The 57,671-nt window shown below is 51.8% G+C and carries 49 protein-coding genes, 3 tRNA genes and 1 other annotated feature (2 of these 53 running past the window's edge); of the genes, 33 read left to right on the top strand and 19 right to left on the bottom strand.

Annotation, left to right across the window (positions count from 1 at the left end):
* From fucO to rhaB, 4 genes are all read right to left on the bottom strand, one after another.
* Positions 1 to 1,077, bottom strand: partial view of a lactaldehyde reductase gene (gene fucO / locus LC431_RS01760; RefSeq protein WP_112198611.1) — the 5' portion only. The gene continues 72 nt to the left of window position 1, outside the view; 1,077 of the gene's 1,149 nt are visible here — the first part of the coding sequence; its start codon is at positions 1,075 to 1,077; its stop codon lies off the left edge, out of view.
* 136 nt (positions 1,078 to 1,213) lie between these two features.
* A complete protein-coding gene (gene rhaD, locus LC431_RS01755; protein ID WP_013577123.1) occupies positions 1,214 to 2,038 on the bottom strand; it encodes a rhamnulose-1-phosphate aldolase in 825 nt (274 codons plus the stop codon).
* 52 nt (positions 2,039 to 2,090) lie between these two features.
* A complete protein-coding gene (locus tag LC431_RS01750) occupies positions 2,091 to 3,347 on the bottom strand; it encodes an L-rhamnose isomerase (protein ID WP_013577122.1) in 1,257 nt (418 codons plus the stop codon).
* Positions 3,344 to 4,828 carry a rhamnulokinase gene (gene rhaB / locus LC431_RS01745; protein ID WP_013577121.1) on the bottom strand — a complete coding sequence of 495 codons (1,485 nt, stop codon included), beginning with the start codon at positions 4,826 to 4,828 and terminating at the stop codon, positions 3,344 to 3,346. The genes LC431_RS01750 and rhaB overlap by 4 nt, the downstream gene beginning before the upstream one ends.
* Positions 4,829 to 5,168: 340 nt before the next feature.
* On the opposite strand from rhaB, the gene rhaS reads away from it, so the two are divergent.
* A complete protein-coding gene (gene rhaS, locus LC431_RS01740) occupies positions 5,169 to 5,996 on the top strand; it encodes an HTH-type transcriptional activator RhaS (RefSeq protein WP_013577120.1) in 828 nt (275 codons plus the stop codon).
* A gap of 83 nt (positions 5,997 to 6,079) precedes the next feature.
* Positions 6,080 to 6,952, top strand: coding sequence for an HTH-type transcriptional activator RhaR (gene rhaR, locus LC431_RS01735; RefSeq protein WP_013577119.1), 873 nt, complete (start codon positions 6,080 to 6,082; stop codon positions 6,950 to 6,952).
* 28 nt (positions 6,953 to 6,980) lie between these two features.
* Here the strand turns inward: rhaR and rhaT are convergent, their stop codons facing one another.
* Positions 6,981 to 8,015, bottom strand: coding sequence for an L-rhamnose/proton symporter RhaT (gene rhaT / locus LC431_RS01730; protein WP_013577118.1), 1,035 nt, complete (start codon positions 8,013 to 8,015; stop codon positions 6,981 to 6,983).
* Between the two features lie 600 nt (positions 8,016 to 8,615).
* Positions 8,616 to 9,710, bottom strand: coding sequence for a GGDEF domain-containing protein (locus tag LC431_RS01725; RefSeq protein ID WP_131638944.1), 1,095 nt, complete (start codon positions 9,708 to 9,710; stop codon positions 8,616 to 8,618).
* Between the two features lie 302 nt (positions 9,711 to 10,012).
* On the opposite strand from LC431_RS01725, the gene LC431_RS01720 reads away from it, so the two are divergent.
* Positions 10,013 to 10,297 carry a DUF1435 domain-containing protein gene (locus LC431_RS01720; RefSeq protein ID WP_013577116.1) on the top strand — a complete coding sequence of 95 codons (285 nt, stop codon included), beginning with the start codon at positions 10,013 to 10,015 and terminating at the stop codon, positions 10,295 to 10,297.
* Positions 10,298 to 10,412: 115 nt separating this feature from the next.
* Here LC431_RS01720 and LC431_RS01715 read toward each other — a convergent pair.
* The 4 genes from LC431_RS01715 to LC431_RS01700 form a co-directional block, all read right to left on the bottom strand.
* A tRNA-Leu gene (locus LC431_RS01715) sits at positions 10,413 to 10,499 on the bottom strand.
* 46 nt (positions 10,500 to 10,545) lie between these two features.
* Positions 10,546 to 10,631, bottom strand: a tRNA-Leu gene (locus LC431_RS01710).
* A gap of 36 nt (positions 10,632 to 10,667) precedes the next feature.
* Positions 10,668 to 10,753: transfer RNA gene (locus tag LC431_RS01705), tRNA-Leu, on the bottom strand.
* A gap of 194 nt (positions 10,754 to 10,947) precedes the next feature.
* Positions 10,948 to 11,886 (bottom strand): LysR family transcriptional regulator, encoded by a 939-nt coding sequence (locus tag LC431_RS01700; protein WP_013577115.1) that lies wholly within the window; start codon positions 11,884 to 11,886, stop codon positions 10,948 to 10,950.
* A 125-nt stretch (positions 11,887 to 12,011) separates the two neighbouring features.
* Here LC431_RS01700 and LC431_RS01695 point away from each other — a divergent pair, with 125 nt between their 5' ends.
* Positions 12,012 to 13,004 (top strand): aldo/keto reductase, encoded by a 993-nt coding sequence (locus tag LC431_RS01695; protein ID WP_013577114.1) that lies wholly within the window; start codon positions 12,012 to 12,014, stop codon positions 13,002 to 13,004.
* A 4-nt stretch (positions 13,005 to 13,008) separates the two neighbouring features.
* Here LC431_RS01695 and rsmC read toward each other — a convergent pair whose 3' ends face one another.
* Positions 13,009 to 14,055 carry a 16S rRNA (guanine(1207)-N(2))-methyltransferase RsmC gene (gene rsmC, locus LC431_RS01690; RefSeq protein WP_013577113.1) on the bottom strand — a complete coding sequence of 349 codons (1,047 nt, stop codon included), beginning with the start codon at positions 14,053 to 14,055 and terminating at the stop codon, positions 13,009 to 13,011.
* Between the two features lie 139 nt (positions 14,056 to 14,194).
* Between rsmC and LC431_RS01685 the strand changes: the two genes are divergently transcribed.
* From LC431_RS01685 to yjjJ, 15 genes are all read left to right on the top strand, one after another.
* Positions 14,195 to 14,608, top strand: a complete 414-nt coding sequence (locus tag LC431_RS01685) for a DNA polymerase III subunit psi (protein WP_112197260.1) — start codon at positions 14,195 to 14,197, stop codon at positions 14,606 to 14,608.
* The gene (rimI, locus tag LC431_RS01680; RefSeq protein WP_013577111.1) at positions 14,577 to 15,020 is read left to right on the top strand and encodes a ribosomal protein S18-alanine N-acetyltransferase; all 444 of its coding nucleotides are present in this window, start codon (positions 14,577 to 14,579) and stop codon (positions 15,018 to 15,020) included. The genes LC431_RS01685 and rimI overlap by 32 nt, the downstream gene beginning before the upstream one ends.
* A gap of 231 nt (positions 15,021 to 15,251) precedes the next feature.
* Complete coding sequence (locus tag LC431_RS01675) at positions 15,252 to 15,575, top strand: helix-turn-helix domain-containing protein (RefSeq protein ID WP_013577110.1); 324 nt, start codon at positions 15,252 to 15,254, stop codon at positions 15,573 to 15,575.
* 2 nt (positions 15,576 to 15,577) lie between these two features.
* Positions 15,578 to 16,837: a type II toxin-antitoxin system HipA family toxin gene (locus tag LC431_RS01670; RefSeq protein WP_013577109.1), complete on the top strand. Its 1,260-nt coding sequence runs from the start codon at positions 15,578 to 15,580 to the stop codon at positions 16,835 to 16,837.
* 164 nt (positions 16,838 to 17,001) lie between these two features.
* Positions 17,002 to 18,591: a peptide chain release factor 3 gene (prfC, locus tag LC431_RS01665; RefSeq protein WP_013577108.1), complete on the top strand. Its 1,590-nt coding sequence runs from the start codon at positions 17,002 to 17,004 to the stop codon at positions 18,589 to 18,591.
* Positions 18,592 to 19,003: 412 nt separating this feature from the next.
* A complete protein-coding gene (locus LC431_RS01660; RefSeq protein WP_305080290.1) occupies positions 19,004 to 21,559 on the top strand; it encodes a glycosyl hydrolase family 18 protein in 2,556 nt (851 codons plus the stop codon).
* 423 nt (positions 21,560 to 21,982) lie between these two features.
* Positions 21,983 to 22,576 (top strand): molecular chaperone OsmY, encoded by a 594-nt coding sequence (osmY, locus tag LC431_RS01650; RefSeq protein WP_013577106.1) that lies wholly within the window; start codon positions 21,983 to 21,985, stop codon positions 22,574 to 22,576.
* A gap of 318 nt (positions 22,577 to 22,894) precedes the next feature.
* Positions 22,895 to 23,056 carry a DUF1328 domain-containing protein gene (locus LC431_RS01645; RefSeq protein WP_013577105.1) on the top strand — a complete coding sequence of 54 codons (162 nt, stop codon included), beginning with the start codon at positions 22,895 to 22,897 and terminating at the stop codon, positions 23,054 to 23,056.
* Between the two features lie 273 nt (positions 23,057 to 23,329).
* A complete protein-coding gene (locus LC431_RS01640) occupies positions 23,330 to 24,502 on the top strand; it encodes a patatin family protein (protein ID WP_370633744.1) in 1,173 nt (390 codons plus the stop codon).
* A complete protein-coding gene (locus LC431_RS01635) occupies positions 24,499 to 25,284 on the top strand; it encodes a TatD family hydrolase (RefSeq protein WP_015690484.1) in 786 nt (261 codons plus the stop codon). Before LC431_RS01640 ends, LC431_RS01635 begins: the two co-directional genes overlap by 4 nt.
* Positions 25,285 to 25,832: 548 nt before the next feature.
* The gene (deoC, locus tag LC431_RS01630; RefSeq protein ID WP_013577101.1) at positions 25,833 to 26,612 is read left to right on the top strand and encodes a deoxyribose-phosphate aldolase; all 780 of its coding nucleotides are present in this window, start codon (positions 25,833 to 25,835) and stop codon (positions 26,610 to 26,612) included.
* Between the two features lie 90 nt (positions 26,613 to 26,702).
* The gene (deoA, locus tag LC431_RS01625) at positions 26,703 to 28,031 is read left to right on the top strand and encodes a thymidine phosphorylase (RefSeq protein ID WP_013577100.1); all 1,329 of its coding nucleotides are present in this window, start codon (positions 26,703 to 26,705) and stop codon (positions 28,029 to 28,031) included.
* 88 nt (positions 28,032 to 28,119) lie between these two features.
* Positions 28,120 to 29,343, top strand: a complete 1,224-nt coding sequence (deoB, locus tag LC431_RS01620) for a phosphopentomutase (RefSeq protein WP_013577099.1) — start codon at positions 28,120 to 28,122, stop codon at positions 29,341 to 29,343.
* 83 nt (positions 29,344 to 29,426) lie between these two features.
* Positions 29,427 to 30,146 (top strand): purine-nucleoside phosphorylase, encoded by a 720-nt coding sequence (gene deoD, locus LC431_RS01615; protein ID WP_013577098.1) that lies wholly within the window; start codon positions 29,427 to 29,429, stop codon positions 30,144 to 30,146.
* A gap of 173 nt (positions 30,147 to 30,319) precedes the next feature.
* Positions 30,320 to 31,666 carry a type II toxin-antitoxin system HipA family toxin YjjJ gene (gene yjjJ / locus LC431_RS01610; protein ID WP_112151010.1) on the top strand — a complete coding sequence of 449 codons (1,347 nt, stop codon included), beginning with the start codon at positions 30,320 to 30,322 and terminating at the stop codon, positions 31,664 to 31,666.
* Position 31,667: 1 nt separating this feature from the next.
* Here yjjJ and LC431_RS01605 read toward each other — a convergent pair whose 3' ends face one another.
* Entirely contained in the window at positions 31,668 to 32,456 is a 789-nt protein-coding gene (locus LC431_RS01605) for a YtjB family periplasmic protein (protein ID WP_013577096.1), read from the bottom strand.
* A gap of 234 nt (positions 32,457 to 32,690) precedes the next feature.
* Between LC431_RS01605 and serB the strand changes: the two genes are divergently transcribed.
* The 5 genes from serB to LC431_RS01580 all read left to right on the top strand — a co-directional run bounded on the left by serB (position 32,691) and on the right by LC431_RS01580 (position 39,151).
* A complete protein-coding gene (serB, locus tag LC431_RS01600) occupies positions 32,691 to 33,656 on the top strand; it encodes a phosphoserine phosphatase (RefSeq protein WP_223509187.1) in 966 nt (321 codons plus the stop codon).
* 20 nt (positions 33,657 to 33,676) lie between these two features.
* Positions 33,677 to 35,059: a DNA repair protein RadA gene (gene radA, locus LC431_RS01595; RefSeq protein WP_013577094.1), complete on the top strand. Its 1,383-nt coding sequence runs from the start codon at positions 33,677 to 33,679 to the stop codon at positions 35,057 to 35,059.
* 72 nt (positions 35,060 to 35,131) lie between these two features.
* Complete coding sequence (gene nadR / locus LC431_RS01590) at positions 35,132 to 36,391, top strand: multifunctional transcriptional regulator/nicotinamide-nucleotide adenylyltransferase/ribosylnicotinamide kinase NadR (protein ID WP_013577093.1); 1,260 nt, start codon at positions 35,132 to 35,134, stop codon at positions 36,389 to 36,391.
* Between the two features lie 346 nt (positions 36,392 to 36,737).
* Positions 36,738 to 38,276 carry a DUF3300 domain-containing protein gene (locus tag LC431_RS01585; protein ID WP_112197256.1) on the top strand — a complete coding sequence of 513 codons (1,539 nt, stop codon included), beginning with the start codon at positions 36,738 to 36,740 and terminating at the stop codon, positions 38,274 to 38,276.
* A gap of 17 nt (positions 38,277 to 38,293) precedes the next feature.
* Positions 38,294 to 39,151 carry a DUF2950 domain-containing protein gene (locus LC431_RS01580; RefSeq protein ID WP_112151008.1) on the top strand — a complete coding sequence of 286 codons (858 nt, stop codon included), beginning with the start codon at positions 38,294 to 38,296 and terminating at the stop codon, positions 39,149 to 39,151.
* Between the two features lie 69 nt (positions 39,152 to 39,220).
* Here the strand turns inward: LC431_RS01580 and LC431_RS01575 are convergent, their stop codons facing one another.
* Positions 39,221 to 40,222 (bottom strand): zinc-binding alcohol dehydrogenase family protein, encoded by a 1,002-nt coding sequence (locus tag LC431_RS01575; protein WP_037033476.1) that lies wholly within the window; start codon positions 40,220 to 40,222, stop codon positions 39,221 to 39,223.
* A 100-nt stretch (positions 40,223 to 40,322) separates the two neighbouring features.
* Between LC431_RS01575 and LC431_RS01570 the strand changes: the two genes are divergently transcribed.
* On the top strand, positions 40,323 to 41,231 hold the full coding sequence (locus tag LC431_RS01570) for a LysR family transcriptional regulator (protein WP_013577089.1): 909 nt from the start codon (positions 40,323 to 40,325) through the stop codon (positions 41,229 to 41,231).
* A 64-nt stretch (positions 41,232 to 41,295) separates the two neighbouring features.
* Here the strand turns inward: LC431_RS01570 and ettA are convergent, their stop codons facing one another.
* From ettA to LC431_RS01555, 3 genes are all read right to left on the bottom strand, one after another.
* Positions 41,296 to 42,963, bottom strand: coding sequence for an energy-dependent translational throttle protein EttA (gene ettA / locus LC431_RS01565; RefSeq protein WP_015690481.1), 1,668 nt, complete (start codon positions 42,961 to 42,963; stop codon positions 41,296 to 41,298).
* Between the two features lie 203 nt (positions 42,964 to 43,166).
* Positions 43,167 to 43,847 (bottom strand): transcriptional regulator RcsA, encoded by a 681-nt coding sequence (gene rcsA, locus LC431_RS01560; RefSeq protein WP_119262122.1) that lies wholly within the window; start codon positions 43,845 to 43,847, stop codon positions 43,167 to 43,169.
* Between the two features lie 323 nt (positions 43,848 to 44,170).
* The gene (locus LC431_RS01555) at positions 44,171 to 46,909 is read right to left on the bottom strand and encodes a cation-transporting P-type ATPase (protein WP_223509185.1); all 2,739 of its coding nucleotides are present in this window, start codon (positions 46,907 to 46,909) and stop codon (positions 44,171 to 44,173) included.
* A 596-nt stretch (positions 46,910 to 47,505) separates the two neighbouring features.
* On the opposite strand from LC431_RS01555, the gene sltY reads away from it, so the two are divergent.
* Together sltY and trpR are read left to right on the top strand one after the other, a co-directional pair.
* Positions 47,506 to 49,425: a murein transglycosylase gene (gene sltY, locus LC431_RS01550; RefSeq protein ID WP_173362118.1), complete on the top strand. Its 1,920-nt coding sequence runs from the start codon at positions 47,506 to 47,508 to the stop codon at positions 49,423 to 49,425.
* Between the two features lie 56 nt (positions 49,426 to 49,481).
* Positions 49,482 to 49,817: a trp operon repressor gene (gene trpR, locus LC431_RS01545; RefSeq protein ID WP_013577084.1), complete on the top strand. Its 336-nt coding sequence runs from the start codon at positions 49,482 to 49,484 to the stop codon at positions 49,815 to 49,817.
* Positions 49,818 to 49,840: 23 nt separating this feature from the next.
* On the opposite strand, the gene yjjX is transcribed toward trpR, so the two are convergent.
* Entirely contained in the window at positions 49,841 to 50,374 is a 534-nt protein-coding gene (gene yjjX, locus LC431_RS01540; protein ID WP_013577083.1) for an inosine/xanthosine triphosphatase, read from the bottom strand.
* A gap of 51 nt (positions 50,375 to 50,425) precedes the next feature.
* Here yjjX and gpmB point away from each other — a divergent pair, with 51 nt between their 5' ends.
* A complete protein-coding gene (gpmB, locus tag LC431_RS01535) occupies positions 50,426 to 51,073 on the top strand; it encodes a 2,3-diphosphoglycerate-dependent phosphoglycerate mutase GpmB (protein WP_013577082.1) in 648 nt (215 codons plus the stop codon).
* 12 nt (positions 51,074 to 51,085) lie between these two features.
* Here gpmB and robA read toward each other — a convergent pair whose 3' ends face one another.
* Positions 51,086 to 51,949, bottom strand: coding sequence for an MDR efflux pump AcrAB transcriptional activator RobA (robA, locus tag LC431_RS01530; protein ID WP_013577081.1), 864 nt, complete (start codon positions 51,947 to 51,949; stop codon positions 51,086 to 51,088).
* Between the two features lie 208 nt (positions 51,950 to 52,157).
* Here robA and creA point away from each other — a divergent pair, with 208 nt between their 5' ends.
* Positions 52,158 to 52,640: a protein CreA gene (gene creA, locus LC431_RS01525; protein ID WP_013577080.1), complete on the top strand. Its 483-nt coding sequence runs from the start codon at positions 52,158 to 52,160 to the stop codon at positions 52,638 to 52,640.
* A gap of 91 nt (positions 52,641 to 52,731) precedes the next feature.
* Here the strand turns inward: creA and arcA are convergent, their stop codons facing one another.
* Positions 52,732 to 53,448 carry a two-component system response regulator ArcA gene (arcA, locus tag LC431_RS01520; RefSeq protein ID WP_013577079.1) on the bottom strand — a complete coding sequence of 239 codons (717 nt, stop codon included), beginning with the start codon at positions 53,446 to 53,448 and terminating at the stop codon, positions 52,732 to 52,734.
* Positions 53,449 to 54,114: 666 nt separating this feature from the next.
* Here arcA and LC431_RS01510 point away from each other — a divergent pair.
* The 4 genes from LC431_RS01510 to thrB form a co-directional block, all read left to right on the top strand.
* The gene (locus tag LC431_RS01510; protein ID WP_013577078.1) at positions 54,115 to 54,801 is read left to right on the top strand and encodes a tRNA/rRNA methyltransferase; all 687 of its coding nucleotides are present in this window, start codon (positions 54,115 to 54,117) and stop codon (positions 54,799 to 54,801) included.
* Between the two features lie 216 nt (positions 54,802 to 55,017).
* Positions 55,018 to 55,086 (top strand): thr operon leader peptide, encoded by a 69-nt coding sequence (gene thrL / locus LC431_RS01505; protein ID WP_071823645.1) that lies wholly within the window; start codon positions 55,018 to 55,020, stop codon positions 55,084 to 55,086.
* Positions 55,025 to 55,141: a sequence feature (Thr leader region), on the top strand. Its footprint overlaps the gene before it by 62 nt.
* A 34-nt stretch (positions 55,142 to 55,175) precedes the next feature.
* A complete protein-coding gene (thrA, locus tag LC431_RS01500; RefSeq protein ID WP_223509183.1) occupies positions 55,176 to 57,635 on the top strand; it encodes a bifunctional aspartate kinase/homoserine dehydrogenase I in 2,460 nt (819 codons plus the stop codon).
* A gap of 1 nt (position 57,636) precedes the next feature.
* A protein-coding gene (gene thrB / locus LC431_RS01495) for a homoserine kinase (RefSeq protein WP_037033471.1) crosses the window boundary here: on the top strand, positions 57,637 to 57,671 show its start. 895 nt of this gene lie beyond the right edge of the window; 35 of the gene's 930 nt are visible here — the first part of the coding sequence; its start codon is at positions 57,637 to 57,639; its stop codon lies beyond the right edge, outside the window.

Here is a 57,671-nt window from a genome sequence, read left to right as displayed (position 1 = left end):
GTCAGCCAGCGCTTTATCCAGCCATCCTTCGATATCGCTTTCCTTAATCCCCAGCTCTTTGAAACCGGAAGGAATACCCACGCGGGTGGACAATTTTCGGATAGCGTCAATGGCCGCAATACTGGCCTGTGTTTCGCTGATACCTTGCGTATGTACGCCCATCGCGCGGGCGATATCGGCAAAGCGGTGAGGTGCACTGGCGCGGTTAAACTCTTCGACAACCGGCAGCAAGATGGCATTACAGACGCCGTGCGGCAGATTATGTGTCGCGCCCGGCTGATGCGCCAGTGCGTGAACCAGCCCCAAGCCTGCGCTGTTAAATGCCATACCGGCCAGATATTGTCCCTGCGCCATTTTCTCGCGGGCTTCAATATCATCGCCGTGATCGACTGCTTTTGGCAGCCATTGCGTGATAGTTGAAATCGCGGCGAGCGCGGTCGGATCGGTCAGAGGATGTGCGCCGACAGAAACATAGGCTTCGATAGCGTGGGTTAGCGCATCCATGCCGGTAGCAGCGGTGACACTGGCCGGGATTTTGAGCATAACCGCCGGGTCGTCCACTGCAATATCCGGGATCAGATTGGCGTCGATGATCACTTCTTTCACCTGACGCTGGCTGTCGATGATCACCGCATTGCTGGTGAGTTCTGCGGCTGTGCCCGCTGTGGTATTAATCGCCACCAGGAAGACACCCGGTTTGGTAACTTTGCCGACACCGGAATACATTGTGGCGGGCCCCGGATTGGCGGTCAGAATTTTGATGCCTTTTGCGGTATCAATCGGGCTGCCGCCGCCGAAAGCGATCAGGTAATCGCACTGGTTTTCCTGATACAAACGGAAACCTTCATCAACGTGAGCAGAGGTTGGATTGGGTACCACGCCGCCGTAAATAGCGTAAGGCAGTCCGGCCTGTTTAAGTGCGGAGAATAAACTGTCGAGCAGACCCAGTTCGATTAACTGGCCATCGGTAACGATAAGCGCTTTGCCGTGTTGCTTAGTCGCCAGCATCGCAACCATATCTTCGATTGCGCCCTGACCGTGGAGGCTGATTTTAGGAAGTGCCAACATGAAACTCATAAAAATTCCCTCTATAGAGTAAGTAAAATAGGTGTCCTGTTGTGCGCTGCTCCGCGGTCTTTGCCATTTCCTGCTACGGGAAACATCCACTGTTCCCCGTGCAGGATTTATGAAGTCTGGAGCATAAAGTGCCTGATCAGGCTTTCAGTGCGGCCTCAAAAGGCGTGACGTCAAAACGTTTGCCAAGCGCAATCAGTTCATCGGTCTGGATGGTTTGTTTCATTCCACCCATAGAAATCACTTTCACCAGGATCTCCGCCGATTTTTCAGCAGTGTCGATCAGGCCAAAAGCGTCATCCAGCGTCGGGCCGCAACCGAAGATACCGTGGAATGCCCACAACACCAGGCTGTGATGTTGCATCCGGTCGGAAGTGGCTGCGCCGATACCATCGGTACCCGGCACCATCCACGGTACAATCCCCACGCCGTCGGGGAAGACCACCAGACATTCGGTGCTGCATTCCCACAACTTGCGGGTGATCTTGGCGCTGTCGAGCTCAAGCACGTACGTCAGTGCGATCAGGTTGGTCGCATGGCAATGCATGATCACGCGATCCTGACCGTTGGTGACACGTTTACGCACAGCGTGAGATTGCAGATGTGAGGCCAGTTCAGAGGTTGGCAGACCGCCGGCGGTCAGACCCCACAGGATTTTGTAGCTGGCGCCTTTGTCATCAAGCTGAATAACGGTCAGCGCTTCTGACGGGGCTAATTGCACGTTACGGAAAAACTTACCGGAACCGGTCACGATGAAGTATTCGTTGGCCAGATCAGGCGCATGCTGAGTCAGTTCAACCTGGCGCGGCTGGTCGTAAAAATCATTTTTATAAGGTGCGACGTCTTCCGGTAACAGGCGCATGCTGACGTTGCCGCCGTTACGTTCATCCCAGCCTTTCAGCCACATATCGGTGGTCGCTTTGACCATGCCTTGCACAAACCACGAGCTAAATAATGTTTTCATCGGTTCTTTCCTGCGAATAAGGTGAATGCGTTTCTGTTGCGTTCGGCGGCAATTAACGTTTTGCCAGCACGCTGGTTTCGTAATGACGGACGGTATCCAGCCACTGACCGCCAACCGGTACATCGTGACGCTGACAATACATGTCCCACACGGCCTGCCATGGCAGGGATTTTTGTTCTTCCAGCAGAGCCAGACGTGCGGTGTAATCGCCTTCGGCTTCCAGTTTTTTCAGTAAATCGGTCGGTTCGAGCAGGGCTTTCAGCAGGGCTTTTTTCATGTTGCGGGTGCCGATAACCCAGGCAGCGATGCGGTTGATCGAGGCATCGAAGAAATCCAGACCGATATGAACGCGGTTGAACAGGTCATGGCGCACGATTTCGCTGGCGATGGCCTGCGTTTCGTCGTCCAGCAGAACTACGTGGTCACTGTCCCAGCGTACCGGACGGCTGACGTGCAGCAGCAGGCGCGGCACATACAGCATCGCAGCAGAAATTTTGTCGGAGATCACTTCAGTCGGGTGGAAGTGGCCGGCATCGAGGCACAGCGCAGTGCCGCGGCTGGCAGCGTAACCGAGATAGAATTCGTTTGAGCCGACGGTGTAGCTTTCAGAACCGATGCCGAACAGTTTGCTTTCAACGGCATCGATGTGTTCGGTGATATCAAACTTCTCAGAAATCACTTCATCAAGTGCGCTCATCAGGCGCTGGCGCGGTGCCAGACGATCGACGGTGATGTCTTTCATGCCATCCGGCACCCAGATATTCATCACTGACGGCGTGCCCAGTGCGCGGCCAAATGAGGCAGAGACACGGCGGCTGGCCTGACAATGTTCAATCCAGAACTGGCGAATTTCCGGGTTTGCGTGTGACAGCGTGAAGCCGTCGGCGCTCAGCGGGTGTGAGAAACAAGACGGGTTGAAGTCCAGACCCAGCTTGTTTTTCTTCGCCCAGTCAACCCAGCCGGTGAAGTGCTTAGGTTCAATCTCATTACGGGCAACGGGCTTATCGGACTCCAGATAAATCGCATGCAGATTCAGCCGGTTAGGGCCAGGGATCATGGAGATCGCCAGTTCTAAGTCAGCACGAAGCTGCTGAGCGTTGCGCGCTTTGCCGGGATAATTACCGGTCGCCTGAATACCGCCGGTCAGGTTGCCCTCAGGGTTTTCGAAGCCAGCGACATCATCCCCCTGCCAGCAATGGATAGAAACGGGCAGGGTATCAAGTTGTTTGATTGCAGCTTCGGCATCAATACCCAACTGTGCAAAGCGTTCTTTGGCAAGTGTCCATGCTTGATCGATAGATGAAGTCATACTGCGAGTTCCTCATTGACGTGACAGAGCGCCTGAAAACGGCGCCAGTGAATAGCGAAATCCGCGTGAATACGTGGAATGTAGTGGTGTTGCTCAAAATTCGTGGCAACAATGCGACGAAATTCAGCGGTATCTTTGACGGCGTTTAACGCCATCAGCTGGCAGCCGATATTGCCAAGCGTTGAAGCTTCCACCGGGCCTGCGCTGACGCTGACCTGACAGACATCAGCACAAAGCTGATTCAGGAACTGGTTCTGACTGCCGCCGCCAACGATGTGGATATCTTCCAGCGGTGTCCCTTGTAAATCAGCAAGTTGCAAGGCGATTTTGCGATACAACATGGCAAGGCTGTCGAAAATACAACGCGCCAGTTCAGCTGGCGACTCTGGCACCGGATCACCCGCCTGACGACAGGCATCGCGAATGGCATCCACCATAGAGGGGGGATTGATAAAACGATCTTCGTTCGGGTTAATCAGATAAGTGAACGGCGTGACGTTTTTAGCCAGCGTGATTAATGACGGTAAATCCTGGATGTTCAGTTCGCGGCAAACCCGCTGGAACAGCCATAAGCCCATGATATTGCGCAACACCCGATAGCTGCCGTCGATACCGCCTTCGTTGGTGATATTGTCGTGGAGTGCCTGGGCATGGTTAAAAGCGTGCGGGCTTTCAATGCCCATCAGCGACCAGGTGCCGGAACTGAGATAGGCGCTGTGTGAACTGGTCAGCGGGGCGGCAACCACCGCGCTGGCGGTATCGTGCGTTGCGACGCTGAATACCGGTACGCTGCGTCCGCGAGGGCTTTTCCACAGTCCCGGGGAGTTACCCGGCTGTGTAGGTTTTTGCAACCAGCGGCGCGGCACACCTGCAAGTTTCAGCAAATCTTCATCCCAGTCACCGGTGGCGAGATTGAGCATCTGTGTGGTGCTGGCGTTGGTGTATTCCCAGTTCAGTTTTCCGGTGAGGCGGTAAAGGAAATAATCCGGGATCATCAGCATGTGGGCTGCTTTACTGACGATTTCAGGCTGTTGTTCGCTCAGCGCGCGCAACTGGTAAAGTGTGTTAAACGGCATGAACTGAATGCCGGTTTTCTGGTACAAATTCTCGCGGCCAAACTGCTGTTCCATCCGCGCCATCACGCCTTCCGTGCGGTTGTCACGATAAGCAACCGGCAAGCCGACCCGCTGCCCCTGTGCATCAAGCAGGACATAATCCACTCCCCAGGTATCAATCCCGATACCGTCAAGCTGAACGCCGGACGCGTCGAGGCGATTCAGCCCTTCAAGTATGTGTTTCTCCAGCGCATCAAGGTCCCAGGTATCGTGGCCATCAACGCGGATCAGGTTATTAGGAAAACGGTGGATTTCTTTCAGTGTCAGCGTCGCTGCCGGATCGGGATCCTGACGGGTAAACGTCGCCAGCATCACCCGGCCGCTGGAAGCGCCGAGGTCAATAGCGGCAAGATGGTGTGTTCTCATAGCGGCCATTCCTTATTGAATATGTGGCCAGTGTAGGGGAGGTGCCTGAGGGACACCTTCCGGTGATTGCCACCGGTTTTGGCGGGATGGCAGCATTAAAAAGGTAGATGCGAGGCAGATCACATAACGGTTCAAAGCTGACTGAAACAGGGTTTTGCCGCGCCGGAGTAAACCGGAATACGCGATTGTGATCTTTGCCGCAGATCTGCATCACGACAGGCTGAATCTTTGAAATATGACCGTTTATGGCGCTTTTATTGCCGTGGTTTGAAGGCAAAACCGCAGGGCGCAGGGTAGGGTTGGTTCCCGAAGCACAAGGATTTTGAACCGGAGGTGATACATGACGTTACTGAGAGGTGATGATTATTTTGCGGCACCTGAGCTGACTGTGACGGTTGAGCGGCGGCTTCCGCAAGATGTATTCCCGGAGCACTACCATGATTTCCACGAAATTATGCTGGTGGAAAGCGGATCGGGTGTGCATATCTTCAATGACAACCCTTATACACTGACGGCCGGTACGGTCTGTTTCGTGCGCGCCAGCGATCATCATCTGTTTGAAAATGTGGATAACCTGCGGCTGACCAATGTGCTGTTCCGCTCGCCGAAGGCGTTCCGGTTCATTCAGGACGTCGGCCACTTCCTTCCTCAGGAACATCACTATCAGTCACAGGTCCACTGGCAGCTCAGTCCGTGCGTGCTTCAGCAGGTACTGAACTGCATCACCCAGCTTGCAGCGTTGCCTGACAGTGTTGAAATGGAACACATCGCGACCCGTGAAAGTCTGTTTTTACAACTGCTGATCCTGCTTTATCAGGACTGTTTCCAGTCACAATTGCGAGATACCTCGGAAAACAGGGTCAATCAACTTTTGCAATGGCTCCAGTCGCATTACAGTGAGGACGTCAACTGGACCGAGGCTGCAGAACGTTTTTCGCTGGCGCTGAGAACATTACATCGTCAGATGAAGCATTACACCGGCATGACGCCACAGCGGTATCTCAACCGACTGAGGTTGCTGGAGGCGCGCCGTCGTTTACATCATAGCGATCAAAGTATTACCGACATCGCCTATGCCTGCGGCTTCAGTGACAGTAACCACTTCTCGACACAGTTTCGTCGGGAGTTTTCGGTGTCGCCAAAACTCATGCGTGATCAGTTGCGTTAAACGGCACCTCTCGCGGTTTCCGGTATTCTTACCTGAGAACTGCCTCGTTTATTTTGTCGTCAAACGGGTTTGAGATTGCATCTATGTCATTGAAATTGAATAAAAATGACTTCTTCCTGACCAAAATGAATTCGGTCGTGGTGGCTGAACGTCACCCGCAGGCCGACTTTCCGAGTCATGACCATGATTTTGATGAACTGGTCATTGTCTGGCGTGGTAATGGTCTGCATGTCTGGAACGACATCCCTTATCCCATCACCTGTGGTGACTTGTTTTATATTAATTCGCGGGACCGGCATAGCTATGAGTCAGTCAACGAACTGGCACTGGATAATGTGCTGTTTTGCCGTGAGCGTTTCGGGCTGGCAGCCGACTGGTCGCAATTATTACCGGGCGAAAATGTCAGCCAGGAACAACGTTACTGGCGTTTAAGTACGCTTGGCATGGCGGTTTTGCGCGATAAAGTGGATGAGCTTGCTAAAGAGTGTATGAAATCGGAGCCGCTTTCGATCCAGCTGAGTGAAGCCCTGTTGATGCAACTGGCACTGTTGTTACTGCGTTTTCGTCAGCGGCCGGACAGTGGCGCGTTACCGGATGCGCATCAGCTGGATCTATTGCTGATGGCTCTGCGGGCAAATATCTCCGCTCCCTTCCATCTTGAAACGTTTTGTCTGCAACATCAGCTCAATCCGCGTGCTTTACGTTCGCTGTTCAAGCAGTACACCGGCATGAGCGTGACCCATTATTTACGTCAGTTGAGGCTTTGCCGGGCGATGAGTTTGCTGCGCTACGGCAACATGACGATCAGTGACGTGGCCGCTGAATGCGGCTTTGATGACAGTAACTATTTTTCTGTGGTGTTCAGTCGTGCAAGTGGTGTTTCGCCGCGGGACTACCGGCAGCGTTTTACACAGCAGACCGGCAAAATCCTTTTATCCTCAACGACAGCAGAATAAGTTCTGCTGTCGTTGAGAAACGTAACGCTTACAGTGCCATACCCAGACCGACAATATTCGCCGCCAGAATAATCACCAGCGCACCGATACAAAGAACGCGTACTGGTTTTTTGCCTACCCCGAGCCATTCTTTCAGCACCAGACCGACGATGCCTCCGCACAATACGTAGAAACTCATATGCAGCATCCAGCTCATGTAATCATATTCTGCAGGGATGCTGGCATGGCCCCAGGCGTAGAAGAAGAACTGCAGATACCACATCACGCCGCCAATAATGGAAAAGACCGCATTGGTGAGCAGCAGGGATTTCGCTACCGACATATCGGCGCGCAAAGAGATTGTTTTACGTGTTGCCAGGCGGATAAAGCAGAAACCGAGGTTAACGACTGCACCGCCGCCCATAATCACCACATAACTTGGCAGGGCGACGTACAACGGATCAATCCCGAGTTCGCGTGCTGCTTCGTGCATTGGCACCGCAGCGCTCATGGCGAAAGACATCCCTGCGGAGAAAATCCCGCACATTACAGCCAGAATCAGCCCTTTTCGCAGATTGAACTCTTCAGCTTTAATGCCCAATGCTTTTTCTTTCAGGAAACCCGCATAGCTGACAATTGCCACACCGATGACCGCAACAAATACGCCGAGCAGGGTAAGCTGGCCACCTGTTGTGCCAAACAGCATGCCAATTTTGCCCTGTAAAACAGGCGTCATCAGCGTCCCGATAATCAGGGTAATGCCGATGGCGATGCCAATCCCCATCGACATACCGAGGTAGCGCATGGTCAGGCCGTAGTTGATGTTACCGATGCCCCACATGGCGCCAAACAGGAAAATGGGCAGCAGGGTCGCAAAACTGAATGAACCATAATAGGCCCAGAAATCAGGCAACAGCACGTAGCTGACCGCCCACGGTAAAATGATCCAGGAAAAGAAGCCGCCAAGCGACCACATGGTTTCCCATGACCAATGTTTAACTTGTTTGAATGGCGCATAGAAGCAAGCTGCGCTGGCTGCTCCTATCAGATGCCAGATAATCCCTAACACTATCGAACTGTTCATACACTGGACCTTTTATTATGTAGAGTGATGAGATAAACAAAAGCGCTGCTGTTAACTGATCCTTCAGAAACATGAGCAGCGGGTGGCGGTAGTGTAAGAAGTGTCCGGTAGTGGAGCCTTCCGGTCAGTGCCACAGAGAAATCAGCGCTGGCACTCGCCGGAAGATGAACATGAGTCAGTTCACAAATCCAGTAAGAGAATTAATAATTACATTAAATCAACAAACTAGGACATTTTTAGAGACTTTTTAGAGACAAAGGGATTGTGGTTGCAGAAGAGGTCGATAGCGGGTGGGAAATGGACTCAAGACGTCTTTTAGGATTATTTTTATCTGTGCTTATTTCGTGGTGAAGCGGACGTGTGCAGGCATATTTAAGTAGATTTAAAAAGTTGAAAAGTAACAGGGAGTAGTAACATTCATTATAGTAAACAAGTTTCTTTACTTTCAGCCAGAACCATTAATCTGGCTGAAAGTTGAATGATTATGCAGTGAAAATGAATGACGGCTTTCTTTATGACGAACCGGTAAAACGCTGAACATTGTTCGCAAAAATTAATAACAATAAGTGTGTTGTTATTAATACTATATATAAATCATCGTCAGGCTATTTTTTCTTCCACGGCTTGCTGTATCTCCTTGGTCTCTTCCCAGGCATAAAATATTTTATTACGGCCGCTGTTTTTTGCGTTATAGAGTGAGGCATCGGCTTTACCTAAAGTCTTAATAAAGTCACCGTCCTCCAGCGCAGCCAGCCCGGCACTTACCGTGACGTGGGTGGAGACCTCAACATTAAACAAATGCGGGATATTCAGCCCGAGGACTTTATTCTGGATACGCTCTGCCATGCGAACCGCGTGTTCCTGTTTAACGTTGGACATCAGTACCAGGAACTCTTCTCCGCCATAACGGACAACCACATCCCGCGAGCGCACTGCATCGCGGATAGCGGCAGAGACACGCACCAATGCCTGATCGCCCATCGTGTGGCCATAGTTGTCGTTATAGGCTTTGAAATGGTCGATATCGAGCAGCATAACGTAGTGCCCTGAATCCTGATTGAACAGCGTTTCCAGCTTATTCTGCAAACCCCGGCGGTTGTAAAGGCCGGTCAGCGGATCGAGCATACTCAGGTCGCTGAATTTTTCCCGTTCGCTGTAGAGATTGGACACCATTCTGCGCGTAAATTCATCGCTGCGTTTGAGCATCAGATGATGCAGCCACAGGCCAATCAGCGGCAATGACACGGTAAATAAGATGCGCTCGACATGTTGGAAATCGTCTAAGAAGATGACGCAAAGAGTAGAAGGTACTGCATGCAGGCAAAAAGCCAGAAAATTATCTGATAAAGCGATGGCACTGATAAAGAATATACTGAGCAAGCTGACTAAAAGATAATTTTTATCCAGATGGCCGATTTCTTCAAAGCGTAAGGTTATTTGCCAGGCCCATAACAGCCCGACGGCGACTGAACACATATTAAGATGGGCAGAGTAATTTTTCTTACTGAAAAAAGAAAATATCAGCCCTGAAAAACAAAGCACAAAAATCAGCACCAACGGAAATGGCGTAGAGACTGCATTCTCTGGCGGGTAAGCCATAGAAAATAATGCAGTTGCACTATTTAAAAAAAAGAATAGCAACATCGCCAGCCGATGTTTGCTTTTAAGCAGCTCATCATAGGAATGAGATATCATCAAATTTACTCTATTTAGCGTGTGTTGTTCTGAATAGATAAAGTGTCTTATCGCCCTATACCGCGTAATTATTCCATGCAGGAAGGCTAATAGTTCTAATATGTAATTATTAGAACGCAATAAATGTTGTTTTTATAGTGACTGTCTTAATTGAGGCTGTACTAATGTGGTTTAACTGCCACAAAACTAACACTTTTGCGGTCAGGTGTCACCCAAACGAAGGGTGGGACTGTAAATAGGTGGTAAATGAGAAAAAATCCTATATGATATTAGTTCTCATTACCATCATTTGGAGCAAGGTTATGATACCAGCAATGGCCATTGCATGTGGCATCTGGGCGGTTGTGTGGATGTTTGGCAAACGTCTTACCAGCGGTTGGGGCGTATTATTGCCTTGCGCACTGATGCCGCTGCTTGCCCTGACGCATATGTCGCTCGATCAGTTACGCGTGCTGATAGTCGTTGCAATGCTGATCACGCTGGGCATGCTGTTCCACCGTACGTTGCGACACTATATGTTGCTGCCATCATTTATGGCGCTGGCAGGAAGTCTGGCTGCGGTAACGTTGAATTTTAGTTTGTTGTAGTAAAAGGATTTTTTTAAGATGAAAAACAGGAAACACAGTAAAGCTGCGGGTCTTTTCTATTTTTTGAAACTGAAAGAAGTATTGCAGGGAGGAAAAACTGAGGAACAGAATCACGTGGTGCGAAGAGAGGGACTTGAACCCTCACGTCCGTAAGGACACTAACACCTGAAGCTAGCGCGTCTACCAATTCCGCCACCTTCGCACAGATGATTTCTGCTTACTGCTGGATTCGATTTATATCACCGGAGTGGTGCGAAGGGAGGGACTCGAACCCTCACATCCAAAGGACACTAACACCTGAAGCTAGCGCGTCTACCAATTCCGCCACCATCGCGTACCGTGCCGTGCAATATAAATCTTGTGATTGTATTGGTGCGAAGGGAGGGACTCGAACCCTCACATCCAAAGGACACTAACACCTGAAGCTAGCGCGTCTACCAATTCCGCCACCATCGCGTTCCAATTGATTACTGTGTTGACGCATTCATCGGAATGTCATCAGCAAGTAACACAACCACGGGGGCGAATTCTAGAGATTTTCCCACAGGCGTCAATAGTTATTTCCCCCATTTCGGACGTTTGATGTAAAAAACAGCATATTCGTGGTGAATGGTTCAATGTCTCAGAACGTCGTCAGGTTAATCGATGGTTTAATCAACGATTTTTCCCATAATGAGGTTCTTACACACCGGGTCAGCAGGGCTGGAAAACAGCGCGATAAGCCAGTCCAGCAGCACGCGGATCCTCGGGGCCAGGAAGCGGCCGGGCGGATACATAATGTACAGCGGCATTGGCGGCGGGAGATGCTGATGCAGTACTTCCACCAGTTCGCCCTGTGCCAGTTCCTGCGTCATCGCCAGTTCCGAGGCCTGAATCAGCCCAAAACCCGCTTTTGCGGCGGCGACGTACGCATCGGCGCCGCTGACGGTCAGCGTGCTGGCAAGTTGTCGCTTTTCGATCTTTCCGTCTGTCACGAATTCCAGATGTGAATCTGCCCGCTGATGGGCAAAAAAATAGCCCACGGCGTGATGTGCGGTGAGATCTTCCGGTGTCTGCGGCGTACCAAATTTGGCTAAATATTCCGGCGATGCGCAGGTGATTTGTTTCAGGTCTGTCAGATGGCGCGACTGCAGATTGTCATCTTCCGAAGGCCATGCACGCACCACGCAATCCACCCCCTGATCGAGCAGATTGATGGCGTTGTCATTGGCACTGACACTCAGGGTTATCTGCGGATAGCGCTGGTAAAACGTCGGCAGCGCGGGGATCACCATCACGCGTGCCAGAGAATGCGGCATGTCGATGCGGACAATGCCAGCGGGCTGGTTTTTGTGATGCGCAAACAGGGCGTCAGATTCTTCCAGCGCTGAGATCAATTGCAGGCAGCGTTGATAATAGATTTTGCCTTCATCGGTGATTTTGACCTGCCGTGTCGTGCGCAGAAACAAGCGGACACCCAGTCGCTGTTCCAGACGTTTCAGGGTCGTACTGACCGTGGCGCGTGGCACATTAAGATCTTCCGCAGCCCGGCTGAAACTTTCCAGTTCGGCAATGCGGATGAAGATTTTCATCGCCTGAATTTGATCCATACTGTTCTCAATGATTGTTTGCGATTTATGAACAGTGTTGCACGTTTTCGCTGATTTATCTTTCCTGAAAGAACAACCAAACTTTATCCCGTTACTTCTCCTCTCTGTGTCATAAGGAAAATCCGATGAAACAACGTCAGCTGGGTAAAAAGGGTCCGATGGTGTCAGCGCTGGGGCTGGGTTGCATGGGCATGAGCGACTTCTATACCACCGGTCTGGATGATAAAGAATCGATGGCAACGCTGGAGCGTGCGCTGGAACTGGGCGTCACGATGCTGGATACCGCCGACATGTATGGCCCGCATACCAATGAAGAACTGCTGGGGCGTTTCCTGAAAGGGCGTCGCAATCAGGTTTTTTTAGCCACCAAATTCGGTATTGTGCGTGATCCGTCCCATCCGCAGGTGCGGGGTACAAACGGCCATCCGGACTATGTCCGCAAATCGGTAGAAGGCAGCCTGAAGCGTCTGGGGACCGACGTTATCGACCTCTATTATCAGCACCGTCCGGATCCGACGGTGCCGGTCGAAGAAACCATCGGCGCGCTCTCCGATCTGGTGCGGGAAGGCAAGATCCGTTATATCGGGCTGAGCGAAGTGCCTGTGAGCATTCTGGAACGGGCGCATAAAGTGCATCCGGTCACCGCGCTGCAAACCGAATATTCGCTCTGGTCACGTGATGTGGAAGCCGATATTTTACCGGCGTGTGAGCGTCTGGGGATTGGTTTTGTGCCTTACAGCCCGCTGGGTCGGGGTTTTCTGACCGGACAAATCCGTTCAGTGGACGATCTGGATTTGGATGATTACCGCCGCGACAGCCCGCGTTTTCAGGGGGACAACTTCGCGAAAAATCTGCAACTGGCGGAGAAAATCAGTGAACTGGCGCAGGAGAAAGGGGTGAAACCCTCGCAACTGGCGCTGGCGTGGGTATTATCGCAAAGCGATAACATAGTGCCGATCCCTGGCACCAAACATCGTCATTATCTTGAGGAAAACATCGCCGCGCTTGATGTCTCCCTGAGTGAAGCCGAAATCGCGGCGATCGAAGCAGTGTTTCCTTTCCGCGTGGCAGCGGGTGATCGCTACAACGCGGAACTGATGCGTTTCCTCAACGTCTGACTGATTAACGTTTTTTCTTTTTCAGATCGCGCGGCGGACGTCCACGTACGGCCCGGTACACTTTGAAGCGGCCGTTTTGTGCCAGCACTTCGTGGCTGCCAAAGGCGTCATCAAGCAGGGCGGCATAAGGCAGGAAGGCGTTCGCCACAATGCGCAGTTCGCCGCCGATGTTCAGATGGCTTACCGCACCACGGATCAATTGCTCCGCCGCTGTCAGACTGGTTTGCAGACCTTCATGGAATGGCGGGTTGGAGATGATCATATCGAAACGCCCGGCAATGTCGGAATAGACGTTGCTGGCAATGACTTCGCCCGGCAGATCGTTTGCCGCCAGTGTGGCGCGGCTGGCTTCGATAGCGGCCGCACTCACATCACTTAGCGTGATTTTCATCTTCGGCGAGTACATGGCCAGTACCGAGGCCAGTACCCCGGCACCACAGGCAACATCCAGCACTTTACCTTTAACCGGCTCTTCGAAACTATTGATCAGCAACAGACTTCCGCTGTCCAGACCTTCACGGCTGAATACACCCGGCAGGGTTTTTATGGTCACTTCTTCGACCATGTACTGATCCCACCAGCCGTCAGCATCAAACTCAGGCTGCTTTTCCAGACGGCCATGGTACAAACCGCAACGACGTGCACTGTCGACTTTACTCAGTTCGCACAGGCCTTCCAGCGTGGTTTCCCCGCTGCGAACGCCACTGCGGTTTTCACCGATGACAAACACATCAATGCCGACCGGTAAGTGTGACAGTAAGTTGAACAGCTGGAATTTCGCTTCCAGTTTGCTCTTTGGCCAGTAATAGACGAGCACATCACACGGCGCGATGAATTCAGCATCAGCAACTAAGCCAAACTGAACGTTATCTCCCAGCGCTTTGCTGAGCATCTGCCAGTGGTGATACATATTGGTGTGGACGCGAACTTCTTCGGCGTCAATTTCAGCTGGCAGGCTGTCTTGTAAGTCACCGGCGAACAGGACGCGGCGGCCTTCAAATTCTTCGCTATGGCGCAGTATGACTTCACTGGCCGGAGTTAATGCAGACATCAGGGTGAGGCTCCTCAGGAATGAACGCGGGATTATATACTCTTCGTCTCTGATTGAGTAATCGAGCTTTATTGGCGCATGTTCGATGTGTTTGCTAGCATAGCCGGGCTTTTCGCACTTCAACCGGCAGGGATCAGGCATGGCATCCAGACGAGATACATTATTACAACAGCTGGGCATTACCCAGTGGACGCTGCGCCGGCCTGCTGTATTACAAGGCGAAGTGGCAGTCAGTCTGCCCGCGGGAACTAAATTGCTGATCGTCGCCGCCGTTCCGCCAGCAGAAGATGATCCGCTGGTCAGCGATGTTTTGCGCAGCCTGACGCTAAAAGAATCAGAAGTTTACCGCCTGACGCCTGAACAGGTCACTATGTTACCTGAAGATACCCGCTGCAATATCTGGCGACTGGGGGTAAGCGAACCGCTGACTCTCACTGGCCCGCAGCTCTCCAGTCCGGCCCTGGCCGCACTCTATCAAGACGCCGGCGCCAAACGCGCGCTCTGGCAGCAGATCTGTGAAAATGAACAACATTTCTATCCTGACGCCCGCTGATCTTCCCCGCGCATTCGCCATCGAACAAGCCAGCCATGCCTTTCCGTGGACTGAAAATACGCTTGCCAGCAATCAGGGCGAACGCTATCTGAATCTCAAAATCATGCAGGGCGAAGTGATGGCTGGTTTTGCGATCACTCAAATTGTTCTCGACGAAGCCACACTGTTTAATATCGCTATCGATCCGGCTTTTCAGCGTCAGGGCTTAGGCCGTACGTTGCTGGAAGAAGTGATACAACAACTTGAACAGAAAGATGTTTTTACATTATGGCTTGAAGTTCGTGCCTCCAACGCCAAAGCGATCGCGCTCTATGAAAGTCTCGGTTTTAATGAACTTTCCATTCGCCGTAATTACTATCCCGCCGCACAAGGCCGCGAAGATGCCATCATGATGGCGCTGCCGCTGGGGTGATACCGTAACAACATCTCATTTACTGTAATTTATACTATTTACATCCAATTAGTTGTATTCCGCCAAAATTACAATTAAAAAGGTGTAATTCATTATATTTACAGTTAAAGAGTTGTAATTAGGATTATTTACAGCAAATTAAGTGTAAATTTTAATTATTACAATTAATGTGTTGTTAAATAACCCGAAAAACAGCTATTTTGTTGTAAGTAGTCTGTCAGGAGATAGCTAATGAGAACTCTCAATGAATTGCCGACCTTATTAAAACAAAGGCGCCGGCAGTTAGGGCTGAGCCAACAAGATATGCGTATGAGAACGGGTATGACTCAGCAGCAGTATCAGAAAATTGAAGCGGGTGCGGATCCCCGTCTTTCAACGTTACTGAGGATCCTGGAAGGCATGGAGCTGGAACTCATGTTGGTGCCGCGTCAGCGTGTACAAGAGATTAAAGAGCTGCTTGATTCGACAATTAGTAACGGTAACCGCCCATCTGAGCCGGAGCCAGAGAGTCTTAACAATGATTGGGATGACATCTTAAGTGATTTAAAGGAGTAAACATGGAGAAGCTGGTGGAGTCAGTCGAGGCTTTAGCACTGTATCTTGATGAGCAGTGTGTAGGGGTTTTAGCACATTATGCGGGCAGCCGAAATATCCTATCTTTTGCCCCGGAGTATCTTGAACTACCCATCAGTCAGCGTCCCGTTTTTACATTGACGCAAAAAGTGCGGGCAGAATATCTCAATAAGCCGCTTATCAGTTTTCACAAGCTTCCCCCGGTTCTTTCAAATTTGTTGTCAGAAGGCGCATTGCGAGAATGGATGGCGTTGACGTTGAAAGTCCATCATGACGATGAGTTCCCATTACTGGCCTATGCCGGTAATAACCTGCCCGGTGGGATAACCGCCGTGCCACTTAAGGGGGGCGAAATACCTGGCTGGGCGCTGACATCTCGTGGCGACAAACTGGAAGCCGTTCAAATTGATGTTTTGCATAGCACCGACAAATTTTCTCTGGCAGGTGTTCAGATGAAGTTCTCTGCATTACGACAAGATGGCCGTTTCAACGTGAGTACGGCTGTCGGGGGAGACAGTTGGATTATCAAAACTCCGTCAACGGCACATCGTGCAGTGCCTGAGAATGAATTTAGTGCGATGAAATTAGCGCAGGTAATCGGTGTCAATATCCCTGAGATTAAGCTTGTCGAGCTCCGAAATTTGGTCAATTTACCTGATATCCCTTTACCTGATGAGCCTTATGCTTACGCGATTCGTCGCTTTGACCGCACGGACGAAGGGCGCGTGCATACTGAGGATTTTGCACAGATTTTTCAGGTTTATGCGCGGAATAAATATAAGGGCTATAGCTACGACGATATTGGTCGTGCTCTTTATAGAGTCGGTGCAGGAGGAATCATCGATATTCAGCAGATGGCGCGCCGGATGTTGGCGAACATTTTAGTGGCGAATGGGGATGCCCATCTAAAAAACTGGACGGTGATCTACCCCAATCGAGTGGACGCTGTCCTTTCACCTGCCTATGACATTGTTTCTACCAAACCCTATGTTAAGAGGGAAGATGGTGTGGCTTTGAATATGGCAAAAGAAAAACGATGGAGTGTGATTAATATGCAGACCTTCAAGCGCTGGGCTGAAAGAATTGGTGTACCATGGTCTGCCGTTGAAGTGCATCTTGATGAAGCCATTGAAATTGCGCGTAAATGCTGGCCAGATTTGCTTACGGAGTTACCGATGCTTGAAGAACATAAAATAGTTCTGCAAGAACACTGGGCCGCACTTTCAACCGACTTCCGTTTCTAAAGCGCTCTCTTAGTCACACCACACAAAAAAACCATTGATTGCCCATCCCGTCTAAATCAGTGAAAATAGCCGGCTATAACTTTTATTACCGCTTTGCCTGACGTCACCTTCTGACGTGATGTGAATCCTATGCAGGGCGGACCAACCGCAGAAACGTGAAAAACATGTCTCCAAGTGAATACGCCCTTGAAGTGGCTAAGCGCCGCACATTTGCCATCATCTCTCACCCCGATGCCGGTAAAACGACCATTACCGAAAAGGTTCTGTTATTCGGACAGGCCATTCAAACAGCCGGGACTGTAAAAGGCCGTGGCTCCAGCCATCACGCCAAATCCGACTGGATGGAAATGGAAAAACAACGTGGTATTTCCATCACCACGTCCGTGATGCAGTTCCCGTACAAACAGTGTCTGGTTAATCTGCTCGACACCCCGGGGCACGAAGACTTCTCCGAAGATACCTACCGTACCCTGACTGCCGTTGACTGCTGTCTGATGGTTATCGACGCCGCAAAAGGTGTCGAGGATCGTACCCGTAAGCTGATGGAAGTGACCCGTCTGCGCGATACGCCGATCCTGACTTTTATGAACAAACTCGACCGCGATATCCGCGATCCGATGGAAGTAATGGACGAAGTGGAGCGCGAGCTGAAGATCGCTTGTTCTCCGATTACCTGGCCGATCGGCTGCGGTAAATTGTTCAAAGGGGTTTACCACCTTTATAAAGACGAAGTGTATCTGTATCAGACCGGTAAAGGTCACACCATCCAGGAAGTTCGCGTGGTCAAAGGCCTGAACAATCCGGAGCTGGATGTTGCCGTCGGCGAAGATCTGGCTGCGCAACTTCGTGACGAACTGGAACTGGTGCAGGGTGCATCACATGAATTCGATCACGAAGCTTTCCTGCAAGGTGAGCTGACGCCGGTATTCTTCGGTACCGCGCTCGGTAACTTTGGTGTCGACCATATGCTTGATGGTCTGGTGGACTGGGCTCCTGCGCCGATGCCACGTAAAACTGACCTGCGCGAAGTGAAAGCTGATGATGAGAAATTCACAGGTTTCGTGTTTAAAATTCAGGCCAACATGGACCCGAAACACCGTGACCGCGTGGCGTTTATGCGTGTGGTATCCGGCAAATATGAAAAAGGCATGAAGCTGCGTCAGGTGCGTACGGGTAAAGACGTCGTGATTTCCGATGCCCTGACCTTTATGGCCGGTGACCGTTCACACGTTGAAGAAGCCTATCCGGGCGACATCATCGGTCTGCACAACCACGGCACAATTCAGATTGGCGACACCTTTACTCAGGGTGAGAACATGAAGTTCACTGGCATTCCTAACTTTGCCCCTGAACTGTTCCGCCGTATCCGCCTGCGTGACCCGCTGAAACAGAAACAGTTGCTGAAAGGGCTGGTACAGCTTTCAGAAGAAGGCGCGGTACAGGTCTTCCGCCCAATCGCCAACAACGATTTGATTGTCGGAGCGGTCGGCGTGCTGCAGTTTGAAGTGGTCGTGGCGCGTCTGAAAAGCGAATACAACGTGGAAGCGATTTACGAATCGGTGAATGTCTCGACCGCCCGCTGGGTGGAGTGTAGCGACGTGAAGAAATTCGAAGAATTTAAACGCAAGAACGAAACCAACCTCGCGCTGGATGGCGGCGATAACTTAGCATATATCGCACCCACTATGGTGAACCTGAATCTGGCTTCAGAACGTTATCCTGAAGTGAAATTCCGTAAAACACGCGAACATTAATTCATTCCTGTTTCTGAAAAGGCGACTTTGATGTCGCCTTTTTTATTGTTTCTTAATTTTGTATTAATAAAACATATATTAATTTATTTTGTTAAGGCAGAGTACTTATTATATATTTGTATGCCTTTTGATGAAAAATATACCTGAATTATTAAATAGTCTTAATTTTAATTATTAGTGCGATTAGTTATGTTTAGATGAGTCCATTCCTTAATAGATATGCCATTATGTGCGGTGAATAAGTTACCTCATATTTATTTAATATGTTTTGGGGGTAATTAATATTTTTTGTTTATGAAATAGTAACAAAAGTCTTAATTTCACAGGAATTACAATAGGTTTTCTCGCGAAACATATATGTATTCTATGAATATCCCGCCATGGCAATGATATATATATAAGGAATGTAGTTATGAGAATGAATAAAATCACACAGATGCTCTGTGTTGCCGGTTTGACGATGGCTTCAGCCAGCGCTTTTGCCCTTGAAGCCTGGAACGGACAGGAAGGGGGTGACACCTTTGAAGTCATCTTTGACGGCAGTGTTTACTCAAATGCCTGGTGGGTCGGTGCGACAAACTGCCCGGGCACAGCGGAACAAGATCAAGGTGCCAACCCTTGGCGTAAGGTGCGCGACGCATCTGCGACTGAAATGAGCCAATATGGCAACCCGACCGTTTGTGAGATTGCCGGTGACGGCACGCAGAATAATTATGTCGATTATGACAGCAGCCGTGATTATTTAGCCGGTGATATTGTTCTGGCAAATGGCATGACATACAAAACGTCTAAACCAACGCCGGCTCACAGTTTCGCACCAGCAGAAAATAACCCGTGGGTAGTGTATGCACCGACGCCGGTCTGGAGCAGCAGTGCAACCTATAATCAGGGCGATAAAGTTCAGAAAGACGGAGTTATGTATGAAGCTCTGTTTTACACCATTAATAATGATCCGTCGCTGACGGCTAATCAGAACCCGGACGGAAATAATGGCCATCCGTGGAAACCTCTAGGTCCGGTTCAAATCTACTCTCAGGATCAAATTGATAACGCGCCAACGCTGAATATCGATACCTTATATCCTGCTAATTCATTAGTGAAATATAACGGCAAAAATTATCAGTCTTCTGTAATAGTTCAGAAAGTTAAACCTGACGATGTTTCACCGTGGGCTGTGTATATGGACTGGAGCGGCACGAAAGAGCGCGTGGGTACGCCGAAAAATCCGTGGCCTGCTCAGTTCTATGCGCCTTATGTCGATTTCACCTTAAATATGCAGCCTGACCTTGTCGGTCTGGCGAAAAACCAGAACGTTAACCACTTCACCATGGCCTTTATGGTCGCTAAAGATGCTAACACCTGTGTACCGACGTGGGGCACCGCTTACAGTGTTACCAACTACGCGCAATACAGCAAAATCAAAGCATTGCGTGAAGCAGGCGGCGATATCATGGTGTCGATCGGCGGCGCGAACAATGCGCCTCTGGCCGCAGCCTGTAATAACGTGAATGATCTGCAACAGCATTATTATGACATTGTCGAAAACCTGAACCTGCAGGTGCTTGACTTCGATATCGAAGGAAACTGGCTGGCTGATAAAGAATCTATTCAGCGCCGCAATGCCGCCGTCAAATTAGTACAGGATCGCTGGGCTGCCGAAGGCCGTCACATCGGTGTCTGGTATACCCTGCCTGTTCTGCCAACCGGTTTAACCCATGAAGGGATGGAAGTGTTGCAGGATGCCAAAGATCAGGGCGTCGTGCTGACCGGGATTAACGTGATGGCGATGGATTACGGCAACGTACAATGTCAGTCAGCCAACACTGAAGGTCAGAATATTCACGGTAAATGTGCCACTTCTGCCATCGATAATCTGTTCACTCAGGTGAAAGGTTTATACCCTGAGAAGCGCGCCGCACAGGTTTACGCCATGCTGGGGACAACGCCGATGATTGGCTATAACGATGTGCAGGGAGAAGTGTTCTATCTTTCCGATGCGCGTCTGGTTTATCAGCAGGCAAAAGATTATGGCCTGGGTATGATCGGTGCGTGGTCTGTGGCGCGTGATCAGCCGGGTGTTTCAGGGCAAGTTTCTGCGGAACACAGTGGTATGACGCCGGAACAGGCTCCGATGTACGCTTACAGCGAAATCTTTGCGCCAATCACCAGCGGTTCACCGGCACCGGTAGAAACCAATACGCCGCCGGTCGCTAATGCCGGTATTGCTCAGCAGGTTAATGGAACCGCTGTTATCACGCTTGACGGTTCAGCCAGCACCGATAAAGAAGGCGACACCCTGACGTATCAGTGGAAGCAAGTTTCCGGGCCAGCAGTGACGCTGCAAAACAGCGACGCGGCAAAAGCGACATTCAGCGTGGCGCAACCGGTGACCAATGCGGTGTATACCTTCTCGCTGACCGTGAGTGACGGCGAAGGCAGCACCACAGCGCAAACCAGCGTGAATGTGATTGATGCATCTAAGCCTGTTGCACCGTCCGTTACCCTTGAATCCACGTATACCGTGACTTCAGGTGAATCGCTGACGCTGACAGCAAAAGTGACAGATCCGGATACGCAGGCTGCTGATTTACATTATCAGTGGACTAATCCGGCTGGATTGCCAGTCGCACCGGCTCAGGGGGCAGCATCCAACACTGAAGTGATCAATGCACCACAAGTAACAGTTGATACGCGCTTTACTGTTGACGTGACCGTGACCGATAACACCGGTTTAACCGATACCGCAACGACCACGATTCTGGTGAAAGCCAAAACAGCGGCAGGGGATTATGAGTATGTTTATCCGCAAAGTAGTGAGAAATACGTCGCGGGAACCCGGGTATTAGGCAGTGATGGTGGCATCTATCAATGTAAGCCTTTCCCATACTCCGGTTGGTGTAGTCAGGCGGCCTGGGCGTATGCTCCTGCGACCGGCACTAACTGGCAGGATGCGTGGGATAAACAGTAATTTCACCACCGAAGACTGATTTATAACGCAATAATTTTCCAATGGCTCCTGTAAAGGGAGCCATTTTTTTATCTGATACCCTTCCGGATCTTACGCTTTGTTATCAATATGCCGATATTTTGCGCAAATTTTGGCGTAAACCTTCGGACTTGTCTGCATTAGAGGCCATATTCGACGATCTCCCTACTAATCTGAACATTCTTGACTATATTAAATGTGTGTTCAGGACAGGGTGGCTTAAAGCACTGCTTTAAAGTCACTCAATAGAGAGTTATATCGAATGGCGATTAAAAGCCAGAATAAAACGATGTACTCTGCTACAACGGAAGTAAAAACAGCAGCAATACAATTTGTTATAAGGCGTCACCAAGAATGTGGCGTGCAGAGTCGCAACAAGGCTCATAAACCAAAAGGAAGAAATCGATGAAAAATTCTAAATTTGCCTATTCAATGATGGCCGTAGTTCTGGGTACCGCACTGATGAGCGGTAGCGCTCTGGCAGCAACGACGACTACAGATAGCGCAGGTGCAAAAATCGATAGTTCCATGAAGAAAGTTGATAACTACATGGGCGACAGCGCTATCACCGCGAAAGTGAAAAGTGCTCTGGTAGATGATAAAGCCATTAAAAGTAGCGATATTTCCGTCACGACGAATTCCGGTGTTGTTACGCTGAGTGGTTTTGTCGGTTCGCAGGCTGAAGCCGAGCAGGCTGTTGCTGCGGCAACCAAAGTTGAAGGTGTTAAATCCGTCAGCGACAAACTGCATACCAAAGACAGCAAAGATCAAAGCGTTAAAGCCTATGCCGGTGACAGCGCGACCACGGCTTCTGTAAAAGCCAAATTGCTGGCGGATGACATTGTCCCGTCACGTAACGTGAAAGTCGAAACGACCGACGGCGTGGTACAGCTCTCAGGCGCAGTGAAAGATCAGGCACAGTCTGACCGTGCTGAAAGCGTTGCGAAAACCGTTGATGGCGTGAAAAGCGTCAAAAATGACCTGAAAGTCGCACCGTAACGATCACGTGCTCTGTCTGTTGTACGAAGCGCCTTCCCACGGGCAGGGCGCTTCATTTTTTGAATAACACATAATTACATTTACGTTGCCCGCTGAAGATTTGTGTTGGACGAGATTTGCCTGCGGTCGGAAAAATATTGTGTCGGAAACGCTAAGACTTTCATTTTTCGACTACCTTTATTAGGTAAGCATTTTTTGTTACCGGCATGCTGCCGGTTGATAAAGCGTCATAAGGCAAATGTTTCACAATGAGTCCGGCCCGAAGCGGGGCACAACCTTTTAAAATGGCAAAGTGAAAATAGGGTAAAGGAGAAGCTTATGTTTCGTTGGGGCATTATTTTTCTAATCATCGCGTTGATCGCGGCGGCTCTCGGTTTTGGTGGTTTGGCGGGTACAGCGGCCTGGGCTGCAAAAATCGTCTTCGTAGTCGGTATCATTCTGTTTCTTGTCAGCCTGTTTACCGGTCGTAAACGACTCTGACCGCATCATTCCAGTGATGCCAAAATGTGTTAATTAATGACATCGCCCCCTTCACTGAAGGGGGCGATTCTTTTATGTGTACAATCTGGCCGTTAACAGGACGTAACGATTTTGTCGCCCGATTTTGGCAAGAAATCTACGCAAAGCAGGAAGACGAGGTATGCTCTGAAATGAAGGCCAACTGAGTGGGGCCATTTGCGTGAGGACGATGCGTTGGGATACAGAATACCTGTCACGCTGGGGAATATAGAACCGCTGGCGTACAAACCCTATATGCCGGGGAAGATTGCCCTGGTGTGCGAAGGCGGCGGGCAGAGAGGCATTTTTACGGCAGGCGTGCTGGATGAGTTTCAGCGCGCGCGTTTCAATCCCTTTGATTTATATCTGGGCACCTCTGCGGGTGCACAAAATCTCTCTGCTTTCGTCTGCGGGCAGCCCGGCTATGCCAGAAGGGTGATCACCCGCTACACCACCAGCCCTGACTTTTTCAACCCGCTGCGTTTTGTGCGCGGCGGACATCTTATCGATCTCGACTGGCTGGTTGAAGAAACGGCTAAAAACATGCCGCTGGCGATGGACAGTGCTGAAAAGCTGTTGATCGACGGCCGGGAATTCCTGATGTGCGCCTGTCGCAGTGATGATTATGCGGCCAATTATTTCTCGCCGACGCGGGAAAACTGGCTACCCGTGATCAAAGCCTCAAGTGCTATTCCGGGCTTTTACCGCATGGGTGTGGATCTGGATGGTGTCAGCTATCAGGACGGAGGCATCAGTGACGCGATCCCGGTTGAAGAAGCGTACCGCCGTGGCGCGGATACCATTGTGGTCATCCGTACCGTGCCTTCGGCGATGTTCTATACGCCGCAATGGATGAAGCGCATGGAACAATGGCTGAGTGAAAGCAGCCTGCAACAACTGGTGCGCATGATGCAGCACCACGAAGAAAGTTATCACCGCATTCAGCAATTTATTGAGAATCCGCCGGACGATGTGCGTATTTTCGAAATCTTCCCGCCAAAACCGCTGGCCAGCCACGCGCTTGGCAGTCGTCTGCCTGCGCTTAATCAGGATTACCATCTTGGCCGTCGCTGCGGACGTTACTTCCTTTCTGCTGCGGCACACTGGCTGTTACCGCGTGAAAACGAGCGCCCTCATCCGCAAATCGAACCACGGATATTCCGCCAGCCAAAACAGGTTATCGTGCCGCAGGATAAACCGGAAAATGTGATCCCGCTGGCTGCTTCGGTCAGTACGGTTGAGCAAATCATTCTGGATCCAGCCGTGTTGACGGATATGGTCACCGACGGCGGTGTGGTGCGTCCGGCAGCATTTAAAGACAACGTGGTCAGTGCGCCGCAACCGCAGCACGCATCCTCAGACATGCCGCCACCGGAAAGTCCGGCGTCATCAGAAAATTATCCGTCCAGTGAGGGCGAAAATCTGTGAGTTTCACCTTCGTCGATACGCATTGTCATTTCGATTTTCCGCCGTTTACCGGCGCGGAAACGGAAAGCCTGCGCCTCGCTGCAGAAGCTGGTGTAGGGCAGATTATTGTTCCGGCGGTCACGTCTGACCGTTTCAACGGCATTCTCACTCTGACCGAAAAATTCCCGCAATTGCACGCCGCGCTGGGCTTGCATCCGCTTTATATCGCCGAACATAAAGACAGTTGTCTGGATTTACTGGATTCACTGCTCAGCCAGCGGGATCCACGCCTGGTGGCAGTCGGGGAAATCGGCCTGGATTTATACATGGAAGCGCCGAAGTTTGAGCAACAACAGCGGTTGCTGAAAGCGCAGTTCGCGCTGGCAAAGCGTGAGATGTTGCCGGTGATCCTGCACTCCCGTCGCAGCCACGATCAGCTGGCGGCGCTGCTGCGTCAGGCAAAACTGCCGGCAACCGGGGTAGTGCACGGATTTGCAGGCAGTCTTTCTCAGGCGCAGGCGTTTATCAAACTGGGTTTTGCGATAGGCGTGGGTGGCACTATCAGCTACGAACGCGCGCAGAAAACCCGTCATGTGATGGCAGAATTACCGCTTTCGTCATTGTTGCTGGAAACCGATGCGCCGGATATGCCGTTGCAGGGGTTTCAGGGGCAGCCTAATCGCCCGGAACGGGCGGCAATCGTGTTCGACATTCTGTGCAGCCTGCGCAGTGAAACGCCGGAACAGATTGCTCTTGCACTGCTCGACAATACCCGCCGCATCTTTAATCTCCCTTCCCGGTAAACCGTCGAAATTTTAATTTTGTGATTTAAATAACATTTACCCTGACGTATAGAAACCTTTCCAGAAAGGGTTTCTGGCGTATTGCGATTTCATTTCTCTTTAAAATGTTATTATTATAACATTGCTCGTAAGATCGCCGGTTGGTGATCGCGGTGTGGCCACCCGAACTCCGTTTGTCATGATTCGGGTATACACTCTTATTAAGGGTCGAATACTGAGCATAAGGGCTAAGAATTGTGACCAAGGTCTCATTTAGCCAAGCAACGTTGCAATCGGTTTTCATTTTGTGTGAAATAATGCACACAGGAACCTGATGTGACGTGTTCAAATAGTCACAACGAACTGGCGTCAGCCAGTCCAAGCGCGGTGAGAAGGATCTCAGTTGCCACGTAAGCCGTTCCACGCCGCTTACGCACGCTATCTTCAAGGAACCAAGTCCGCTCGCCAACGTGCAGAATTCTCTTGCCGACGTTAAACGCCGGAACGAATTCATGACTGTATGCTCAGTCCCGGCCGGTCGCTGGAATTGAAAATTGTTGGAGAGTTATATGACCGATTTAACCGCCGCAGCGCAACGTGCGCTGAACCTGATGGATTTAACCACCCTGAACGAAGACGACACTGATGCAAAAGTGATCGCGCTTTGTCATCAGGCGAAAAGCCCGGCAGGTAACACCGCTGCTGTCTGTATTTATCCTCGTTTTATTCCTGTTGCCCGTAAAACCCTGCGCGAGCAAGGCACGCCGGACATCCGTATTGCCACCGTCACCAACTTCCCGCACGGTAATGACGATCTTGAGATTGCGCTGGCAGAAACCCGCGCGGCAATTGCTTACGGTGCCGATGAGGTTGACGTGGTCTTCCCGTACCGCGCGCTGATCGCCGGTAACGAGCAGATTGGTTTTGAGATGGTGAAACAGTGCAAAGAAGCCTGTGCGGCTGCCAATGTGCTGCTGAAAGTGATCATCGAAACCGGTGAGCTGAAGCAGGATGCGCTGATCCGCAAAGCCTCTGAAATCGCCATCAACGCAGGCGCTGACTTCATCAAAACCTCTACCGGTAAAGTGCCAGAAAACGCCACGCTGCACAGCGCTGAGTTGATGATGAGCGTGATTGCTGAGATGGGCGTGGGCAAAGCTGTCGGTTTTAAACCGGCCGGTGGCGTGAAAACCGCTGAAGACGCTGCGCAATATCTGGCACTGGCTGATCGCCTGCTGGGCCGCGAATGGGCTGACGCACGTCACTTCCGTTTCGGCGCATCCAGTCTGCTGGCAAGCCTGCTCACCACTCTCGGTCACGCTGGCCAGAAAGCCACCAGCAGCTACTAATCACTGTTGTTATGCGAATACCGTGGCGCTGTTTTACAGCGTCCGGTATTCGCATCTACATTTAGCGTTCAGCTCAGGCAGGGGGATACCTTGTTTCTCGCACAAGAAATTATTCGTAAAAAACGTGACGGTCAGCCTTTAAGCGATGAAGAAATTCGTTTCTTTGTTAATGGTATTCGCGACAGTCAGGTTTCAGAAGGCCAGATTGCCGCGCTGGCAATGACTATCTATTTCAATGATATGACCATGAATGAGCGTGTGTCGCTGACCATGGCAATGCGCGACTCCGGTACCGTCCTGGACTGGAAATCGCTCAACCTCAACGGCCCGATCGTTGATAAACATTCGACCGGCGGTGTGGGTGACGTGACGTCCCTGATGCTGGGGCCGATGGTAGCGGCATGCGGCGGTTATGTGCCGATGATTTCCGGCCGCGGCCTCGGTCATACCGGCGGTACGCTGGATAAACTTGAAGCCATCCCGGGCTTCGATATTTTCCCGGATGACAGCCGTTTTCGCAGCATCATTCAGGATGTCGGCGTGGCAATTATCGGCCAGACCAGCTCGCTGGCTCCGGCGGATAAGCGTTTCTATGCGACACGTGATATCACCGCAACTGTCGATTCTATCCCGCTGATCACCGCTTCGATTCTCGCCAAAAAACTGGCCGAAGGCCTTGATGCGTTAGTGATGGACGTCAAAGTCGGCTCCGGAGCCTTCATGCCGACTTACCAGCTATCCGAAGATCTGGCGCAGGCGATTGTCGATGTGGCCAATGGCGCAGGTTGTAAAACCACGGCGCTGCTGACCGACATGAATCAGGTGCTGGCATCCAGCGCAGGGAATGCGGTGGAAGTGCGCGAAGCCGTGCGCTTCCTGACGGGTGAATACCGGAATCCGCGTCTGCTGGAAGTGACAATGGCGCTCTGTGTTGAAATGCTGCTGTCCGGCGGGCTGGCAAAAGATGACGCCGACGCCCGCAGTCAGTTGCAGGCCGTGCTGGATAACGGCAAAGCCGCAGAAGTCTTTGGCCGCATGATTGCCGCCCAGAAAGGTCCAACCGATTTCATCGAGAATTACGATCGTTATCTGCAACAGGCCACGCTGAGCAAACCGGTTTACGCCGAAGGCAACGGGATTGTCAGCGCGATGGACACCCGTGCGCTGGGCATGGCCGTCGTTTCACTGGGTGGCGGACGTCGCCGCGCCAGCGATGCTATCGACTACAGCGTCGGTCTGACCCATATGGCGCAGCTTGGCCAGCAAGTGGATACCCGTCAGCCACTGGCGATGATCCACGCGAACAGTGAAGCGGCCTGGCAGCAGGCGGCGCAGGAAGTGCGTGCGGCCATTGTCCTGAGCGACAAAGCGCCGGAAAGCACGTCGGTGGTTTACCGCCGGATCGGTGGTAACGCTTGATTTCAGGCCAAATCGCCCCCATTTAAGATTGATCAGGTGCGCGGCAGTTCCGCGTGACCCAATGCGTAACCATTCGCAGGAGAGCAAAATGAAACGTACATTTATCATGGTGTTAGACTCATTCGGTATCGGTGCCAGTGAAGATGCCGAGCGCTTTGGCGATGCCGGTTCTGACACGCTGGGCCATATCGCAGCTGCCTGTGCGCGTGGCGATGCGGACAAAGGCCGCAAAGGCCCTCTGAATCTGCCTAACCTGACCCGTCTGGGGCTGGCGAAAGCTGCGGAAGAATCTACCGGTAAAATTCCTGACGGCATGGACGGTAATGCTGAAATTACCGGGGCGTATGCTTATGCCAGCGAACTGTCTTCCGGTAAGGACACCCCATCAGGCCACTGGGAAATCGCCGGTGTGCCGGTTCTGTTTGACTGGGGCTACTTCAGTGACACGACCAACAGCTTCCCGCAGGAACTGCTGGATAAACTGGTTGAGCGCGCTAATCTGCCGGGTTATCTCGGTAACTGCCATTCTTCCGGTACCGTGGTACTGGATGATTTGGGCGAAGAGCACATGAAAACCGGCAAGCCGATTTTCTACACCTCAGCCGACTCCGTCTTCCAGATTGCCTGTCACGAAGAAACCTTCGGGCTGGATCGCCTGTATGAACTGTGTGAAATCGCCCGTGAAGAGCTGACTGAAGGTGGCTACAATATTGGTCGCGTGATTGCCCGTCCGTTCATCGGTGACAAAGCCGGTCACTTCGAACGTACCGGTAACCGTCATGATTTAGCGGTTGAACCACCGGCTCCGACCATCCTGAAAAAGCTGGTGGATGAGAAAGACGGCCATGTGGTGTCTGTCGGTAAAATCGCTGACATCTACGCGCAGGTTGGTATCACTAAAAAAGTGAAAGCTACCGGCCTGGATGCGTTGTTTGACGCGACGATCAAAGAGATGAAAGAAGCGGGTGACAAGACCATCGTCTTCACCAACTTTGTTGATTTCGACTCCTCTTACGGCCACCGCCGTGACGTACCAGGCTACGCTGCCGCGCTGGAACTGTTTGACCGCCGTATGCCGGAATTGCTGGAACTGGTGAAAGAAGATGACATCATCATCTTCACCGCTGACCACGGTTGTGACCCGACCTGGCGCGGCACCGACCATACCCGTGAGCACATTCCGGTCTTAATCTATGGCCCGAAAGTAAAACCAGGTTCATTAGGTCACCGTGAAACCTTCGCGGACATCGGCCAGACAGTCGCTAAATACTTCGACCTGTCACCGATGGATTACGGCAAATCCATGCTCTGATACTTTTCTTACGCGGCCAGTCTCTTATACTGGCCGCGTTTTTTATAATGAATATGACACCTCGCTGATTAAGGAATAAGAAGATGGCAACTCCACACATTAATGCTGAAATGGGCGACTTCGCTGACGTCGTGCTGATGCCGGGCGATCCGCTTCGCGCCAAGCACATCGCGGAAACTTTCCTTCAGGATGTTAAGCAGGTGAACGACGTGCGTGGCATGTTGGGTTTCACCGGCACTTACAAAGGCCGCAAAATCTCCGTGATGGGCCACGGCATGGGCATTCCTTCCTGCTCAATTTATGCCAAAGAGCTGATCACTGAATTCGGCGTGAAAAAAATCATCCGCGTGGGTTCTTGTGGTGCTGTGCGTGCCGACATCAAACTGCGCGATATCGTGATCGGCATGGGTGCCTGTACCGATTCCAAAGTGAACCGCATGCGTTTCAAAGATCACGATTACGCGGCTATTGCCGATTATGACATGGTGCGTAACGCGGCTGACGCGGCGAAAGCCAAAGGCATCAATGCCCGCGTGGGTAACATCTTCTCCGCTGACCTGTTCTACACGCCGGACCCGCAAATGTTCGACGTGATGGAAAAATACGGCATTCTGGGTGTGGAAATGGAAGCCGCTGGTATCTACGGCGTGGCTGCAGAATTCGGTGCGAAAGCACTGACCATCTGTACCGTTTCCGACCATATCCGTACGCATGAGCAAACCACTGCCGCTGAACGTCAGACGACCTTCAACGACATGATCGAAATCGCGCTGGAATCCGTTCTGCTGGGCGACAAAGAATAAATTCTGCAAATATTGCAGTCACTAAAACGGGCGCCGGATGGCGCCCGTTTTGCTATGCGTTTTTTCGTATTTTTTTGCGTATTCAAATTTATATCTTCAGGATATATCGATTTATTTTCATTTTTTATCTATGCTATTAGCTATGCATTTTCCTATTCATCACTGAGCCGCTCATGTCTGAACTTGTAGATTTACTGCGTCAGGGCAGTCTGACGGCAAAAGAGATCACGGAGCAACTGCACATCACCCAGTCAACGCTCTCAAGGCGGCTGACTAAAATCCCTGAGATCGTCAAAATCGGGCAAAGCCGCTCGACCCGTTATATTCTGCCGCGTCCGCTGGAAGGCCAATGGAGCTTCCCGCTTTACCAAATTAATGAGGCAGGAAATGCCGAAAAGGTCGGGACGCTATATTCCATCTGGCCGGGTGAAAGTTGTGCAGTGGAAGTTGTCAGCGGCCAGTCGCTGATTTACGACGGTCTGCCGTGGTTTATCACCGATATGCGGCCTCAGGGTTTTTTAGGTCGGGCGTGGGGACGTGATATTAACGCTGCCCTGCATTTTCCGGATGACATTAAAAGGTGGACCGAATCCCAGACGCTGGTGGCTCTCGCAAGAGCGGGGGATGAAACGGTCGGGAATTTTGTCATTGGAGAAATGGCCTATCAGCGATGGTTTCATAAACCTGAAGATATTCCCGTTCCCCGTGAAGACAAAATTCAGGTGTATGAACGGCTGGCACAGAGAAGTCTGGCAGGGGAGGAAGTCGGATCATCTGCGGGAGGCGAGCAGCCTAAATTCAGCTGCTATGCAGAACATGCAGGCCGGGACGCCTCTCAGGTTTTAGTTAAATTTTCGCCTCCGGCTGTCAATGAAAACGCCTCCCGCTGGGGCGATTTACTGCGCTCTGAAGCTCATGCGTTAAGCGTTTTGCAGGAGGCCGGCATTCCGGCGGCAACAGCCGAAATTTTTACCGGCAGAAAGGGCGAGGTTTTCCTTGAGGTCGAAAGATTTGACCGGACAGGTGAGCGCGGGCGTCGCGGGCTGGTTTCCCTTGAGGCCGTCTCTGCTGAGTTTGGCGGAGGAAACAGCAACTGGTTTTTGACCGCGCAGCGGTTACGCCAAAGCAAGGTCATTACAGCCGCTACAGTCGACAAAATTGAGCAGATTTATGCCTTCGGAAAACTGATCGCCAACAGCGATATGCACCAGGGAAATCTGTCATTTATCGATCCTGCCATTGACCCTTTAAAGCAGGCTCTTTCGATATCGCCTGTGTATGACATGCTGCCGATGGCTTTTGCACCGACCAACGCCGGTACCATGCGTCGTGAAACCTTACCCTTAACGCCCGACCCTTTAGTGTCTAAAGAAAAGTGGTTGAATGCACAGGATTGGGCGGGTGAGTTCTGGCGGAAGGTAGAAAGCGATATGGCAATCAGTCCTGAATTCCGCCAACTGGCCAGCGGTATGCTGGCGCAGGTGGAAGGGTTAACATCAATTATTCAGCGGCTGGCCTGAATCACTTCGGTCTGCTGCGTTTCAGGCTGCGGTAAGCGGCTTGTGCGGCTTCTTTCGTTTGCGCTTCGGTGGCAGGTTTTGCCGGCGCGACCTCAGATTCCGGCTCGGGAATGTTCAGCACCGGCGGCGGGCCGAATTCATCCGGCTCTTCTTCCTGTTCATCATCTTCTTTCACCGGTTTGCTGGCGGTCAGCAGGAACGGAGATTGCTGCCAGCGCGAACGGCGGCCTTGCAACAGGGTGCGGGCCAGAATAATACCGACGCCCAGCGCGGCGAGCATCATCAGACGCAGCAGGTTGGTGGTGTTATCCACCTGTTTGGATTCTGTCGCCAGCACGTGCGTATCCAGCGTAATGCGTAAAAATCCGCTCGGACCGTTTTTATCTTCGATCGGCACCACAATCTGATGATTGAAGTAGCTGCCCGCACGTTTGCCATCCAGCGACAAACGGTCGCGAACCGGCACCTGTTCACCGGCATGCGCCACCAGAGAACCGTCGGACTCATAAACACTGGCGTCAAGAATGCGACTGCTATCGGTAAGCTGACTCAAAATAGTGGAAATTTGTGCGATATCAGCGCCATCATTGTCGCTGTCCATCAGTGGCGCGAGGGAAAACGCCACCTGTCTGGCGAGCGTCTGAGCAAGCTGTTCCACCTGCGTTGAACGGGCCAGTTGGTGTCCCAGACTGAAATAGGATGCGCCTTGCATCAGGATGACTAATAATGCCAGACTTATCAATACGATAGCTGCTCTGTGCAGGCGAAATTTAAGTTTGGCCTTGGCCATTCTGTTTCCTTGCGTATTTCGATGACTTTATGTTGCCAGAAGCCGCTACGATAAGGTAGCTTGATGCCAGTTTTTACCCGGCATCCTTCAAGCTGCTGCTTTCATTTATACCGGTCACTGACCCGTGTCAGTTCCCGGAGGTGCATTCAGTTGCTGCCTTGAGTCAACTGAATGATTTTGGGTAAATCGTGATATTTGTTTTTCTTAATGCCATAACGCCCTACAGGAGCCATCATGCCAAACAGTCTGACCTATTGCGATCTTCCTGCGGAGATCCACCAATGGCCGGGACTTCCCCTTTCACTGAGCGGTGACGAAGTCATGCCGCTGGATTACCGGGCGGGGCATACCGGATGGCTCCTTTATGGAAGAAAACTCGATAAGAAGAGTATTACGCTGTTCCAGCGCCGGTTAGGCCGCGCTTTGGTGATTGTGAGCGCCTGGGCAGTCGAAGGTTATCAAGTTGTGCGTCTGGCCGGTTCACTCACCGCTGATGTACAGCTTCTCGCCGAATCCTTTGAATTTGATGTTGCTCAGCTGGGGAAAGTGCCGTATCTGCGTGCACCGGGTCTGCTGGTTATGGACATGGATTCTACCGCGATTGAGATTGAATGCATCGATGAAATTGCCAAACTGGCTGGCGTCGGTGAGCAGGTGGCTGAAGTCACTGAGCGCGCCATGCGCGGCGAACTGGATTTCGCCGCGAGTCTGCGTCAGCGTGTCGCGACACTGAAAGATGCGGATGCCAGCATTCTCCAGCAGGTGCGTGAAACCCTGCCGCTGATGCCGGGCCTGACCGTCATGGTTCAGCGTCTGCAGGAAGCGGGCTGGCATGTGGCGATTGCTTCCGGTGGTTTTACGTATTATGCCGAATACCTGCGTGATCAGCTGAATCTGGTCGACGTGGCCGCGAACGAGCTGGAAATCCGTGAAGGTAAACTGACCGGCCGTGTGATCGGGCCAATCGTCGATGCGCAATATAAAGCAGATACCCTGCTGAAACTGGCGGAAAAACTGGGTATTTCCCATGAGCAAACCGTCGCTATCGGTGACGGCGCGAATGACCTGAAAATGATGGCGGTAGCGGGCGTGGGCATTGCTTATCATGCCAAACCGAAAGTCTACGAACAGGCCGCAGTATGCATCCGTCATGCCGATCTTCTTGGCGTTCTCTGCATTTTAAGTGGTAGTCAGTCTTAATCAATACAAAGAGGTAAGTTGTGGCAAAAGCAGCAAAACGTGCATTTGTGTGTAATGAATGTGGCGCAGACTATCCGCGCTGGCAAGGGCAGTGTAGTGCCTGTCAGGCCTGGAACAGCATTACTGAAATCCGTTTGGCCGCTTCTCCGACCGTAGCGCGTAATGAACGTCTCACCGGTTACGCCGGTGATGCGGGCGTCAGCCGCGTACAGAAACTTTCTGATATCAGCCTTGATGAACTTCCGCGTTTCAGCACCGGTTTTAAAGAGTTTGACCGTGTATTAGGCGGCGGCGTAGTGCCGGGCAGTGCGATTCTGATTGGTGGTAACCCCGGCGCAGGTAAAAGTACGCTGCTGCTGCAAATTCTGTGTCATCTCAGCGAAAACATGAAAACCCTGTACGTCACCGGGGAAGAATCTTTGCAGCAGGTGGCGATGCGTGCACACCGTCTGGGTCTGCCGACGGCTAACATGAATATGTTGTCGGAAACCAGCATCGAACAGATTTGCGAAATAGCGGATAAAGAACAGCCGAAACTGATGGTGATCGACTCCATTCAGGTGATGCACATGGCGGATATCCAGTCGTCGCCGGGGACGGTTGCGCAGGTGCGTGAAACGGCGGCTTACCTCACCCGTTTCGCTAAAACGCGCGGCGTGGCGATCGTCATGGTCGGCCATGTCACTAAAGACGGTTCACTGGCGGGGCCGAAAGTGCTCGAGCACTGTATCGACTGTTCCGTGCTGCTCGACGGCGATGCTGATTCGCGTTTCCGTACGCTGCGCAGCCACAAAAACCGCTTTGGTGCCGTGAACGAACTGGGCGTATTTGCCATGACCGAGCAGGGATTGCGTGAAGTCAGCAACCCGTCGGCGATTTTCCTCAGCCGTGGCGATGAAATCACCTCCGGCAGTTCCGTGATGGTGTTGTGGGAAGGGACGCGTCCGTTGCTGGTTGAGGTTCAGGCGCTGGTCGATCAGTCGATGATGGGCAATCCGCGTCGTGTGGCGGTCGGTCTGGAGCAAAATCGTCTGGCGATATTACTGGCCGTGCTGCACCGTCATGGCGGCTTGCAGATGGCGGATCAGGATGTGTTTGTTAACGTGGTCGGCGGCGTGAAAGTCACCGAAACCAGTGCTGACCTGGCGCTGCTGATGTCGCTGGTGTCCAGCCTGCGTGACCGTCCGCTGCCGCAGGATTTAGTGGTGTTCGGCGAAGTCGGGCTGGCGGGGGAAATTCGCCCGGTACCGAGCGGTCAGGAGCGGATCACCGAAGCGGCGAAGCACGGTTTTAAACGCGCCATTGTGCCGCACGCCAACGTGCCAAAAAAAGTGCCCGCCGGTATGCAGGTGTTTGGCGTCAAAAAACTGGCTGATGCGCTGGCGATCCTCGACGATTTGTAACGGTTAACCGCTGTCGCAGCTCAGTGCCTTTGTGCTATTTTTTGTTTAGTAAAAAAAACCTGAGGACAAGGCATGTCACAGTTCGACTATCTAAAAACCGCGATAAAACAACAGGGACGCACGCTGCAACAGGTGGCCGAAGCCAGCGGGATGACCAAGGGTTATCTCAGCCAGTTGTTGAATGCAAAGATAAAAAGTCCCAGCGCCCAAAAGCTCGAGGCGTTGCACCGCTTTCTGGATCTTGAGTTTCCCCGTCGCGAGAAGAATATCGGCGTGGTGTTCGGTAAGTTTTATCCGCTGCACACCGGCCATATCTATCTGATCCAGCGCGCCTGCAGTCAGGTTGATGAACTGCATATCATCATGGGCTATGACGAGCCGCGTGATCGCGAGCTGTTTGAGAACAGTTCGATGTCTCAGCAGCCCACGGTCAGCGACCGCCTGCGCTGGTTATTACAGACCTTCAAATACCAGAAAAACATCCGTATTCATGCCTTTAACGAAGAGGGGATGGAGCCGTATCCGCACGGCTGGGACGTCTGGGGCCGTGGCATTAAAGAGTTCATGAGCCAGAAAGGCATTGAACCCAATACCATTTATTCCAGCGAAGAAGCTGATGCGCCGCAGTACCGTGAACATCTGGGTATTGAAACGGTGCTGATTGACCCGAAACGCTCCTTTATGAATATCAGTGGCCGCCAGATCCGTCAGGATCCGTTCCGTTACTGGGATTATATTCCGACAGAAGTGAAGCCGTTCTTCGTGCGTACCGTGGCGATTTTAGGTGGCGAATCCAGCGGAAAATCCACGCTGGTCAACAAGTTAGCCAATATCTTCAACACTACCAGCGCCTGGGAATATGGCCGCGATTATGTTTTCTCGCATCTTGGTGGCGACGAAATGGCGCTGCAATATTCAGATTACGATAAAATCGCGCTCGGTCAGGCGCAGTACATTGATTTCGCGGTGAAATATGCCAATAAAGTGGCGTTTATTGATACCGATTTTCTGACCACGCAGGCCTTCTGCAAAAAATATGAAGGGCGTGAGCATCCGTTCGTGCAGGCGCTGATGGATGAATACCGGTTTGATCTGGTTATCTTGCTTGAAAACAATACACCGTGGGTCGCTGATGGCCTGCGTAGTCTGGGAAGTACGTCTGACCGGATGTCTTTCCAGAACCTGCTGATCGACATGCTGAAACAGAACAACGTCGATTATGTTCACGTTGAATCATCGGATTATGACCAGCGTTTTCTCGAATGTGTGGAGCTGGTGCAGAATATGCTGGCAGCAGATACCAGCCGGCTGAATGAGCCGCCTGTGAGCTGATCAACAAGCAGCAATAAGAAAGCGTGTGTTCTCCGGAATACGCGCTTTTTTATTATTCACACTATGAATATTTTATATATTATTTATCTCTCACAATTATTAATTAATTGATCTGATTATCTTTTCTGGTCATTTTATTAATTCAGTTTGTAACACTGTAAAATTAAATATCCTTATTATTCATTGGATTGTGTGTGTGCTTTTTTTAAGGCTTTTTATTGCGCATTTTATGCGTAAATCCCTGACATGAAATAAAAATACAGTGGCGGCCGTTGAGTTTTATTTATCCGATTATACTCATTCAATCTGCCTCTCATTCCCGCTGAGGCTTTCTAAGGTGATCCGAATGAATTTATCATTCAAGCCCTGGGGTATCGCAGTATTGTGCGGCGCAGGGGCATTTGCTCTGGCCAGTGTGATGTTTATACAAGGCTGGCTTCCGGTCAGCAGTCAGGCCGAAACCACGGCGCAGACTGCGCCTCCGCCTGCATCAGCCGCCGTTCCTCCGCCAGCAGCCCCGGTTCCTGCACCCGTTGCACCTGCGGCATTTACACAAGCTCAGCTCGACCAGTGGGTGGCTCCTGTTGCGCTTTATCCTGACAGCCTGCTTTCACAGGTACTCATGGCATCGACTTATCCCACTAACGTGATTCAGGCAGTACAATGGTCACGCGACCATCCGCAAAACCAGGGCGACGCTGCCGTCGCTCAGGTGGCGAATGAGCCGTGGGATCCGAGTGTGAAATCGCTGGTGGCTTTCCCGCAATTGCTGGCGCTGATGGGAGAAGATCCGGCATGGGTGCAGAATCTGGGTAACGCGTTTCTGGCACAACCGGACGACGTGATGAATACCGTGCAGAAATTCCGTCAGGTGGCACAAAGCAGCGGGGCACTGAAAAGCACGCCGCAGCAGACCGTGACAGTCAAACCTAAACCGGCGGCACAAAGCAGCTCAACCACTGTGGTGAAAAGTGCGCCTGCGCAGCAAACCATCGTGATTGAGCCAGCGGATCCTCAGGTTGTTTACGTACCGAGCTACAACCCGAATGTGGTGTATGGCGCATGGCCGACACCAGCCTATCCGCCGGTGTATCTGCCACCTCCTCCGGGACAGCAGTTTGTTAACGGTGTGGCGTCTGGCATCGGGTTTGGTGTCGGTGTGGCAGCGACTTATGCCATTTTCGGTAGTATTGACTGGGACGATGATGATCATCATCACGATGATTATGATCATCACGGTGGTTCGCAGAACAATTATGTCAATGTGAACGTCAACAATTACAACCGTATCTCGGGCAACAATAATGGGATCAACCCTGCTGGAAATGCGAATACCACGGGCTGGCAGCACAATCCGACCTACAACGCAGGGCTGCCAAATCACGGCGCAAACCTGAACGGTGCGACACAAAACCAGGTGCTGAGCAAGGCGGCGCAGCGTAATAACTATCGTGGTTTCGACAACAACGCGGTCGGGCGTAACAACGGCGGTGTGCAGAATCAAAATCTGGATCAGCGCCGTCAACAGGCGGCATCGGTGATGAATCAGCATCAGAATACGCTGCAGACACAGGGGCATACCCAGCAGCGAAACCTGCCGCATTCAGCACCGGCTGCCGGTATGCATAATCCGGCCAGTCGTCAGGTGCCGCAGCACCAGCCACTGTCTCAACACAATGCTAAGCGCCAGCCAGTACAGCAAATCAACCAGCATCAGCGGCAGAATCTTAATGCATCACGCAGCACGGCATTCAGCGGTAACTCCAGCCGCGGGCCGTCGTGGCAACAGCAGCAATCGCGGGGTAATCAGAGCCGCGAGCATATGCGGAACTTCCAGCAGTCACGCCCTGCCAATACAGAGCCAGCTCATTTGCACCGTCGCTAGACTGACGAGGAAAAGTCATGAAGAGATTGCGTAATTTTTTAATTTCCACAGGTCTGATGTTGCTGCCTTTAACCGGTTTCGCACAGCAGACGTTCACCACCCCGGAACTTGCCGCGCAGGCACTGGTAAAAGCCATTGAAGCGCACGATGATGCGTCTATGCAAAAGCTTCTCGGGAATAACTGGCAGGAGTATCTGCCGCCAAAAGAGGTGGATCCGGATGAGGTGGCGCGTTTTCTGCGTGACTGGCATATCAGCCATAAAATCGCAGAACACGGCGACACCGCACACCTGAATGTCGGGCCGGAAAACTGGCAGTTGCCGATCCCGATGAAACACACGGCGCAGGGCTGGTCATTTGATATGGCCGCCGGTGCCGCCGAAATCGAAACCCGTGCTATTGGCCGCAATGAGCTTTCCGCCATTCAGGCGGTTTCCGCTTACGCCGATGCGCAGCACGAATATCAGCAGATTGCCGGGCAATATGCTCAGCGCTTTATCAGCACGGAAGGCCAGCATGACGGCCTGTACTGGCCGGTGAAACAGGGCGAAGCGCCCAGCCCGTTAGGTCCGGCCTTTGGCAATGATCAGCCGGGATCGGATTATCACGGCTACTTTTACCGCATCCTCACCGCGCAGGGCGCAAACGCCAGCGGCGGAGCGTACAGTTACATCGAGAATGGCAAGATGACCAAAGGTTTTGCGCTGATCGCCTGGCCGGCGGTTTACGGCCATACCGGCGTAACCAGTTTTATGATCAATCAGCAGGGCGAGGTATATCAGCAGGATTTAGGCGAGCATACCGACGCTGCGGCAAAAGCGATCACGGCGTTTGACCCCGATGCCAAATGGCAAAAAGTGGACGATGGCGAATAGGGGACATACGTGAATGAAAAAGCCCCGCCATGAAAGTGACGGGGCTTTTCTTTTAAAGCGGCATCGTGCTTAGAAGGCGACGACGACTTTACCTTGCATATGGCCGTCGAGCACTTTGGCGTGGGCGGCTTCGATGCTTTCCACTGTCAGGCCAGAAAGGGTTTCACTCAGTGTGGTTTGTACTTTGCCTTCATCAACCAGCGCCGCGACCTGCTTAAGAATTTCGCCCTGTTCGGCAATATCCGGCGTGGTAAACATGCTGCGGGTGTACATCAGTTCCCAGTGCAGTGCGGCACTTTTCAGCTTCAGTTTATTCATATCCAGCGGATGTTCATTTTCAACGATGGTACAGATGTGACCCATCGGTGCGATCAGATCAGAGATCGCTTCCCAGTGACCGTCAGTGTCATTCAGGCACAGAATGAAATCCACCTGTCTGATGTCGTGTTTGGCCAGTTCACCTTTCAGATCTTTATAGTTCACGGTCAGATCCGCACCGCGATCCAGACACCATTGTGCGGATTCCGGACGCGAAGCAGTGGCAATAACTTTCACTTTGCTGCGCAGTGACGCGAACGGGATCGCAAGCGAACCCACGCCACCGGCCCCGCCGATGATCAGCAGGGTTTTATCGGCAGACGCGTCCTGGATTTTAAGGTGCTCGAACAGTGCTTCCCAGGCGGTCAGCGTGGTTAACGGCATGGCAGCGGCTTCAGCCCAGTTCAGGCTTTGCGGTTTGACGGACACAATACGTGAGTCGATCAGTTGTTCTGTCGCGTTGCTGCCGGAGCGGGTGATATCCCCGGCGTACCAGACTTCATCACCGGCTTTGAAGTTTTTCACTGCGCTGCCGACGGATTTGACGATGCCGCTGGCATCCCAGCCCAGCACTTTTGGCGCGTCCAGACCGCTTTTTTGCACGCCTTTATGCACTTTGGTATCGACCGGATTGATCGACACGGCTTTCACTTCCACCAGCAGGTCGTAATCCTTTGCGACGGGTTGTGGCAATTCAACGGCGATAAAGTGGGCCGGATCTTTCGGGTTTACGGCAATAGCTTTGATTGTCATGTTCTCTCTCTCCGTTAGGTATACAGACAGTCTAGTCCTCCGGCGGGAAGCTGATAAGATGGACAATAACTAACAAAGTGTTCGTCTGAGGTGAACAATCATGTTTAAGCAGTTGCAGGATATGGCACTGTTTGCGCTGGTGGCGGAGTGTGGCAGCTTCACACAGGCCGCAAGCCGCGCAGGATTGCCCAAATCGAGTGTCAGTCATCGCATCAGCCAGCTGGAGAAGTCCGTCGGCCTGCGGTTGCTGAACCGCACGACGCGACAGCTTAATCTGACGTTCGCCGGTGAACGCTACCTGATCCACTGTCAGGAGATGATGCAGGCCAGCGAACGGGCAGAACTGGCCATCCGCCGTTTACGCGATAACCCGAGCGGACGGCTGCGGATCACCAGTCCGGCGGGGCTCGGCGCGACGTTGCTGGCGCGCATGAACGTTGAGTTTCAGAAGCGTTATCCCGATGTGTCGCTGGAAGTCTCCGTTTCCGATGCGCTGGTCGATCTGGTGCAGGAAGGGTTTGATATCGCGCTGCGTACGGGTAAACCACAGGATTCCTCGCTGATTGGCCGCGAACTGGGGCACAGCCCGCGTTACCTGCTGGCTTCGCCGGCGTATCTGGCGCAGCATCCGTCTCTGGATTCGCCGCAGCAACTGGCGTCGCATCACTGTATCGCGCACCGGGCGTGGTCGGAATGGGTGCTACATCGCGGCGACACCTGGCACCGCTGGCTGCTGCCTGCGGCGCATACCACCGACAATTTGTTGTATGCGCGGGAATGCGCGCTGGCAGGCGCAGGTATCACGCTGTTACCGGCATTTTTATGCCATGACGAAGTGGCGAAAGGCACACTGGTGCGCGTGTTACCGGAATGGGAAGCGGAAGGGAATGATCTGTATCTGGTCTATCCGGGACGAAAACTGAATTCTCCGGCACTGGCCTGTTTTATTGAGTTTATGCTGGAAGAATACGGCTTTGCGAAGAGTTACAGCGAGGCGCTGGCAGGCTAGATTTCAGTGAATTGAAGGCATAAAAAAGGCCCGTTTCCGGGCCTTATATTCAGGCGAAAGATGATTACTTGATCATCTTTTTGTACTTGATGCGCTTCGGTTCTAACGCTTCAGCACCTAAAGTACGTTTTTTGTATTCTTCGTATTCGGTGAAGTTACCTTCGAAGAATTCGACTTTACCTTCATCCTGATAATCGAGGATGTGCGTCGCGATACGGTCGAGGAACCAGCGGTCATGGGAAATGACCATCGCGCAGCCAGGGAACTCCAGCAAGGCGTTTTCCAGCGCGCGCAGGGTTTCGATGTCGAGGTCATTGGTCGGTTCATCGAGCAGCAACATGTTACCGCCAACCTGCAGCAGTTTTGCCAGATGCAGACGACCACGTTCACCACCGGACAACTCGCCAACGCGTTTGCCCTGATCAACACCTTTGAAGTTGAAGCGGCCCACATAGGCGCGGCTTGGCATTTCAGTGGTGCCGATGCGCATGATGTCCTGACCACCGGACACTTCTTCCCATACGGTTTTGCTGTTATCCATGGAATCACGGAACTGATCCACAGAGGCCAGTTTCACGGTGTCACCCAGCTCGATGGTGCCGCCGTTCGCTTCTTCCTGACCTGACATCATACGGAACAGCGTGGATTTACCGGCACCATTCGGGCCGATAATGCCGACGATTGCGCCTTTCGGCACGGAGAAGGACAGGTCGTCGATCAGAACGCGATCACCGTAAGACTTGCTCAGGTTTTTCACGTCGACAACTTTGTCGCCCAGGCGCGGACCCGGTGGAATGAACAGTTCGTTGGTTTCGTTACGTTTCTGGTATTCGGTGTTGTTCAGCTCTTCAAAGCGTGCCAGACGTGCCTTGCCTTTAGACTGACGGCCTTTCGCGCCCTGACGAACCCACTCCAGCTCTTTCTCAATAGACTTACGACGGGCCGCTTCAGAAGACGCTTCCTGCGCCAGACGAGCATCTTTTTGTTCCAGCCAGGTGGAGTAGTTACCTTCCCACGGAATACCTTCACCGCGGTCAAGTTCCAGGATCCAGCCTGCCACGTTATCGAGGAAGTAACGGTCATGGGTAATCGCCACAACGGTGCCTTCGAAGTCATGCAGGAAGCGTTCCAGCCATGCCACGGATTCGGCATCCAGGTGGTTGGTCGGTTCGTCGAGCAGCAGCATGTCCGGCTTTTCGAGCAGCAGGCGGCAAAGTGCCACACGGCGGCGTTCACCACCGGACAGGTTTGCCACTTTCGCATCCCAGTCCGGCAGACGCAGCGCATCGGCGGCACGTTCGAGCTGGCTGTTCAGGTTATGGCCATCATGTGCCTGAATGATTTCTTCCAGCTTGCCCTGTTCGGCCGCCAGTTTGTCGAAATCAGCGTCCGGTTCGGCGTACAGCGCATACACTTCATCGAGACGTTTTAACGCGCCAACGACTTCAGAAACGGCTTCTTCCACGGACTCACGCACGGTGTGTTCCATGTTCAGTTGCGGTTCCTGCGGCAGATAACCGATTTTCAGATCCGGCTGCGGACGTGCTTCACCTTCGATGTCAGTATCGATACCGGCCATGATGCGCAGCAGGGTGGATTTACCTGAACCGTTCAGACCCAGAACACCGATTTTGGCGCCAGGGAAGAAACTCAGGGAGATGTTCTTAAGAATATGACGCTTCGGCGGAACAACTTTGCCGAGGCGATGCATGGAATATACGTATTGAGCCACGTTGTTTTGAGCCTCTTTCTCTGCGGGCCGCGCGCTGTCTGCGAAGGGCAGGCGCTGCGGCAAATTAAAGCCAGCCCCGCCTGATTGCGGCATGACTGATAAGGGTTCCGACTGCGAAGTTTAGCGTGTTTCAGTCGGGTTCCCAACCATCAGGTTCACAGTAAGGCAAGAATGTTGCTGGCGGGCGGCAGGTGGCGGAGAAATCAGCCGAACGGAATGGTGAATTCATCCGTTTCGCGGTCCGGGCGCAGTGGCTGAATACGCCCGACAAACATCCCGGATGTCAGAATGTCGGTGAGTTTAACAACATGATAAATAGCCTGTTTATTCTGAGTTTTTACTTTACGCTTGATATTGCCTTTGTGTGACGCCACCGTTTTTTGCTTGATATTCAGGTGCTGAGAAATGTTTTGCGTGTTCAGCCCCGACATCCACATTTTCAGAATACTGGATTCAGTCCGGCTCAGGCTGACCGGCGTGAGATCCAGCGGTTGTTCCGTTTCTGCCGAGCGCGCCAGCAGCAGGTTATGGGCAATCAACTGATAAATAGTGGCTGTCCGGATGGATTTTGACAAAATAATGATGTTTTTACGGATCGGCACATAGTTCTGATAATTCAGGTTTTCCTTGGAAATGAAAACAAAAAAAAGCGTACCGGGATGCGCGTCGATCACCTCCCGCAGAACGTGACCTGATTGCGCATCAGACGTAAAGCAATCTTCATTCACGAAGATGATTTCAGGCGTCAGGGAATTGCACGTCGCTTGCAGTTCGTCGATGTCCTTAAGCGAAAGAATATCTTTCGGATGTTGTCCGTTTAATTGCAATAGCGAATGCAATGCCAGCTGTGTGTAATAGCACTTATCTACAATGAGCGATGACATTGTGTGTTACCTGTTTGTTGGCCTTTGTTTGACTGCGGTACAGCCAGAGAGCTCGTTTTTATAAAACTGATCGTATAGCGATGGGGCATTCCCGTAAAAGTTGCCGGACGCTGGCAAAACTAACATTGCTGTGAGAAGGGATGCCCCTGGAGAGAGTAATAAGGCGGTAAAGAATTGATGTAAATCAGCAGAATGGGCTTTGGGACGTTTTGTGAGATCTTTGAGACGAATTGAGCGGGGAAAAGACTAAAGTTTCAGAATTGTGACGTTTTTTATGTGAAAAAGCCAGGTTACACAAGGTAACCCGGCATAAGCATAAATCGTCAGACTTTCTTGCGGATGAAGCGGTTAACCAGCCATTTCTCGATTTCGACGATCACGAAGATCATCGCGCCAACCACCAGCGTGATACCCCAGAATTTCAGGGGCATCGGCACGGTGCCAAACAACTGGTTCATGACTGGCAGATAAATCAACGCCAGTTGCAGGAGCAGTAAGACACCGGAAACAATCCATAACCCTTTGTTGACGAACACTTCGCGCGTCAGCGGGAAACGGTCCATTACGCGGCAGTTAAACATATACACCCACTGCGCGGTGACCAGCGTCTGTAACAGCACGGTGCGGATCAAATCGCTGCTGTAACCACGCGGTTGCATCCAGGCTTCCAGCACAAAGGCACTGCAGGCAATCAGAATACCCACGAAGGCGATACGCCAGACAGCATGCAGGTCGAGGACGTGCTGACCCGGCGCGCGCGGACGGCGCCTCATCATGCCTTTCTCACCCGGCTCAAAGGCCAGACCGAAGGACAGCGTGGTCGACGTCGCCATGTTCATCCACAAGATCTGAACCGGCGTTAGCGGGATGACTGCCCCGGCCAGAATGGCCAGGATAATCAGTAGTCCCTGCGCGAGGTTAGTCGGCAGAATAAACAGAATGGTTTTCTTCAGGTTGTCGTAAACGCGACGACCTTCCCTGACCGCGCTGGCGATGGTCGCGAAGTTGTCATCGGTCAGCACCATGTCAGCGGCTTCTTTGGTAACTTCGGTGCCTTTGATCCCCATCGCGATACCGACGTCAGCCTGTTTCAACGCGGGCGCATCGTTGACACCGTCACCGGTCATTCCGACCACTTCACCGGCATCCTGTAACGCTTTTACCAGCCGTAATTTATGCTCGGGACTGGTACGGGCGAAAATATCATACTGGCTGGCGGCAGCGGCCAGTTCTGCATCATCCATATGCTCGAGCTGGTAACCGGTGATGGAATCACTGCTGTTGCCAATCCCTAACATTTTGCCGATGGCCATCGCGGTTTCCTGATGGTCGCCGGTGATCATCTTCACGCGGATCCCGGCCTGCTGACACTGGGCAATCGCATCAATGGCTTCCGGGCGAGGGGGATCCATCATGCCAGCGATACCGACAAAAATCAGACCCTGTTGCAGATGGCTATGGTTCAGGTCGCCACCGATTGCCGGCTCATCTTTCAATGCCGCAGCGACCATGCGCAGACCCTGACGGGCATAGCGCGCCATCTCTTCTTCCCAGTATTCCCGGCGGAAAGGCTGCACGCCGTTTTCGGTCAGTTCAAACGAGGCTAAAGAGAACAGTACGTCCGGTGCGCCGGTCACGAACAACCGGGTTTTGCCGTTGATGCGTTGCAGCGTCGACATGTATTTGTGTTTGGAATCGAACGGGATTTTATCCAGCGGCTCGACTTTGCCGGTATTCAGGTTTGATTTCGCCGCCAGCACTTTCAGTGCGCCGGAAGTCGGCCCGCCGGTAATGCCCCAGTGGCCTTTATCGTCCTGCATCAGTTGGCTGTCGTTGCATAAATCAACTGCAGTGATGAAGGTATTGAGCACCGGTGTATGAGTGACATCAATCTGTTGCCGGGTTTGTGCGTCAACAATCCGGCCTTTAGGCTGATAGCTTTCGCCTTCAACCTGATAAGCGCGGTCTGCCAGAATGACGGCTTTCACAGTCATTTCATTCATGGTCAGCGTGCCGGTTTTATCCGAGCAGATAACCGTCATGGAGCCGAGTGTTTCGACTGTCGGCAGCTTGCGGATAATGGCGTGATTACGCGCCATCGACTGCACGCCAAGGGAGAGAATAATCGAGATAATCGCCGGTAAACCTTCGGGAACCGAAGCCACGGCCAGGCTAATCAGCGACAACAGCAGTTCGCCCAATGGCATATCGCGCAGGATAAAGGCGAAGACAAACAGGAACGCCATCATCAGCAGAATCAGGGCGAAAATGCCTTTGCCCAGTTTGTCGATTTGCTGCAACAGCGGGGTGCGCTGCGGCGTAATCGACGACATCATCTGGTTGATGTGACCCAGTTCGGTGTCTTTACCTGTGGCATAAACCACACCGGTTGCGGTGCCGCCACTGATCATGGTGCCGGAGAACAGCAGGTTGTGGCGGTCGCCGATCATGACTTCATCGTCAATGACCTGTGCGTTTTTCACCACCACGGTGGATTCACCGGTCAGAATGGCTTCTTCGACCTGCAGGTTATGCGCGCTGACAATGCGCAAGTCCGCCGGGATTTTATCTCCCGGGCGCAACTGCACGATATCACCGGGCACCAGCTGGTCGGCATTGATGGTTTGTATCTGTCCGTCACGCATGACAACTGCCTGACTTGACAGCATATTCTGAATGCTTTTCAGTGATTTCTCAGCGCTGTTTTCCTGCAAAAAACCGATCAGCGCATTGATGACGGCCACGCCCAAAATCACCAGCGTGTCGACCCAGTGTCCCATGGCTCCGGTGACGATGGCAGCCGCGAGCAGGATATAAATCAGGACATCATTGAAGTGCGCCAGAAAACGCATCAGGGCGCTTTTGGCGGCTTTTTCCGGTAAGGCGTTCGGGCCATATTCTTTCAGACGCTCGCTGGCATCGTGCCGGGTCAGGCCATTCTCGCCAGTTCCCAGACGCTGCATGGCATCGTTACCACTAATCTGATACCAGTTTTTGTTTTCTGTCGCGACAGAAGAAGAGGGGCTGGCATTCGTTTTTACAGATGAAGTTGAGTGAGTCATATACTTTTCCATAAGCCATGAACTGCGCTGCTATTAATATTTCAATCCTGACGGCGAAATAGTGAATATCAAAAAATCAATTTTACAATAGGGTGTGATCATAATTAATTATCTGGGAATAAATTTGATCTGAGCCAATAAATACTTTTTTTGTATCAACGTTAATAGGTAAAATTCTTTAAAAACAGATGGATGTGTCCTTTAGGAATTTCGGTATTAATTACCCTTTATTTAGGGTTTGTTTAGGAATTAAATATCTAAGTAAATTGAAGTAAGTAAATCTAAATTTTGTCAGCGTGGTTATTTTGGTTGAAATGGTAAGGGTGCTATCTATTGGCGTTTTACCGGGTAATACCCGCTAATTAATTGCGGATATTGAATCCTGAGAAATTATTCCCGCCGCCACGTTCTGTGACAGAAAATAGATCTTCCGCTGTCTGGTAACTGTCCGTCGCTTGCACCACACTGTGTAAAGTTTGTGATGCTGTCCGCACATCGCTTCAATTTTAAAAATGAATCGATTAGCGTAGTGGCTGTCTACAGAATGCAAAACAGTTTCGGCATAACCCGTGAGGATAAAGGTAAGTATGGTCAAGGTGGACAAATGGCACTCTCTGGCAATGAGCGTGTTGCTGGTAACAGTATCGGGCGTGGCGAAAGCTGACTCGCTGGACTCGCAACGCCAGCACTATATGCAGATTAAACAGGCGTGGGATAACAATCAGTTGGACGTCGTCAGTCAGCTGATGCCCACGCTGGAAGATTATCCGCTTTACCCTTATCTGGAATACCGGCAACTGACGCAGGAACTGGGCGATGCCACGCCCGCGCAGGTGAATGCCTTTGTTAAAGCCAACCCGACATTGCCGCCTGCGCGTTCCCTCCCGGCCCGCTTTGTGAATGAGCTGGCGCGTCGTCAGGACTGGAACAGTTTGCTCTCTTTCAGCCCGCAGCCGCCGAAACCGGTCGCTGCACGTTGCAACTACTATTACGCCAAATGGGCGACCGGCGATCAGAAAACCGCGTTTGATGGCGCGAAAGATATCTGGCTGACCGGCACGTCACTGCCGAATACCTGCGACAAGCTGTTCTCCGTCTGGCAGGGCGCAGGCAATCAGACTGCATTGACTACGCTGCAACGCATCGGCCTGGCGATGAAAACCGGCAATACGAATCTGGTGAACTTCCTGGCGAAGCAGTTACCGCCGGATTACCAGACCATGCGCGATGCGCTGCTGGATTTACAAAACAACCCGAATACCATTGAAAGCTTTGCGCGCAGTGTCGGGCCGACTGATTTTACCCGCAATGCCACCAGCATTACGTTTGCGCGTATCGCCCGTGATGATGCGGAAAATGCCCGTTCGATGATCCCCGTTCTTGTGCGTCTGCAGAAGATGAGCGACAGCGAACGTCTGGATCTGGAAGAAGCTGTCGCCTGGCGCTATATGGGCAGCGACGCCACACCGGAACAGGCGGCATGGCGCGATAACGTTATTCTGCGCAGCCATTCCACCACGCTGGTGGAGCGTCGGATTCGTATGGCGCTGGCCGCCGGTGATCGTCAGGGACTGAGACAGTGGCTGGATCGTTTACCTTCGGATGCCCTGCAGGAAGATGAATGGCAGTACTGGCGTGCGTCAGTGATGATCGACAACGGTCAGCGCTCACAAGGTGAAGCGATGCTGCGCACATTGATGAAGGGGCGGGGATTCTATCCGATGGCCGCCGCGCAAAAGCTGAATGTTGCTTATCCGATGCAAATTTCTGTGGCTGCGAAGCCTGATGCCAGCATTGCGAAATTGCCGGAAGTCGCCCGCGTTCGTGAACTGATGTACTGGCAGATGGACAATCTTGCACGCACTGAATGGAGCTATCTGGTCAGCAGTCGTTCTGAATCTCAGCAGTCGGCACTGGCGCGTTACGCTTTCGAGCAGAAATGGCCCGATCTCAGCGTGCAGGCGACCATTACCGGCAAGCTTTGGGATTATCTTGAAGAACGTTTCCCGCTGGCGTGGCCGGATGAATTCCGCCGTGCGACCAATGACAAAGGCATCACGCAAAGCTACGCGATGGCGATTGCCCGTCAGGAAAGCGCATGGAACCCGAAAGCCCGTTCGCCGGTAGGAGCCTCTGGTCTGATGCAGGTGATGCCTGCGACAGCGCAACATACCGTGGATATGTTTGGTTTGCAGGGTTACAGCAATCCGGCTCAGCTGCTGGATCCGCAAATGAACATCACCATCGGCACCAGCTATCTGGAATATGTCTATCAGATGTTTGGCCGCAACCGTATTTTATCCAGCGCTGCTTACAACGCCGGGCCTTCCCGTGTGAATACCTGGCTGGGCAACAGCGCGGGCAGGGTGGATTCGGTCGCGTTCATTGAGAGTATCCCTTTCTCCGAAACTCGCCGATATGTTAAAAATGTGTTGGCATATGATGCATTTTATCGCTATTTTTTACATCAACCGGCCAAGATTTTGACGGATGCCGAATGGCAGAGGCGTTACTGATCCCGTATCGTTTATGATAAGCTGCTGTACTAGTTTAATAGTATGGCAGCCCAATCATGAATCAACGACCCATCACTGACCCTGCTCTTTCCCAACAAGGCAATGAGGACTGGCAGTGCTTTCTGGCACTGCTACAGCAATCTTTTGCTGAAAATCTGCATCAGGATCTGCTGCAACTGCTTCTGACGCCTGACGAACGTGCGGCGCTGGGAACGCGGGTACGCATTATTCAGGAGCTGATGCGGGGAGAGATGAGTCAGCGCGAACTGAAAAGCCAGCTGGGTGCCGGTATCGCTACGATAACCCGGGGATCGAATGGCCTGAAAACGGCTCCGGCAGCGCTAAAGGATTGGTTGAGCGGGCAACTGCTGGCAGACAAAACGGGCGAATGAAGTGCCCGTTTCAGTCTGAAATTTTAATGGGTCTGGGCGCGGGTTTGATAAACCGGGTTATGAAAAGGCGCTAAAGCCAGCACCAGTGCCTGATGATAAACGCTGGTGCGGTTCAGTTTCCCGGCGGTAAAAATGCCGATGGCGCCGCCTTTACGCTTCACCTCTGCGATACCCGTCAGTTTTTCCATCTCATCCCCCAATTCACTGCCCTGGTTGATCCCCTGTAAAATGATTTCAGGTAACATTAAACTGGCTGAACGTGATTCGCCGCGCTGGTGCATATTCTCAATCACCATCCAGGCGAATGTCATATTGTCTTCGATACCCGCTTCCACGCCGACCCAGAAGTCTGCTTCGGGACGAACCTGACGCGCACCGATTACACGATGGCGTGCCCCGGTACGGGTTTCATTACTGCCAATAGGTTGATTTGGAACACCACTGTCGACATCAACGCCTTCAATGCGAAATGCCTCAGCGCCGAAAATGTCTTCAAAAGCCATGGCGATAGCTTTGATTTTTGCCGGGTTAGTGGTTGCAGCGACAACATGATACATAGAGTTTTAGCATCCTTTAGCAAATTTCACGCAGTATAACGGAAAACACTCATGTTACAGGTATATCTCGTCCGTCATGGCGAAACAGAATGGAACGCCGCCCGCCGTATTCAGGGGCAGTCAGACAGCCCGCTGACGGCTAAAGGTCTTTACCAGGCCCGTCAGGTTGCTGAGCGCGTGCGTAAAGAAGGGATCACTCACGTTATCACCAGTGATTTAGGACGTACCCGCCACACGGCGCAGATTATCGCTGATGCCTGCGGGTGTGAAGTGATCAATGAGCCACGTTTGCGCGAACTGCACATGGGCGTGCTGGAAGAACGTATTCTGGATGGTCTGACGGAGCAGGAAGAAATATGGCGTAAGCAGATGGTTGATGGTTCACCCAAAGGGCGCATCCCCGAAGGTGAAACGATGACTGAACTGGCCGTGCGTATGCGTGCCGCGCTCGACAGCTGTCTGGATTTACCGGCGGGAAGCAAGCCGCTGCTGGTCAGCCACGGTATTGCGCTGGGCTGTCTGATCAGTACGATCCTTGGCTTGCCTGCCTATGCGGAACGCCGTCTGCGTCTGCGTAACTGTTCGCTGTCGCGTGTTGATCACCAGCAAAGCGCCTGGCTGGCAAATGGATGGATTGTGGAAACGGCGGGCGATGTCTCACATCTTGATCTGCCCGCGTTAGACGAGTTGCAACGCTAACGCCAGAAGGCGTTAGCGGCGGATTGGGATCAGGTAATCACACTGTATTTCGGTTGGCGCAGTGCCGGGGGCATGGCCATTCGTGTAAAAGCGTTCGATATCCTGTCCCTTTCTGCGGGTCAGTTTCAATGTTGGCAGACAGGTGCTGTACAACGTCAGAATAAATTCCTGCAAACGTTCCGGCGTGCCATTGTAGTGGAACATGGCATATTCACCGTGCTGCAACACAATAGGCTGACCTTCAACGTTTTCCGGCAGGTGCTGAGCTTCCAGCGCTGTCGTGTACAATACTTCCTGCTCGTCATCTTTCTCCTGGCTTGGACGTGAATGGTGCAGGCCATAAAGAATGGGCGGCAGCGTTTTCGCTTCCCCAATATATTGACGCCAGAAGTGACGACGCATCTCGTTGCGGTACGTGGTGATTTGCTCCAGCGTACATGAATAGCTTTGCGTCATGCCGATCAGATGCTGTTCTGGTAATGAGACATACTCCGGTTGCGGCAGAATGAATGCACCCAGTCGGATAGGCGGGCAAATACCAAACGAATGCCAGTCTTCAGCACGACGATACAATGCCGGCGTTTGTGCGAATTGTTTTTTGAAAGCCCGGGTAAACGTTTGTTGGGAGTCAAAACGGTACTGAAGGGCGATATCTAATATCGGGCGACTGGTGAGACGCAAAGCGACAGCCGCTTTCGACAGGCGGCGGGCACGAATATAAGCACCAATGGCATTATTCGTGACGTCTTTAAACATGCGCTGCAGGTGCCACTTGGAATAGCCGGCCTTGGCTGCGACATTGTCGAGTGACAAGGGCTGGTCTAAATGGGTTTCTAACCAGCTAAGAAGGTCACGAATGATTCCTGCTTGATCCATAGATCGTCCTCGTTGAACTAAGATAAATGCACAGAATGATGGGCGGCATAATAGCAACTTTTTCCCGATAAGACTGCTTAAGATTTTTTTGGCTATCTGTGCTATTTACAGGTGTTACAGAGTATTTCATTCCGAAAGTGTGAATGCACGCTTTCTGATTGTGGTTTCTTTAGAAAACAACGTCATGCTGATGACGTGGAGTAACTTAATGAATAAATGTTGGATTTTTGTATTTGGGATGTTTATTTTTTGTTCTGGAGCAGCGCGTGCAGAGCAAGTGGGATCAGTGGATACCGTCTTCAAATTATTCGGTCCGGACCATAAAATTGTGGTCGAGGCCTTTGATGATCCTGATATTAAAAATGTAACTTGTTATATCAGTCGTGCAAAAACCGGCGGCATCAAGGGCGGATTAGGTCTGGCCGAAGATACATCGGATGCGGCGATTTCCTGTCAGCAGGTAGGACCTATCGAGCTCAGCGATAAGATTAAGCAGGGCAAAGACAAAGGCACCGTGGTTTTCCAGAAACGTACCTCTCTGGTGTTTAAAAAGCTGCAGGTGGTACGTTTTTATGATGAAAAACGTAATGCGCTTATCTACCTGAGTTATTCCGATAAAGTCGTGGACGGTTCACCTAAAAATGCCCTCAGCGCGGTGCCGATCATTCCGTGGGGACATGCTGAGCCTTGAGTTTCACCAAGGGATCCAAATCAAAAGGCCAGCTTTCGCTGGCCTTTACGTTTTATCACATCGACTGCAGAGCGGTTGGCAACCTTCTGTATCAGTCTTCCAGATCACCGCAGAAACGGTAACCTTCACCATGGATAGTGGCGATGATTTCCGGCGTATCCGGAGTCGCTTCGAAATGCTTACGGATGCGACGGATAGTCACGTCAACAGTACGGTCATGAGGTTTCAGCTCACGGCCGGTCATTTTCTTCAGCAAATCGCCACGGGTTTGGATTTTGCCCGGGTTTTCACAAAAATGCAGCATGGCGCGGAATTCACTGCGCGGTAACTTGTACTGTTCGCCCTGCGGGCTTATCAGTGAACGGCTGTTGATATCGAGTTCCCAGCCATTGAATTTGTAGCTTTCAACCAGACGACGTTCTTCACCGGTAGTACCCAGGTTCATCGTGCGGGACAGCAGATTGCGTGCGCGGATGGTCAGTTCGCGCGGGTTGAATGGCTTGGTGATATAGTCATCAGCGCCGATTTCCAGACCCAAAATTTTATCAACTTCGTTGTCGCGGCCGGTCAGGAACATCAAAGCAACGCTGGCTTGTTCACGCAGTTCGCGTGCCAGCAGCAGGCCATTTTTGCCTGGCAGGTTGATGTCCATGATAACCAGATTGATATCATTTTCGGACAGAATGTGGTGCATTTCAGCGCCATCATTGGCTTCATGCACCATGTAGCCTTCTGCTTCAAAAATGCTCTTTAACGTATTACGTGTCACTAACTCGTCTTCGACGATCAGAATGTGAGGGGTCTGCATGATTGCTACCTAAGATTGCCAACAAATAGAAAATAGGAGTACAGAAGTCCTTGATATCCCAATGAATTTTGATGCCTTATTGGCCATCTCACTCGTTACATGACTAAAGTACGTAAATGCGTTCTCGATGCAATTTCCATCAACGGCAACAACATCGCAAGCTCGGTCAGGGATTCCACTTTCTGCAGTTCCACGGGGTCCTAAAGCGGCGCATATCCTAACCCTATTAACAGCAATATAACAGCGAGTGTCGAAATTACCACCCAACAAAATTACGGTTTGTTGACATATATCAAGTTCAATTGTAGCACGGTAACAGAACAGTGAAAAACACTTACAAGAATGCACGTTTGAGTCACATTTCGGCCTTTATTGTACACGATTCAGCTAATCCTCAGGAAACCCAAGATAAATGCAAAATCTGTATGTATCATTATTATATATCCATATGAAAAATAATGACTAATTTTTTAAGGGAACGTGCTTAACCCTGCCAGCAGCTTTTTTACCTCCCGGTTAAGCTTTTCCGATAAAATAAAGGAATATATCAAGTCGACTGTTAAGTTCTTGTGAAGAATATAAACGATGAATAGGTCTGAAACAGGATAAAATTTCATCGCTGAAATACAGGCGGCAAATTCTTTTTCCTTCCTGCAAAGGCGTCATATGCAACTTCATATTATTTTAGTGTCACCGGCTCGCCCGGAAAATGTCGGTGCGGCAGCCCGCGCAATGAAAACCATGGGCTTTGCTTCCTTGCGTATTGTGGACAGCGAGGCACATCTCAAGCCGGAAGCCGGTTGGGTGGCACATGGTTCGCAGGACATCCTGCAAAATGCTCTGCATTTCAGCACACTGGCAGAAGCTCTGGCTGATATTGATTTTACTGTCGCGACGACGGCCCGCAGCCGGGCTAAATTTCACTATTACTGCACGCCTCAGGAGTTGCAGGTGCAGCTTGAAGAGAAAAGCCAGTGGGTGAATCACGCTGCGCTGGTATTTGGCCGTGAGGATTCCGGGCTGACCAATGAAGAGCTGGAACTGGCTGATGTGCTGACCGGCGTTCCGATGGTGGCGGATTACCCGTCGCTGAATCTGGGGCAGGCCGTGATGGTATTCTGTTATCAGTTATCGTCTCTCAATCAGGTGACCTCAGTGAAACCTGAAAATGCCGAAGCGGGACAGTTGTCGGCATTGCGTGCACGGGTCGGGCGATTACTGGAAAATGTCGGGGCAGAAGATGACCAGAAATTGTCCGACTGGCTGCATCAGCGTCTCGGTCTTTTGCAGCAGCGCGATGCGGCAATGCTGCATACTTTGCTACATGACATCGAAAAAAAACTGACCCAATGATGTGAGGGGAATCCTTACCGCTACAGTTCGATATCCGGTGCGGTGATAGCAGAGTTATCGATCGTACTGGAAATGCTTTTAAAGGCAGATAATTATCCATTTCATTCTGTCCGTGATTAACCTGCCGAAAATAGAAAAAAATTGACTTATTGTGCCTTATGCTTTAGCTAATAGAGGCAGACAGAGTACAAACCTAAAGACAGACAGAAAATAAAAATGCGAATCATCAGCCTGAACACAACAATTATTACCACCACCGATACCACAGGTAACGGGGCGGGCTGACGCGTACAGGAAAAAGAAAAAAAGCCCGCACCTAACCAGTGCGGGCTTTTTTTTTACATTTAAACGAGAGCTTCAGGAGAGAACCAGAAATGCGAGTGTTGAAATTTGGCGGGACCTCGGTAGCAAACGCAGAACGCTTCTTGCGGGTTGCGGACATTATGGAAAGCAATGCACGTCAGGGACAGGTCGCGACGGTATTATCCGCGCCTGCCAAAATCACCAACTATCTGGTTGCTATGATTGAACGAACTGTCGCAGGGCAGGACATTCAGACCATCATGAGTGATGCGGAAAACATTTTTGGTCAGCTGATAACCGGCCTGGCGGCCGCGCAACCGGGTTTTGATTTGCCGAAAGTGAAAGCGTTTGTCGATCACGAATTCGCTCAGCTTAAACAACTGATGCACGGTATTGCCCTGCTGGGACAATGCCCGGACAGTGTAAATGCCTCCATCATCTGTCGTGGTGAAAAGCTCTCTATCGCTATTATGGAAGCGGTGTTCCTGGCCAAAGGTTTTGGCGTCACCGTCATTAACCCGGTCGAAAAACTGCTCGCGCAGGGGCATTACCTTGAATCGACTGTGGACATCAACGAATCCACCCGGCGTATCGCCGCCAGCGCTATTCCAGCCGATCACATCGTGCTGATGGCCGGTTTCACTGCCGGTAACGAGCAGGGCGAACTGGTGGTGCTCGGACGTAATGGTTCCGATTATTCAGCCGCCGTGCTGGCTGCCTGTTTACGTGCCGACTGTTGTGAAATCTGGACTGACGTCGACGGTGTGTATACTTGCGATCCGCGCATCGTGCCGGACGCCCGCTTACTGAAATCCATGTCATATCAGGAAGCGATGGAGCTGTCGTACTTTGGTGCGAAAGTGCTTCATCCGCGTACCATCCTGCCGATTGCCCAGTTCCAGATCCCTTGCCTGATAAAAAACACCACCAATCCACAGGCACCGGGCACGCTGATAGGCAGCGAAAGCCTCGGCGATAATACGCCGGTTAAAGGCATCACTAATCTGAACAACATGGCGATGATCAACGTTTCCGGTCCGGGAATGAAAGGGATGATCGGCATGGCCGCGCGCGTGTTTGCGGTGATGTCCCGTTCAGGCATTTCGGTGGTGCTGATCACCCAGTCTTCTTCTGAATACAGCATCAGTTTCTGTGTGCCGCAAAGCGAACTGGAACGCGCCCGTAAAGCGCTGGAAGACGAGTTCTATCTGGAGCTGAAAGACGGTCTGCTTGAGCTGCTGGATGTGATGGAGAAGCTGGCGGTTATTTCTGTCGTTGGCGACGGCATGCGTACCCTGCGCGGTATCTCGGCGAAATTCTTCTCGGCACTGGCGCGCGCCAATATCAATATCGTGGCGATTGCGCAGGGGTCGTCTGAACGTTCTATCTCGGTGGTCGTCAATAACGACGATGCGACCACCGGTGTGCGCGTAAGCCACCAGATGCTGTTCAACACTGATCAGGTTATCGAAGTCTTCCTGATCGGCGTAGGCGGCGTGGGCGGGGCGTTGATTGAACAGATCCGCCGTCAACAAGCGTGGCTGAAAACCAAACATATTGATCTGCGTGTTTGCGGCATCGCCAACTCCCGGGCATTGCTGACTAACGTTCACGGCATTGCGCTGGAAACCTGGCGTGATGAACTGGGTGCCGCGAAAGAGCCGCTGAATCTGGGACGTCTGATCCGTCTGGTGAAAGAATACCACCTGCTGAATCCGGTGATTGTTGACTGTACTTCCAGTCAGGAAGTGGCTGATCAATACGCCGATTTCCTTGCCGACGGTTTCCACGTCGTAACGCCGAACAAAAAGGCCAATACTTCTTCCATGAATTACTACCATCAGTTGCGTAAAGCGGCGGATGGTTCACGCCGTAAATTCCTCTACGATACCAACGTCGGCGCGGGTTTACCGGTCATCGAAAACCTGCAAAACCTGCTGAATGCCGGTGATGAGCTGATGCGTTTCTCCGGCATCCTCTCCGGCTCGCTGTCCTTCATCTTCGGTAAGCTGGATGAAGGTATGTCGTTATCTGCTGCAACATTGCAGGCGAAAGAGATGGGCTATACCGAACCGGATCCACGTGATGATCTGTCCGGTATGGACGTTGCCCGTAAATTGCTGATCCTGGCGCGTGAAGCCGGTTACAAACTGGAGCTGACGGATATTGACGTGGAATCCGTTCTGCCGCCGTCCTTCAATAGCGAAGGCACTGTGAATGAATTTGTGGCGCGTCTGCCGGAACTGGATGCCGAATTTGCCAGGCGTGTTGCGGATGCCACCGCCGCAGGTAAAGTATTGCGTTATGTTGGTGCTATCGAAGACGGACAATGCAAAGTAAAAATCGATGCCGTCGATGGTAATGACCCGCTTTATAAAGTAAAAAATGGGGAGAATGCGCTGGCGTTTTACAGCCGCTATTATCAGCCGTTGCCGTTGGTTCTGCGTGGCTACGGTGCCGGTAATGATGTGACGGCGGCAGGTGTGTTTGCCGATCTTTTGAGAACGCTGTCATGGAAGTTAGGAGTTTAATATGGTTAAGGTGTATGCCCCGGCTTCAATCGGGAA

Source organism: Rahnella sp. GSA61A (assembly GCF_019969905.1).
Lineage (GTDB): Bacteria > Pseudomonadota > Gammaproteobacteria > Enterobacterales > Enterobacteriaceae > Rahnella > Rahnella aceris.
The sequence above is the reverse complement of the archived record's forward strand: the minus strand, read 5'-3'. Positions and strand labels throughout refer to the sequence as shown.

Excerpts from the sequence above, each read along its gene's own strand:
- prfC (WP_013577108.1), top strand. The coding sequence starts at position 17,002 with ATGTCTCCAAGTGAATACGCCCTTGAAGTGGCTAAGCGCCGCACATTT.
- osmY (WP_013577106.1), top strand. The coding sequence starts at position 21,983 with ATGAAAAATTCTAAATTTGCCTATTCAATGATGGCCGTAGTTCTGGGT.
- trpR (WP_013577084.1), top strand. The coding sequence starts at position 49,482 with ATGAATCAACGACCCATCACTGACCCTGCTCTTTCCCAACAAGGCAAT.
- LC431_RS01700 (WP_013577115.1), bottom strand. The coding sequence starts at position 11,886 with ATGGATCAAATTCAGGCGATGAAAATCTTCATCCGCATTGCCGAACTG.
- LC431_RS01605 (WP_013577096.1), bottom strand. The coding sequence starts at position 32,456 with ATGGCCAAGGCCAAACTTAAATTTCGCCTGCACAGAGCAGCTATCGTA.
- serB (WP_223509187.1), top strand. The coding sequence starts at position 32,691 with ATGCCAAACAGTCTGACCTATTGCGATCTTCCTGCGGAGATCCACCAA.
- LC431_RS01510 (WP_013577078.1), top strand. The coding sequence starts at position 54,115 with ATGCAACTTCATATTATTTTAGTGTCACCGGCTCGCCCGGAAAATGTC.
- LC431_RS01570 (WP_013577089.1), top strand. The coding sequence starts at position 40,323 with ATGTTTAAGCAGTTGCAGGATATGGCACTGTTTGCGCTGGTGGCGGAG.
- creA (WP_013577080.1), top strand. The coding sequence starts at position 52,158 with ATGAATAAATGTTGGATTTTTGTATTTGGGATGTTTATTTTTTGTTCT.
- deoC (WP_013577101.1), top strand. The coding sequence starts at position 25,833 with ATGACCGATTTAACCGCCGCAGCGCAACGTGCGCTGAACCTGATGGAT.
- yjjJ (WP_112151010.1), top strand. The coding sequence starts at position 30,320 with ATGTCTGAACTTGTAGATTTACTGCGTCAGGGCAGTCTGACGGCAAAA.
- yjjX (WP_013577083.1), bottom strand. The coding sequence starts at position 50,374 with ATGTATCATGTTGTCGCTGCAACCACTAACCCGGCAAAAATCAAAGCT.
- LC431_RS01675 (WP_013577110.1), top strand. The coding sequence starts at position 15,252 with ATGAGAACTCTCAATGAATTGCCGACCTTATTAAAACAAAGGCGCCGG.
- robA (WP_013577081.1), bottom strand. The coding sequence starts at position 51,949 with ATGGATCAAGCAGGAATCATTCGTGACCTTCTTAGCTGGTTAGAAACC.
- gpmB (WP_013577082.1), top strand. The coding sequence starts at position 50,426 with ATGTTACAGGTATATCTCGTCCGTCATGGCGAAACAGAATGGAACGCC.
- LC431_RS01685 (WP_112197260.1), top strand. The coding sequence starts at position 14,195 with ATGGCATCCAGACGAGATACATTATTACAACAGCTGGGCATTACCCAG.
- LC431_RS01555 (WP_223509185.1), bottom strand. The coding sequence starts at position 46,909 with ATGACTCACTCAACTTCATCTGTAAAAACGAATGCCAGCCCCTCTTCT.
- nadR (WP_013577093.1), top strand. The coding sequence starts at position 35,132 with ATGTCACAGTTCGACTATCTAAAAACCGCGATAAAACAACAGGGACGC.
- rhaR (WP_013577119.1), top strand. The coding sequence starts at position 6,080 with ATGTCATTGAAATTGAATAAAAATGACTTCTTCCTGACCAAAATGAAT.
- LC431_RS01725 (WP_131638944.1), bottom strand. The coding sequence starts at position 9,710 with ATGATATCTCATTCCTATGATGAGCTGCTTAAAAGCAAACATCGGCTG.
- LC431_RS01670 (WP_013577109.1), top strand. The coding sequence starts at position 15,578 with ATGGAGAAGCTGGTGGAGTCAGTCGAGGCTTTAGCACTGTATCTTGAT.
- deoB (WP_013577099.1), top strand. The coding sequence starts at position 28,120 with ATGAAACGTACATTTATCATGGTGTTAGACTCATTCGGTATCGGTGCC.
- LC431_RS01580 (WP_112151008.1), top strand. The coding sequence starts at position 38,294 with ATGAAGAGATTGCGTAATTTTTTAATTTCCACAGGTCTGATGTTGCTG.
- deoD (WP_013577098.1), top strand. The coding sequence starts at position 29,427 with ATGGCAACTCCACACATTAATGCTGAAATGGGCGACTTCGCTGACGTC.
- arcA (WP_013577079.1), bottom strand. The coding sequence starts at position 53,448 with ATGCAGACCCCTCACATTCTGATCGTCGAAGACGAGTTAGTGACACGT.
- rsmC (WP_013577113.1), bottom strand. The coding sequence starts at position 14,055 with ATGTCTGCATTAACTCCGGCCAGTGAAGTCATACTGCGCCATAGCGAA.
- rimI (WP_013577111.1), top strand. The coding sequence starts at position 14,577 with ATGAACAACATTTCTATCCTGACGCCCGCTGATCTTCCCCGCGCATTC.
- rhaT (WP_013577118.1), bottom strand. The coding sequence starts at position 8,015 with ATGAACAGTTCGATAGTGTTAGGGATTATCTGGCATCTGATAGGAGCA.
- LC431_RS01750 (WP_013577122.1), bottom strand. The coding sequence starts at position 3,347 with ATGACTTCATCTATCGATCAAGCATGGACACTTGCCAAAGAACGCTTT.
- rcsA (WP_119262122.1), bottom strand. The coding sequence starts at position 43,847 with ATGTCATCGCTCATTGTAGATAAGTGCTATTACACACAGCTGGCATTG.
- LC431_RS01645 (WP_013577105.1), top strand. The coding sequence starts at position 22,895 with ATGTTTCGTTGGGGCATTATTTTTCTAATCATCGCGTTGATCGCGGCG.
- rhaD (WP_013577123.1), bottom strand. The coding sequence starts at position 2,038 with ATGAAAACATTATTTAGCTCGTGGTTTGTGCAAGGCATGGTCAAAGCG.
- LC431_RS01575 (WP_037033476.1), bottom strand. The coding sequence starts at position 40,222 with ATGACAATCAAAGCTATTGCCGTAAACCCGAAAGATCCGGCCCACTTT.
- LC431_RS01720 (WP_013577116.1), top strand. The coding sequence starts at position 10,013 with ATGATACCAGCAATGGCCATTGCATGTGGCATCTGGGCGGTTGTGTGG.
- rhaB (WP_013577121.1), bottom strand. The coding sequence starts at position 4,828 with ATGAGAACACACCATCTTGCCGCTATTGACCTCGGCGCTTCCAGCGGC.
- LC431_RS01585 (WP_112197256.1), top strand. The coding sequence starts at position 36,738 with ATGAATTTATCATTCAAGCCCTGGGGTATCGCAGTATTGTGCGGCGCA.
- LC431_RS01640 (WP_370633744.1), top strand. The coding sequence starts at position 23,330 with ATGCCGGGGAAGATTGCCCTGGTGTGCGAAGGCGGCGGGCAGAGAGGC.
- LC431_RS01695 (WP_013577114.1), top strand. The coding sequence starts at position 12,012 with ATGAAACAACGTCAGCTGGGTAAAAAGGGTCCGATGGTGTCAGCGCTG.
- rhaS (WP_013577120.1), top strand. The coding sequence starts at position 5,169 with ATGACGTTACTGAGAGGTGATGATTATTTTGCGGCACCTGAGCTGACT.
- LC431_RS01660 (WP_305080290.1), top strand. The coding sequence starts at position 19,004 with ATGAGAATGAATAAAATCACACAGATGCTCTGTGTTGCCGGTTTGACG.
- thrA (WP_223509183.1), top strand. The coding sequence starts at position 55,176 with ATGCGAGTGTTGAAATTTGGCGGGACCTCGGTAGCAAACGCAGAACGC.